The sequence below is a fragment of the Micrococcus sp. iso_26 genome, assembly GCF_056172975.1.
Window position 1 is genome coordinate 2,148,479 of record NZ_CM149652.1, and the last position, 55,538, is coordinate 2,204,016.

A 55,538-nucleotide genomic window follows, 5' to 3' on the forward strand; every position below is an offset into this window, starting at 1 on the left:
CACGTCGAACGCCCCGGTCGACGCCAGGCCGGCGGCGTGCCGCAGGTGCCCCGCCCCGTGCTGGTGGGCGTAGTAGAGGACCCGCCTGCGGGCCGGAGCCATCAGAGGGACTCCAGGTCCGCCGCATCGGCGGACGGGCGCGGGACCCCCTGCGGGTCGAACCCGTACGCGTCCTCGGCGGCGGCGAGGTCACGGGCGTCCTCGGCGGCCTGCTCGAGCAGGTCCACGTAGCCCTCCACCATGGTCTCCGCGCTGAACCGGCAGGCCCACGCGCGCACGCGTCCCCGGTCCTTGCGGCGGGCGTGACGGATCGAGACCGCGAGCTCCTGCGCCGTGTGGTGCACGGCCAGTGCGCCGGCCTGCGGGGCGACGATCTCCCCCATCGCGCCGCTGAGCAGCGCGGCCACCGGCACGCCGAGCGCCATGGCCTCGACCACGGCGAGCCCGAACGGCTCGGCCCACAGGGGGGTGGCCAGGAAGACCTCGCCCGTGGCGAGCATGTGCGGCAGCGCGTGATGGTCGAGGTGGCCGTGGTAGACGGTGTCCGGACCGAGCCGCGGCACGACCTCGCGGGCGTGGTACTCCTCGTCCGAGATCGGCCCGGCGAAGTGCAGCTCCATGCCCGCGATCCGGGCGGCGTCGATCGCCACGTGCAGGCCCTTCTCCGCCGTGATCCGGCCCGACCACACGGCGCGGCCGCGCACGGGGACGGCGTCGGAGACCCAGTGGTGCAGCTCGATCCCGTTGGGCACCACGTCCACGCGCGGCAGCCGGTGCTGCCAGGCCAGCGCGTTCGACGCGGACACCGAGGCCCACCGGTGGTGGTCGGGAGCCGTCCAGCCCGGGGCGTCGACGACGGCCAGCACCTCCGCCAGCGTGGCCGGCGTGTGCAGGACGGTGACCACGGGGCGGGCGCGCAGCAGCTCGAGCGGCGCCGGGGAGAGGGAGTTGTTCAGGACGGCGTCGGAGTCGTCGTCGAGGATCAGCGCGCAGGCCCGGCGGGCGGCCGCCTCGCGCACGCGGGCGCCCGCGCGGCCCGGGCCGGCGCCCTCCGCGGGCAGCACGGCGACGACGTCGCCCGGCAGCCGGGTGCCCTCCCGCGCGTAGACGGTGACGTCGTGGCCCCGGCGCACGAGGTGCTCCACGGTCATGGCCGTGTGCATCTCCAGCCCGCCCTCGTAGGGCGAACGGATGGGGTGGAGCATGTGGGTGAGCACGCTGATGCGCATCGGCGTCCCCTTCCCGGCCCGGGCCGGGCCGAACGGCCCCGTGCGGGGCGGCAGAAGCGCGACTGACCTGCGGTGACACGACCGCATCACGTCCGCGCTGACGTACCCCGGCACTGTAGACACCCGGGGGGTCCCCCCGGAAGCGCCGCCCCCCTCCCGGGGGTGAGGGCAGGGCAGGCGCACACGCCCCCGTCACGAGAAAGTCCCGGCCCGCGATCTCAGGGATCGCGGACCGGGACGGCCCGTGGAGCTAAGGGGAATTGAACCCCTGACCTTTTCATTGCGAACGAAACGCTCTACCAACTGAGCTATAGCCCCAGGTCATGCCCTCCCGCGGGAGCGCACCCGAACATCATACGCCCGCCGCCCCCGATCCTCCAATCCGGCGACTCCACGCGGCGAGCACGCCGAGCACCACACCCGCCAGGTCCGCGACGACGTCCAGCGGGTCCCCCGTCCGCAGCGGCACCCACGCGTGCTGCACGAGCTCGCTCACCGGCGCGTGCACCGCGAACGGCAGCGCCCATCATGCGCTCCGCCCCCGCCACACCGCGAGGAACGCGGGCAGCGCGAACACGGCCACGTGGATCGCCTTGTCCAGCCCCGGCACGGCGAACCCGGCCTCCGGCACCTGCTCGCCCGGCAGGTACAGCACCACCAGCTGCACCACGACGGCGACGGCCAGCGCCGCCGTCAGGGCGCGGCGCCGTCGTCGGGAAGCGGGGGCGGAGGGGGCGGCCGGGGAGCCGGAGGGAACGGTCATCCGCCCATTCTGTCCGGCTCCCGTGCCGGGCACTCATGCTCCCCGCCCTGCTGAAAAGGCTCTATGTTTTTGCCATTTCTGCGCCGACCATGTGATGATCGCGCCATCCGGGTGGGCTCGTTCCGCCAGGATGCCGGTGTTGACAGCGCCGCCCAGGGCCGAGGGACCGCGATGGCTTGAGCAGAGAGCTCGCCGTTCGTGGACTCGGGACCCGGCGGGATGCCCTCCACCTCCCCGGCCCCCCTGGCCGCGACGTGATCGGTACGCCACCCTCCGCCCTGCGGAGCCGTGCCCTGACCGGACCGCGCCGGGGGACCGGGACGTCCACAGTCACTCGTGCGAAAGGAAGTCCGATGCCGCCCTCCCAGGACGCAGCATCCCTGACCCAGCTCGGCGTGATCGGGGTGATCCTGCTCGTCGCGCTGTTCTACGGCGGGACCATGATCATGTCTGTGGCCATCTCCAAGAAGAAGGAGAACGCCGACGCCTACATGACGGCCGGCAACCGGATCGGCTTCGGCGTGTCCGCCGCCTCCATGACGGCCACCTGGATCTGGGCCGCCTCCATGTACGCCTCCGTGACCGCCGGCTACACGTACGGCGTCTCCCGTGCTCGGCTCCGTCATCTCCCTGACCTCCAACTTCATCGCCGGCGGCGCCCTGATCTCCCTGCTGTCCCCGCTGTCCTTCGGCGCGGGCATCCTGATCGTGGCCGCGGGCGTGCTGCTGTACACCCTGTGGTCCGGCTTCCGCGCCTCCGTGCTCACCGACTTCGCCCAGGTGATGGCCATGCTCGGCGCGACCGTCATCATCATCCCCGCCGTGTTCTTCGCCGCGAGCGGCCCGGGCATGTTCCAGGCCGGCGTCGAGGCCGGCCACGTCACGGCCCAGCAGCAGAGCTTCTTCTCCTCCGACGCGTTCATGAACCAGGGCGCGCCGTACATCGCCGCCGTGCTGGCCTACGCGATCGGCAACCAGACCATCGCCCAGCGTCTCTTCGCCGTGCGGGAGGACCTCATCAAGCCCACCTTCGTCACGGCCACCCTCGGCTACGGCGGCACCGTGATCGGCGTCGGCATGCTCGGCGTCATGGCGCTCTACCTGGGCGCCGAGCCGCTCGACGGCGACGTCAACAACCTCCTGCCGCAGATGGTCGCCGACCACCTGCCGCTGGCGCTCGTGGCCCTGGCGTTCCTGATGATCATCGGCTCGCTGTCCTCCACCGCCGACTCGGACCTGTCCGCCCTCTCGTCGATCGTGATGACGGACGTCTACGGCCAGTCGGTCGGCCGCAAGAACGCCGACCCGAAGACCATGCTGCTGATCGGCCGCATCACCATGATCGTGGCGACGGCGGCGGCCCTGTACTTCGCCACCGCCAAGTTCGACATCCTCGACCTGCTGGTCTTCGTGGGCGCCCTGTGGGGCTGCCTCGTGTTCCCCGTGATCGCGTCCTTCTACTGGGGCAGGATCACCAACGCCGCGTTCACGGTGTCCGTGCTCGCCGCGCTGGCCGTGTTCCTGCCCGTGCGCTTCGAGTGGATCCCGATCGAGGGCGCCTGGGCGATCGTGGTCGAGACCCTCGCGATCCTCGGCGTGGGCGTCGTGCTGGGCATCATGTGCTTCGGCTTCTTCGGCCTGCGCCCGGCGGTCGTGGTCGGCGCGATCGCCTCGGTCGTGATGCTGTTCCTCGGCTACGGCTTCCTGCGGGACTACGCCACCCTCACGGGCTCGCTCGTGGCCTACGCCGTGTCCTTCCTCGTGTGCTGGGGGCTGTCCGTCCGCTCCGGCCAGGACTTCGACTTCGACCGGATCGCGCGCGTGACCGGCGACTTCGACCCCGCGACCGAGGACCTGCCGCAGGTCGAGCGCGCCTCGGCCCCCGTGTCCTGATCCCCCCGTCCCCCGACTCACAAGGAGCATCTGCATGACCGTCGGTCTGACCCTGTACGTCCTGATGTGGCCCGTCCTCGTGCTGGCCGTCCTCGTCGCGATCGCCCGCGGCTTCTTCGCCGACTGGGCCGCGGCCCGTCGGGAGGGCCGCTCGATCATCTGAGGCATCCGCCGGGGGCTGACCGTGACCCTGGTGGTCCTCGCCCTCGACGCGGTCTTCGGCCTGACCCCCGCCGAGACCTCGGCCGCCCTCCCGGGCAGCGCCGGGCTCGGCCACATGCTCGTGACCGCCGGTCTCGCGCTGCTGTTCGTGGCCCTGTACGGCGGCGTGCGGGAGCGTCAGGACCGCCTCGAGACGGGCCGCACCGGCGGCGCCGTCATCGAGGGGGCCTGACCCGCTCGATCCCTGCTAGACCGCGCCCGCGTCAGCGAGCGCGGTCGAGCAGGATCACGTCCAGGCGACGCGGCCCGTGCACGCCTTCGACGCGCTCGAGCTCGATGTCGCTCGTGGCCGAGGGCCCGGAGATCATGGTGATCGGCGCCGTCGCCTCCACGCGGGCCAGCGCCTCCGGGAAGAGCTCCACCACGGAGTCCAGCGGCACGATGCACACGTGGTGGTCCGGGACCAGGGTGATCGCCCGGCGGCCCTCGTCCGGGCGGCCGCTGAGGAAGATCGTCCCGGTCTCCGCGCAGGAGACCGTCGAGGACGTCACCACCGCGTCCACCTCGTTCAGCGCGTCCACGCTGAGGGGCTCGCGCTCGCCGTCGTGGGCGCCGCGGACCGCGGCCCGCTCCCCCGTGTGGCCCACCGCGGGCTCCGTGATGCGCTCCCGGCCGGCCCCGCGCGAGTCCGCGGGGAGCCAGTCGGGCTCCAGACCGGCCGGCACCACGTACCGGGCGTCCGGGCCGAGCAGCTCGGCGATGGCCGCGGCCACCGTCTCCTCGGTCTCATCCCGCACGGAGGCCCGGTAGTCGATCAGCCGATCGCGCAGCATCTCCACCACCTCGGCCCGGTCCCGGGAGGACGTCCGCCGGTAGGTGCGCTGCACCGGGTCCGCGACCGGGCCGTCCGCCGTCGCCTCGCGGATGCGCCGCAGGATCTCGGCCTTCGCCTCGCTCATCGTCCGTCCTCCTCGACGTGCTCGTCCTCCGGCCGGTCCAGCCCCGCGACGCCGTCCATGGCGACCCGGTGCTCGGTCTCATCCTTGTGGCGGGCCCACCAGTTGCGGAAGGACTCCCGCGGGGGCGCCGGCACGTCACGCTCGTCGGTCCACCCGCCGGCGATGCCCGGCAGCCAGCCGAGCACCCGGTCCGGCCCGGCCGCGACCCGGCCCAGCCCCAGACCCCGCTCGGCCAGCGACATGCGCCGACCCGAGGACATCACCACGGAGGCGCCCTTCATCGCCACGTCCATCTGCGAGGGCGTGACGGACTCCACCGCCGTCTTGGCGCGGGCCAGGGGGCCGGCAGCGGCGTCCTTCTCCGTGCGCAGCGCCTTCCGGGCGGCGTGGGTGGCCTGCACGTCCTCGTCCCGGAGGTGGATGAGGATCGAGGGGATGTCGATGGCCACGGGGCACACGTCGTAGCACGCGCCGCACAGCGTGGAGGCGTAGGGCAGGGTGCCGTTCTCCCCCGCGTCCACACCGGTGAGCTGCGGGGAGAGGATCGCGCCGATCGGGCCCGGGTAGACCGAGCCGTAGGCGTGGCCGCCGGTCTGCTCGTACACGGGGCACACGTTCATGCACGCCGAGCAGCGGATGCAGTGCAGCGCGGAACGGCCCTTCGGGTCGGACAGCACCGCGGAGCGGCCGTTGTCCAGCAGGACCAGGTGGAACTCCTGGGGACCGTCGCCCTCGGTGACGCCCGTCCACATGGAGGTGTACGGGTTCATCCGCTCGCCCGTGGACGAGCGCGGCAGCAGCTGCAGGAACACCTCGAGGTCCTCGAAGGTGGGCACGAGCTTCTCGATGCCCATCACGGTGATCAGCGTCTCCGGCAGGGTCAGGCACATGCGGCCGTTGCCCTCCGACTCGACGACGGCGAGCGTGCCCGTCTCGGCGACGCCGAAGTTCGCCCCGGAGATCGCCACCTTCGCGCTCAGGAACTTCTCGCGCAGGTGCCGGCGTGAGGCCTCGGCCAGGTCGGCCGGCTCGGAGGTGAGGCTCTCGTCCGTCTCCGGCATCTCCCGGAGGAAGATGTCCCGGATCTCCTGGCGGTTGCGGTGGATCGCCGGGACGAGGATGTGGCTGGGCCGGTCGTGGCCGAGCTGGACGATGAGCTCGGCCAGGTCCGTCTCGACGGCGGCCACGCCGGCATGCTCGAGCGCGGCGTCCAGGCCGATCTCCTGGGTGGCCATGGACTTGACCTTGATCACCTCGTCCACGCCCTTGGCGGTGACGAGCTCCGTGATGATGCGGTTGGCCTCGGACGCGTCCCGGGCCCAGTGCACGACGCCGCCGCGTGCGGTGACCTCGGACTCGAGCCGCTCGAGGAGCGCGGGCAGGTCCGCCATGACGGACTGCTTCAGCGCGGAGCCGGCGGCGCGCAGCTCCTGCCAGTCCGGCAGCTCCTCGACGACGCCGGCACGCTTGGCACGGATGGTGTGGGTGGCCCGGCGGATGTTGGCGCGCATCTGGCCGTTCTTCAGCTGCTCGCGGGCGGACTCGGGGAACGGGGTGTTCAGCAGGATCTCGCCCTCGCCGTGGACGGGGCGGACGGTGGGCATTCCCAGGCGCACGCGGGTGGGTGCGGTGCTCATCGGCGGGCCTCCTGTACACGGGCGGACGGTCCGCGGCGGACGCCGGCGGACGCGGGGATGGACAGTTCGACGGGGCCGTCGACCTCGAGCGGGTTCTCCCGGGTGGCCGCGAGGATCTCGGCGAGGTGCACGGTGCGCAGCGGGCGGCCGTCCTGGCCGCGCGCCTCTCGACGGTGCATGGCCCCGTCCAGGTGGAGCAGGCAGGAGGCGTCCCCGCCCGTGCAGAGGGAGGCGCCGGACGCGGTGACCTTCTCGATCTTCTCCTCCGCGATGGCGGCGGAGACGTCCGGGTTCTTGAGGGCGAAGGTGCCGCCGAAGCCGCAGCACTCTTCGGCGTCCGGCAGGGGGCGCAGGTCGATGTCCGCCACGGTGCGCAGCAGGTCCTCCTGGCGCGAGCCCAGGCGCAGCAGGCGCATGCCGTGGCAGGAGGGGTGGTAGGTCACGGTGTGCGGGAACCAGGAGCCGAGCTGGGCCGCGGCGTCCGTCACCCCGAGGACGTCCGTGAGCAGCTGGGACAGCTCGAGGGTGCGGGAGGCGACGACCTCGGCGTCGCGGGCCAGCCCCTCGTCCCCGCAGGAGCGGGCGACGTCCGGCTGCTGGTGGCCGAGCGAGGCCACGCAGGAGCCGGAGGGGGCGACGGCGAGATCGTAGTCGGCCTCCATGAAGGTGCGGACGTGGTTGCGCACCACGGGCAGGGCGTCCTTCACGTACCCGCTGTTGACGTGCATCTGCGAGCAGCAGACCTGGCCGGGCGGGAAGACCACCTCATGGCCGAGCCGCTCGAGGATGCGGACGGTGGCGAGGGCCACCTTGGGGTACATCGCGTCCACGATGCACGTGGCGAACAGGGCGATTCTCATGCCGGTCTCCGTTCCGGACGGGGCGCCTGGGGCGCCGTGCGGTGCGCCAGCACACGGGTGCCGTAGTGGTCAGACCATATCATGTCAGCCTCTTGCAAGGTGACCACCCTCACAGTACGCTCCTTGGTCTGACCACAGTGGTCCGACCATCACCGGCCCGACCGGATCCCGCCCCGTCCCCTCGCCCACCGGGAGACCCCCGTGCACACCTTCACCCCCACCCCCGATGCCGCCGGCAGCGTCGCGCTCTCCGCCGCGCTCGGCGTCCTGCCCCTGCTGACGTTCTTCGCCACACTCCTCGGTCTGCGCCTCAAGGCCTGGCAGTCGGGGCTCGCCGCGCTCGTGGTGGCCCTGCTCGTGGCCGTGCTGGGCTTCCACATGCCGGCCCACCTGGCGGCCCTGGCCGCCGCCCAGGGAGCGACCTTCGGCCTGTTCCCGATCGTCTGGATCGTCGTGATGGCGCTGTGGTTCTACCAGGTCACCGTGCTCTCCGGGCGATTCGACGACATGCGCGCGATCTTCGACTCGCTCGGCGGCGGAGACATCCGCATCCAGGCCGTGCTCATCGCGTTCTGCTTCGGCGGCCTGCTCGAGGCCCTCGCCGGCTTCGGCGCCCCCGTGGCCATCACGGCCACCATGGTGCTCGGCCTGGGCGTGCCCCCGCTGCGGGCGGCCACCGCCGTGCTGCTGGCGAACACCGCGCCCGTGGCCTTCGGCGCCGTGGGCACCCCCATCACCACCGCGGGCACGCTCACCGGCATCCCCGCCACGCACATCGGCGCGATCGTCGGCCACCAGGCCCCGTTCGTGGCCGTGATCGTGCCGTTCCTGCTCGTGTTCATCATCGACGGGCTGCGCGGCGTGCGGCAGACGTGGCCGGCACTGATCGTGATCGGCGCGAGCTTCGCCGTCGCCATCTGGCTGGCCTCGACCTACTTCTCCTACGAGCTCACCGACGTCGTGGCCTCCCTGGTCTCCCTCGCCGCCGCCGTCCTGCTGCTGCGCTTCTGGCGGCCGCGGGGCGCCGAGGAGGCCCGCCAGCGCCTCGACGCCCCCGCCCGCGCGGCGGCGCAGGACCTCACCCCCGGCCGGATCTTCATGGCCGTGCTGCCCTACATCGTGGTCGTGGCCGTGTTCGCCCTGGCCAAGCTGGTCCCCTCGATCACCGCGGCCCTGAACTCCGCCACCGCCAAGATCCCGTGGCCCGGGCTCGACGGGCACCTCGTCGACGCCTCCGGCGCGCCCCTGGCGAGCACCGTTTACAAGTTCGAGTGGCTGGCCTCCCCCGGCACGCTGCTGCTGATCGCCGGCCTGATCATGGCCGTGGTCTACTCCCGGTTCGACCACGACGGCCGGTTCCCGCTCTCGGTGGGGAACGCGCTCGCCGAGATCGGCCGCTGCTTCGCCCGCATGCGCTGGTCCGCCCTGACGATCGTGATCGTGCTCTCCCTGGCCTACGTCATGAACTTCTCGGGCCAGACGGTCGCCATGGGCACGTGGGTGGCCGGCCTGGGCGCGGCCTTCGTCTTCCTGTCCCCGGTGCTCGGCTGGCTCGGCACCGCCGTGACCGGCTCGGACACCTCCGCGAACGCCCTGTTCTCCACCCTGCAGCAGACCGCCGCCACGAACATCGGCGCCGATCCGGCCCTGCTGGTGGCCGCCAACACCTCCGGCGGCGTCGTGGGCAAGATGATCTCCCCGCAGTCCCTGGCGATCGCCGCGACGGCGGTCGGCATGGAGGGCCGGGAGTCCGAGATCCTGCGCCGCGTGGTGGTGTGGTCGCTCGTGCTCCTGCTGGCGGTGTGCACGCTCGTGTACCTGCAGTCCAACGTGCTGGCGTGGATGCTGCCGGCGGCGGGCTGACCGCCTGCACCACCCGAGCGGGGCGGCGTCCGTCGGTAGGATGGACGGTCGCCGCCCCGCCCCCTCGGAAGGTCCGTCCATGACCGCTGCCCCCGCCTACACCATCGTGCTCGACTGGCTCGAGGCCGAGCTGCGCTCCGGCGCCGTGGTCGTGGGGGACAAGCTGCCCGGCGAACGTACCCTGGCCGAGCGCTTCGGCATCTCCCGGGCGTCCGTGCGGGAGGCCACCCGGATGCTCGAGGCCATGGGCCTGATCCGCGCCAGCGCGGGCTCCGGGCCGAACTCGGGCGCCGTCGTCGTCTCCGAGCCGTCCGCGGCGCTGGGCTGGGCGCTGCGCCTGCACATCGCCACCCGGTCCCTGCCGATGGCCGACGTCGTCGCCGCGCGCGTGCTCCTCGAGACCGATGCGGCGCAGGCGGCCGCCGCCACCTCCGGCGGCCCCGAGAGCGTCGCCGTCCTGGCCGAGGTGGAAACCCTGTTGGACCGGATGGACGACCCCGCACTGCCGGAGGAGGACTTCCACCTGCTCGACACCGAGTTCCACGTGCGGCTGGCCACCCTGGGCGGGAACGTCGTGACGGCGATGATGCTGGACTCCCTGCGCCAGGCGACCATCGGCTACGTGACCGAGACCGTGGCCGGGCTGTCCGACTGGCCCGCCGTGCGCGCCGGCCTGCAGGCCGACCATCGGCGGATCCTCGCCGCCTCCGCCGCCGGGGACGGCCGGGCGGCCGCGCAGGAGCTGCGGGAGCACGTCCTCGGCTTCGCCGCCCTCGCCCAGACCGGCAGGGTGCCCGCCGGCGGCTGAGCCGGCGAAGGGTCCGGCGCGCGCGGGGTCCCGCCGGACGGACGGCTCCGGCGGTTCAGGCGGTGACGCCGTGCACCAGGGCGCCCACGCCCACGGCGGTCAGCGAGCCCAGCGCACAGCAGAACTCCACGAGCATGCCCATGCCCATGGCCGTGAGCGCGCCGATCGAGCTGCTGAGCGCGGCCCGGGCGTCCCGGGTGCGGGCCCACTGGGAGGCGAACAGGCCGACGGCGAAGCCGAGGAACAGACCCACCACCGGGATCACGAAGAACCCGACGGCGGCGCCGGCCACCCCCCACAGGATCGGGCCGCGGGTGACGCGTTCACGCCGCAGCCGCCGGCCGGTCAGCACGGCGGACGCGCTCAGCCCCGCCACGGCGAGACCGGCCGCGATGACGCCGAACGTCCAGGACGCGGGGGAACCCAGCAGCGCGGCCCACCCGAGAGCCGTCACGAGGTTGAGCAGCGAGCCGGGCAGGACGGGGTACACGGTGCCCACCAGCCCCACCAGGAGCAGGAGCACGGCCACGAGGGAGATCAGCGCGGGAGTCACCGCACCAGTATGACGGGACGGGCACCGCGGAGACGGCGGCACGGGCGAGCGCGCAGCGGCCCCCGTGCCCTCGCCGGAACGGGCCGGATCGGCTAGATTCGCCGCATGTTGGTCGCCGTGCCCACCGAAGTGAAGAACAACGAGTTCCGTGTCGCCCTGACGCAGGGCGGGGTCCAGGAGCTGGTGCGCGCGGGCCACCAGGTCCTCGTGCAGTCGGGGGCCGGCGTCGGCTCCGGCGCCTCGGACCAGGACTACCTCGACGCCGGCGCGCAGCTCGTCCAGGACCCGGACGAGCTCTGGCAGCGCGCCGAGCTGGTTCTCAAGGTCAAGGAGCCGCAGCCGGAGGAGTACGGCCGCCTGCGCCGCGGCCAGGTCCTCTTCACCTACCTGCACCTGGCCGCCTCCCCCGCGTGCACGCGGGCGATCCTGGACGCCGGCACGACGGCGATCGCCTACGAGACGGTCACCCGCGGTCGCTCCCTGCCGCTGCTGGCCCCCATGAGCCAGGTGGCCGGCCGCCTGGCCCCCGCCGCGGGCGCCTACCACCTCCTCCAGCCGCAGGGCGGCTCGGGTGTGCTGATGGGCGGCGTGCCCGGCACCCGCCGCGCCCGGGTGGCCGTGATCGGCGGAGGTGTGGCCGGCGAGGCGGCGGCCGTGATCGCCGCGGGCATGGGCGCGGACGTGACCGTCCTAGACATCTCCCTCGAGCGGCTCGCGCAGCTGGACGCCGTCCACCAGGGCCGGATCCGCACGCTGGCCTCGTCCCACCTGAACATCGGTGAGACCGTGGCGGACGCGGACCTCGTGATCGGCTCCGTGCTGATCCCCGGCGCCGCGGCCCCGAAGCTGGTGACCGCCGAGATGGTGGAGTCCATGCGGCCCGGCTCGGTGCTGGTGGACATCGCGATCGACCAGGGCGGCTGCTTCGAGAACTCGCGGGCCACCACCCACCAGGACCCGACGTACCTCGTGGGGGACAAGATCTACTACTGCGTCTCCAACATGCCCGGCGCCGTGCCCCAGACCTCCACCTCGGCCCTGACCAACGCGACGCTGCCCTACATCAAGCGCATCGCCGACCTCGGATGGCGTGCGGCGCTGGCCGCGGACGAGGGCTTCGCCGGGGGTCTCAACGCCCACGACGGCGCGCTCACCCTGCCCTCCGTCGCCACGGCCGTGGCCGACGAGCTCGGCCTGGACCCCCAGAAGGACGTCCGCGTCACCTCCGAGGTGCTCGCGGAGGCCTGAGCCCCGCGCCCGTCGCGCGCGGGGCCGGCCGCTCAGAGCCCCGCGAGGAACGCCCGGTGGAAGGACCAGTCGCCGGTCACCTCGGGGTGGAAGGCCGTGGCGAGCAGGTGGCCCTGCCGCACGGCCACGGGCAGCCGCGCGTCGCCGTCGAGCTCCGGGTCCGCCGCGGGCACGGACAGGCGCGACGCCGGCACACTCGCCAGGACCTCGACGCCCTCCCCCGCCTGGACGACGGCGGGGGCGCGGATGAACACGGCGTGCACCGGCTCCGCCGTGACCGCGGGGACGTCCAGGTCCTCCTCGAACGAGTCGACCTGCGCACCGAAGGCGTTGCGCCGCACGGCCACGTCCAGCACGCCGAGCCCACCCTGATCCGGCGCCGGGTTTCGGATCTCGCGGGCCAGCATGATCAGCCCCGCGCATGTGCCGTAGGCGGGCAGGCCGTCGCGGAGGGCGGCGATGAGCGGGTCCCTCAGCCCCATGATCCGGGCGAGGCGGTCCATCACGGAGGACTCGCCGCCGGGCAGCACGATGCCGTCCAGACCCTCGAGGTCCGCGGGGCGGCGCACCGGGCGCGTGCGCGCGCCCAGTGACCCGAGCACGTGGGCGTGCTCCCGCACGTCGCCCTGGAGGGCGAACACGCCGACGGTCTTCTGTGGACTCACCAGCCGCGCTCGGCCAGGCGGTGCGGGGCGGGCAGGTCGCCCACGTTGATGCCCACCATGGCCTCGCCCAGGCCGCGGGAGGCCTCGGCGACCGCCATCGGGTCGTCGAACTGGGCGGTGGCCTTGACGATGGCGCGGGCGCGCTCGGCCGGGTTGCCGGACTTGAAGATGCCGGAGCCCACGAACACGCCGTCGGCGCCCATCTGCATCATCAGGGCCGCGTCGGCCGGGGTGGCCACACCGCCGGCGGTGAACATCACGACGGGCAGGGCGCCGGTCTCGGCGACCTCGCGCACCAGCTCGTACGGCGCCTGCAACTCCTTCGCGGCCACGTACAGCTCATCCTGGGCCAGGCCCTGGAGCTGGGCGATCTCCTTGCGGATGGTGCGGATGTGCTTCACGGCCTCGGAGACGTCGCCGGTGCCGGCCTCGCCCTTGGACCGGATCATGGCCGCGCCCTCGGTGATGCGGCGCAGGGCCTCGCCGAGGTTGGTGGCGCCGCACACGAAGGGCACGTCGAAGTCCCACTTGTCGATGTGGTTCACGTAATCCGCCGGGGAGAGCACCTCGGACTCGTCGATGAAGTCCACCTTGAGCGCCTGCAGCACCTGGGCCTCCACGAAGTGGCCGATGCGCGCCTTGGCCATCACGGGGATGGACACCGCCTCGACGATGCCGTCGATCAGGTCGGGGTCGGACATGCGGGCCACGCCGCCCTGGGCGCGGATGTCGGCCGGGACCCGCTCGAGCGCCATGACGGCCACGGCGCCGGCGTCCTCGGCGATGCGCGCCTGCTCCGCGTTGACGACGTCCATGATCACGCCGCCCTTCATCATGTCCGCCAGGCCGCGCTTGACGCGGGTCGTGCCGGTGCCGCGGGCGCCGTCGTCGGCGGCGGAGGCGGTGGAGGCGGAGAAGCTGCGGGCGCGCTCGTCGCTCATGGTGGTCCTTCCGAAGGGGTGGCGGCCCCGGCCGCGGGGCGGCTGGCCAGGGCGAAGACGCGGTCAACTCTAGTCCCCCGGCGGCGAAGCCCGGCCCGCGTCACGGACGACGACGTCACCCGGCCCCGTGCCGGCGCAGCGTGCGGCGTCGGCGCCAGACGACGAACGCGACCACGGCCGCGAGGATCAGCACGAGGGCGAGGACGTCCCGGCCCTCTCCGAGCGCCGCGCCGATGACGGCCCACACCACGGCCATCCCGACGGTCCCGTACACCACGCCCCACAGGAACGTGCCGAGCGCGGCCGCCGGCAGGAACCGGCGCCAGGGCATGCGGGCGACGCCGGCGGAGCCGATCACCGCCGTCTGGATGCCCACCGTGAGGTAGCAGAACGGGATGGCCCACACCCCGTGGCGCTGGATGAAGCGCTGGGCTCGGACATAGACGGGACCCTCCATCACGCGGGCAAACCATCGGGTCCGCTCGACGCCGGAGGCCAGCCCCCGCCCGAGCGAGAACACGATCAGGGTGCGCAGGATCGCCAGCATCCAGAAGAACCCGATGGACCACAGCAGCGGCAGCCCGTCGATCCACGCCATCATGGGCGGAGCCACCCGTCGGTGCGGGGACTCAAGCGCGCGCCCCGGCCGTGCTCACGCGTTCCAGAGCCCGTACGAGTCCGCGAGGTCCGCGATCTTCTGGGCGCGCAGCACGCGGGGCAGGTACGAGCCGTCGCCGACGGCGGCGCCCTGAGCATGCTTCTCGAGCAGGTCGCGGGCCCACGCGAGCTCGTCCTCGGACGGGGACATCGCCCGGTTGACCCAGTCCACCTGATCCCGGTTCAGGACGAGGCGGCCGGTCATGCCCATCGAGGCGGTGACGGCGCTGGAGTCGACGACCGCGTCCTCACCGTCCGCGTTGCCGGGCGGTCCGTCGATCGCCCCGGGCAGACCGCCCACGCGGGAGGCGATCACCATGCGGGAGCGGGCGTAGGCCATGGCCAGCGGGTCCTCGCCGACGCCGACGTCCTTGCGGAAGTCGTTCACGCCGAAGGCGAGACGGAACGTGCCCGGCGCCTTGGCCACGGCCGTGGCGTTCTCGATGCCCAGGGCGGACTCCAGCAGGGCGATCACCGGGGTGCCGGCGCGCAGACGCATCGCGGTGAACGTGACCTGCTCCGGCTCCTCGGTCTCGGCCAGCACGACGCCGCGCACGCCGTCGAGACCCGCGAGCGCCTCGAGGTCCCGCTGCCAGTGGTCCGTGGAGGTCGCGGAGATGCGCACCCACGCCGTCATGCCGCCGGAGAGGGCGTCCACGACGTGCTGGCGGGCCGCGTCCTTCTGCTCCTCCGGCACGGCGGCCTCGAGGTCGAAGATGACGGAGTCGGCCTCGGAGGCCAGGGCGGGGGCGAACGCGTCGGGGGTGGCCGCGTTGACCAGCAGCCAGGAGCGGCTGAGCTTGGCGGGCAGGGCGGCGGCGCGACGGTTCCTCACGGGCATGGCCTCCAGCCTAGCCCGCCGCGGCCGTCCGCCCGCGGGCCCCTTCCCACCCGCGGGAGGCCTCACATCCGCTCGCGGCGGGCGAGACGGACGGCCGTAGCATGGAGAGGCCGTCGGTCCGTCCGACGCCGCCGACCCCCGACCGCCAGGAGTACCCGATGCGCCCGCCCTCCCCTTCCCGCGCCCTGCGGATCACGGGTGCCGTGGCCGCCGCGTGCCTGCTGGCCGGCTGCGCGGTCGACCCCGGACTGGCCGAGGACTCGGCGTCCGACGACGGCGTGCCCCTGCCCGCGACGGAGGGGTATCAGCCGCTGACGGTCTACCTCGCCGTCGCGGAACCGGAGGCGGTCCCGGGGACGAGCGGCCGGCCCTTCGGCTGCGGCGACCTGCTGGTGCCCGTGCAGACCGTGCCGACGGACACCGAGGACGAGGCGGACGCCGCCCTGGACTTCCTGTTCGCGGACGAGCGCGGCTGGCACGGCGACCCGTCGCTGTGGAACGCCGTGTTCGACGCGCGCGAGACCCTCACCCCGACCGGGCACCGCCGCGAGGGCGACGTGGAGGTCTTCACCTTCACCGGCACCGTGACGCCGGAGGACGAGTGCACGGCCGAGCGGATCCGCGCCCAGCTGCAGGCGACCGCCGCCGCCTTCACGTCCGCGGGCCAGGTCCGACTCGAGGTGGACGGCCGGGACCTCGACGACGTGTTGGGGCTCGAACCGCTCCGCCTCGGCGAGTCCGTGGACGTCCCGCAGGGGGACCCCACGCCGAGTGGGGAGCCGAGCGACGGATCCGGTGAGCAGACGTGGGCGCCGGAGGGCGAGTCGTCCTGGGGTCCCGCCGAGCCGACCCAGGGCACGTGGTCCCCCGCCCAGGAGCCGAGCACCCCCTGATCGCGCGACCCGCCGTCGTCGCCCGTCATCGGGCCTGCATCGTCGGCCGCGTCGTGCTATAGGGTGCCGAGCGTGCGGAACCTCCGAGAACACCTGTCCCAGCGCGCCGTCGGCGTGAAGCAGTCCGCGGTCCGCGACGTCTTCGACATCGCGATGGACCCGAACCTCATCTCGCTCGCGGGCGGGAACCCGTGGCTCGCCGACCTGCCCCTCGACGAGCTGGGCCGGATCGCCTCCGACCTGATGACCCGGTTCGGCACGGAGTCCCTGCAGTACGGCCCGGGCCAGGGCACCGAGGAGATGCGTGCCGCCGCGACCGCCGTGATGGCCGCCGACGGCATCCCGGACGCGGATCCCGACCTCGTGGTCATCACCCCCGGCTCGCAGGCCGCGATCGACACCGCCTGCCGGGCGTTCGCGAACCCGGGCGACGTCGTCGTGGTGGAGGACCCCACGTTCGTGGGCGCGTTGACCACCTTCACCACCTGGCAGCTCGAGGCCGTGGCCACGGGCACCGACGACCACGGCCTGGTGCCCGCGGCCCTCGACGAGACCCTGACCCGCCTGGCCGCCGAGGGCCGCCGCGTGGCCTTCCTCTACACGATCCCCTCGTTCGCGAACCCCTCGGGCGCCCTGCTGCCCCCGGGCCGCCGCGCCGAGGTGGGCGCGATCTGCGAGAAGCACGGCGTGCTCATCGTGGAGGACAACCCGTACGGGCAGATCGCGTTCGACGGCGAGCCCGTCGCCCCGATCGCCGCAGACCACCGGGACAACGTGGTCCACCTCGGCACGATGTCCAAGATCTTCTCCCCGGGCGTGCGCATCGGCTGGGCGCTCGTGCCGGTTGCGCTCAAGCGCGAGTTCTACCTGTGCGCGGAGTCCGCCTACATCCACGCGTCCACGTACTCGCAGATGCTCTCCACCGCCTTCGTCACGCAGCTGGACTGGCAGGGCCACGTCCGCCACGTGACCGGGCTGTACCGCGAGCGGGCCGCGGCGCTCGTGGACGCGGTGCGTGAGCACTGGGACCCGGCGGTCGAGTTCATCACCCCGCAGGGCGGCTTCTTCCTGTGGGCCACCCTGCCGGCCGGGGTGGACACCCTCGAGGTGATGCACCGCGGCATCGAGGCGGGCGCGGTGTTCGTGCCGGGGGCGGCCTTCACCCCCGTCGAGGGCACGCACTCCACCCTGCGCCTGGCGTACTCGTTCGTGGCGGCCGAGAAGCTCGTGGAGGGCGTGCGGCGCCTGGCCCCGGCGGTGAACGAGTCGATCGCCCGGGCCCGCTGAGCCGCGGCGGGCGCCCACGACGACGTCGGCCCGGCGCGTCTGCCGGGCGTGCGACCTCTTCCCCGGGCCCGCGAGATCGTATACGATCTCGACCATGACGCAGAGCACACCGGATCCCACGCCCACCGTCACCGAGCACGACTTCACCGTCCGGGAGAACCGGCCGGGCAAGGTGCTCGCCGTCCACCTGAACTACCCCTCCCGCATCGCCCAGCGCGGCCGGTCCCCGCAGGCCCCCGGCTACTTCCTCAAGGCCGGCACCTCCCTCGCCCGCACCGGCGACACCATCGAGCGCCCCGCCGGCACCGAGCTGCTCGCCTACGAGGGCGAGATCGCGCTGATCATCGGCCGCACCGCCCGGCGCGTCAGCCCGAAGGAGGGCTGGTCGCACGTCTCCGGCATCACCGCCGCCAACGACTGGGGCCTCTACGACCTCCGCCACGCGGACAAGGGCTCCAACGTCAAGAACAAGTCCGGCGACGGCTACACCCCGCTCGGCCCCGCGGTGATCTCCGCCGCGGGCCTGGACCCGGCCGCCCTGCGCGTGCGCACCTGGGTCAACGGCGAGATCGTCCAGGACGACACCACCGAGGGCCTCGTCTTCCCGTTCGGCCGGCTCGTGGCCGACCTCTCGCAGCTCATGACGCTCGAGGAGGGCGACGTCATCCTCACCGGCACCCCCGCCGGGTCCTCCGTGGCCCAGCCGGGCGACGTCGTCGAGGTGGAGGTGGACGCCCCCAGCGCCCCCGGCGCACCGACCACCGGCCGCTTGGTGACGACGGTCGTCGACTCGGAGCACTCCCTGGCCCCGTTCGGCGCGCAGCCGCAGGTGGACGACGTGCAGCGCGAGGAGGCCTGGGGCTCCCGCGAGGCCGCCGGTCTGGCCCCGCAGGCCGCGGCGCCGTCGTCGTCCGCGGTGGACGAGAACGGCCACTGGGTCGCGAGCGCCCCGCAGCCGGACCGCTCCCTGCTGACCCCCGAGCTGCGCGCCAAGATCGACGCCATCGCGGTGGCCACCCTCACCGCCCAGCTGCAGAAGCGCGGCGTCCAGAACGCGACCATCGACGGCCCGCGCCCGATCCACCGGGGTCGGCGCGTCCTCGGCTACGCCAAGACCCTGCGCTACATCCCCAAGCGCGAGGACCTGGCCAAGGAGTTCGGCGGCGGCTTCAACGCCCAGAAGCGGGCGATCGACTCGGTGCAGCCGGACGACGTGGTGGTCATGGAGGCCCGTGGCGAGCACGGCACCGGCACCCTCGGGGACGTCCTGGCCCTGCGCGCCCAGGTGAACGGCGCGAACGCCGTGATCACGGACGGCGGCATCCGCGACTCCGCCGCCGTCGCCGAGGTCGGCCTCCAGGTGTACGCCGGCGCCACGCACCCGGCGGTGCTGGGCCGCCGTCACATCCCGTGGGAGGTCGGCGGCACCATCGCCTGCGGCGGCACCACCGTGCAGCCCGGCGACATCATCGTCGGCGACGACGACGGTGTGGTGGTCATCCCGCCGTCCCTGCTCCAGGAGGTTGTGGACGACGCCTACGAGCAGGAGCTCCAGGACGCCTGGGCGTACGAGCAGGTCAAGGCCGGCTACCCGGTGGACGGGATGTTCCCCCCGAACGCCGAGTGGAAGGCCAAGTTCGCCGAGTACCGCAAGACCCTGCCGGACGCCCCGGCCCCGGAGGGCGACGCCTGAGCATGCGCCGCACGGACATCGGAACGGTCGGCCTCGCAGGCGCCCCCGTCTCCAAGGCGGACCGCGCCTACCAGGCGATCCTCGAGGGGATCCGGGACCAGCGCCACGAGCCGGGCGACCGGCTGGTGCTGTCCCAGATCGCCGCGGAGCTGGGCATGTCCGTGGTGCCCGTGCGGGAGGCGATCCGCCGCCTGCAGTCCGAGAAGCTGGTGGCCTACGAGCGCAACGTGGGCGCGACCGTGGTCGGCATCGATCCGGTCGAGTACCGCCACACCATGGAGACGCTGGCGCTGGTGGAGGGGTTCTCCACCGCCCAGTGCGCCCCGCACGTGACCGCCGAGGACCTCGCGGCGGCCCGCGAGGTGAACGCGACCATGCGCGCGATGACGGAGTCGGAGACGGCCTGGGACCCGGTGGCGTTCACCGAGCTCAACCGCCGCTTCCACTCGATCCTGTTCGAGCATCACCAGAACGAGCACGTGCACGACCTGGTGCACCGCGGCTGGAACCGCCTGGCCGCGCTGCGCTCCTCCACGTTCGCGTACGTGCCCGGCCGGGCGGTGGCCTCCGTGGACGAGCACGAACACCTGCTGCGCCTGATCGAGGACGGGGCGCGCTTCGAGGAGATCGAGGCCGCCGCCCGCGCCCACCGCCTGAACACCCTGCACGCCTACCTGGAGCACAGCGCCGAGCCGTCCGCGTGACCGCCGGCCGGACCGGCGCCGTCGGCTCCAGACCCCGACCATCCGCCCCCGAAGCACTCAGCGAAAGAGACACCATGACGGAGAAGACCAGCATCGAGGCCCGCAAGCCCGAGGGCCTGCCCGACGTCCTGCGCCACTACATCGACGGCGAGTTCGTCGACTCGATCGACGGCGACACCTTCGAGGTGCTCGACCCGGTGACCAACGAGCCGTACCTGACGGCCGCCTCCGGCAAGGCCGCGGACATCGACCGCGCCGTCGCCGCCGCGAAGCGGGCCTTCGAGTCCGGCGAATGGTCCCAGGCCCTGCCGCGCCAGCGCTCCCGCGTGCTGCACGCGATCGCCGACATCATGGAGACCCGCGGCAACCAGCTGGCCGAGATGGAGTGCTTCGACACCGGCCTGCCGATCAAGCAGGCGAGGGGCCAGGCCGCCCGCGCCGCCGAGAACTTCCGCTTCTTCGCGGACCTGATCGTGGCCCAGCACGACGACACCTTCAAGGTGCCGGGCCGCCAGATCAACTACGTGAACCGCAAGCCGATCGGCGTCGCCGGCCTGATCACCCCGTGGAACACCCCGTTCATGCTGGAGTCCTGGAAGCTGGCCCCGGCCATCGCCACCGGCAACTCGGTGGTGCTCAAGCCCGCCGAGTTCACCCCGCTCTCGGCCTCCCTGTGGGGCGGGATCTTCGAGGAGGCCGGCCTGCCGAAGGGCGTGTTCAACATGGTGCACGGCTTCGGCGAGGAGGGCTACGCGGGCGACCCGCTCGTGAAGCACCCGGACGTGCCGCTGATCTCCTTCACCGGCGAGTCCCGCACCGGCCAGATCATCTTCGCCAACGCCGCCCCGCACCTGAAGGGCCTGTCCATGGAGCTCGGCGGCAAGTCCCCGGCCGTGGTGTTCGAGGACGCGGACCTGGACGCGGCGATCGACGCGACCATCTTCGGCGTGTTCTCCCTGAACGGCGAGCGCTGCACCGCCGGCTCCCGCATCCTGGTCCAGCGTTCCGTCTACGACGAGTTCGTGGAGCGCTACGCCGCCCAGGCCTCCCGTGTGAAGGTCGGCCTGCCGGACGACGAGACCACCGAGGTCGGTGCGATCGTGCACCCGGAGCACTTCGAGAAGGTCATGTCCTACGTGGAGATCGGCAAGACCGAGGCCCGCCTGGTGGCCGGCGGCGGTCGCCCGGAGGGCTTCCCCGAGGGCAACTTCGTGCAGCCCACCGTGTTCGCGGACGTGGCCCCGGACGCCCGGATCTTCCAGGAGGAGATCTTCGGCCCGGTGGTGGCCATCACCCCGTTCGACACGGAGGAGGAGGCCCTGCAGCTGGCCAACAACACCAAGTACGGCCTGGCCGCCTACATCTGGACCAACGACCTCAAGCGCGCCCACAACGTCGCGCAGAACGTGGAGGCCGGCATGGTGTGGCTGAACTCCAACAACGTGCGGGACCTGCGCACCCCGTTCGGCGGGGTGAAGGCCTCCGGCCTGGGCCACGAGGGCGGCTACCGCTCGATCGACTTCTACACCGATCAGCAGGCCGTGCACATCAACCTCGGCGAGGTCCACAACCCGGTGTTCGGCAAGCAGGAGCAGGCCGCGGCGAAGATCGACGGCTGAGCCCGCGCCGACCGGTGACCACGACGGCGCCCGCACCGTCCCCGCGACGGTGCGGGCGCCGTCGTCGTGGTGGGGCCGGGCCGGGCTCCTCCCCCGGCCCACCCGACGCGGGTTGAGTTGTCGCGGGTGCGGGCGCCCCGGACCCGCGACAACTCAACCCGCGTTCCTCGAGAGCCTTTCCGTCGGTCGCCCGGATCGTATACGATCGAGCCACTGACCGTGTCCCAGGCCACAGCGCACCGCCCCCTCACCAAGGAGCACCGATGACCAACCTCGAGAGCCGCCAGAAGACCTCCTCCGGCTTCTTCGTCACGAAGGAAGCCCCCATCGACCCGGAGAACCCCCTCCCCACCCCGACGTCCGAGGCACCGGACATCCTGCGCTGCGCCTCGATGGAGCTCGTGGTCACGGACCTCGCCGTCTCCCGCGAGTTCTACGTGGACGTGCTCGGCCTGGTGGTCACCGAGGAGGACGAGGAGACCGTCTACCTGCGCTCCATGGAGGAGTTCATCCACCACAACCTGGTGCTGCGCCAGGGCGAGACCGCCGCCGTGGCCGCGTTCTCCTACCGCGTGCGCACCCCCGAGGACCTGGACAAGGCGGTCGCCTTCTACGAGGAGCTGGGCTGCCGCGTGGAGCGCCGGAAGGACGGCTTCGTCAAGGGCGTCGGCGACTCCGTGCGCGTCGAGGACCCGCTGGGCTTCCCCTACGAGTTCTTCCACGACGTCGAGCACGTGGAGCGCCTGGCCTGGCGCTACGACCTCTACACCCCGGGCGCCCTGGTCCGCCTGGACCACTTCAACCAGGTGACCCCGGATGTGCCGCGCGCCGCCCGCTACATGCAGGACCTGGGCTTCCGCGTCACCGAGGACATCCAGGACGAGAACGGCAACGTCTACGCCGCGTGGATGCGCCGCAAGCCCACCGTGCACGACACCGCCATGACCGGCGGCGACGGCCCCCGGATGCACCACGTGTGCTTCGCCACGCACGAGAAGCACAACATCCTGGCGATCTGCGACAAGCTCGGCGCCCTGCGCATGTCCGACCACATCGAGCGCGGCCCGGGTCGCCACGGCGTCTCCAACGCGTTCTACCTCTACCTGCGCGACCCGGACGGCCACCGCGTGGAGGTCTACACCCAGGACTACTACACCGGTGACCCGGACAACCCCGTGGTCACCTGGGACGTGCACGACAACCAGCGCCGCGACTGGTGGGGCACCCCGATCGTGCCGTCCTGGTACACCGATGCCTCCCGCGTGCTGGACCTCGACGGCAACCTGCAGCCGCTGGTCTCCCGCACCGACGACTCGGAGATGGCCGTGACCATCGGCGCCGACGGCTTCTCCTACACCCGCGAGGGGCAGGGCGAGGAGTCCATGCCGGAGTGGAAGCAGGGCGAGTACAAGCTCGGCAACCAGCTCTGACCGGCACGGCCGGCACCGCTTCGGGACACCACGACGACGGCGGGCACCCAACGCAGGTGCCCGCCGTCGGCGTCCGCCCTCCCTACCATCCTCCGCGTCTCCCCGCCCCACGCCGTTCGAGGCGGAAAATCCACCTCATTCGAGCCGGGAGGGCCAGTTTGAGCTCGATTTCCCGCCTCGAAGCGTGGGGAGCAGGGGTGTCCCGCCTCGCAGACGGGCGTCGAGGGGCGGGCCTGCCTCACGGTGCACCGCCGCCAGCCCGGGCTGGGCATCGGGACGCGCACCCCGGACTGATCCGGGGCGGTGACAGGATGGCGACGGGGCCGAGCCGCGTAATCGTATACGATCAAGGCCAGGCCCCTGCCCGTCGTCGTGAAGGAGACCGCTGTGCTGGACCACGAGACCCACGTCAAGATCGCCGACGAGCTGCACCGCGCGGGCATCGACCGCGTGCCCGTGCCGCGGCTGACCGCGCGCTACCCGGAGATGGAAATCGAGGACTCGTACGCCGTCCAGCGCATCTGGGCCGAGCGCCAGGTCGAGGCGGGCCGCCGCAAGGTGGGCCACAAGATCGGCCTGACCTCCAAGGCCATGCAGGACGCGACCGGGATCGACGAGCCGGACTACGGCGTGATCTTCGACGACCAGGTGTTCGAGTCCGGCCACGTGTACGAGTGGAAGAAGTACACCCATCCGCGCATCGAGATGGAGCTGGCGTTCGTGCTCAAGGACGAGCTGCGTGGGCCCGGCCTGAACCTGATGGACGTGCTGCGCGCCACCGAGTACGTGGTGCCCGCGCTCGAGGTGCTGGACTCGCGCATCGAGATGGCCGGCCGCACCATCACGGACACCATCTCGGACAACGCCGCACTGGGCTCCCTGGTGATCGGCGGCCGCCCCGTGGGCGTGCACGACGTGGACCTGCGCTGGGTCTCCGGCATCCTCTCCCGCAACGAGGAGATCATCGAGACCGGCGTGGCCGCGGGCGTGCTGAACCACCCGGCCAACGGCGTGCACTGGCTGGCCAACCGCATCGCCGGGCACGGAGACGCGCTCGAAGCCGGTGAGATCGTGCTCGCCGGCTCCTTCACCCGCCCGATGTGGGTGCACGAGGGCGACACCGTCTACGCCGACTACGGCCCGCTCGGCACCATCACCTGCCGCTTCGCCTGACCCGCCCGCCGTCGTCGCCCCGCCCCGCCCGCCCGCAACGCGGGTTGACCTATCACCAGTACGACCCCGCTCCACCCGCGACAACTCAACCCGCGTCGGGTGGAGGGCGCGGAGAACCCCGAAGGAACGTCCCATGCCCGTCCGCCACAACCCGCAGCCGCTGTTCCGCGACCTCTTCACGCCCGAGGCCGTCGCCGCCCGTGGGGGCCGCCCCGCCGCCGGCATGTTCCTCTCCTCGGGGGACCCGACGACGGCGGAGATCTGCGCCGGCGCGGGCCTCGACTACCTGCTCATCGACGCCGAGCACGCCCCGCTGACCCTGCAGGACGTCCTCGCCCAGCTGCGCACGATCGCCGGCTACCGCGTGCCCACCCTGGTGCGCGTGCCGGCGCTGGACACCGTGGCCATCAAGCAGTTCCTGGACCTGGGCGCCCAGACGCTGCTGGTGCCCATGGTCGACGACGCCGCGATGGCCCGCCGCGCCGTGGCCGCCGCCCGCTACCCGGACGGCTCCGCCGAGGGCGGGGTGCGCGGCGTGGGCTCCGCCCTGGCACGCTCCGGCCGCTGGAACCGGATCCCCGGCTACCTGCCCGGCGCGGCGGACCACGTCTCCGTGATCGTGCAGATCGAGACGGCCGCCGGCGTGCGCAACGCGGACGGGATCGCGGCGGTGGACGGGATCGACGGCGTCTTCATCGGCCCCTCGGACCTCTCCGCGTCCCTGGGCCTGCTCGGCCAGCAGTCACATCCGGAGGTGGTGGCCGCGGTCGAGGAGGTCATCACGAAGGTCAAGGCCGCCGGGAAGTTCGTGGGCGTCAATGCGTTCGTGCCCGCGCAGGCCGACGCCTACGCCGCCGCCGGTGCGGACTACGTCAACGTGGGCGCCGACGTCGCCCTGCTGGCCCGCGCCGCCGAGGCCCTCGCCGACCGCTGGTGCCCGGCTCCGAGCGACGCCGCGGCCGACGGGGAGGGCGCGCCCCGCGCGTCGTACTGACCTGGTCATCCCCTCACTTCGGGGCGCGAAATCCACCCCATGGACGTCCGATCCTGGCCCATGACGTGGATTTCCCGCCTCGAATGGCTCGGGGCCGGCGCCCCGGGGGACGTCACCGCCTCCTGCACAACCACGCCGGGCCCCCTCGTGCGTCCCCAGGCCCCCGCTCGTCCGTCTCGGGACGCGGAGCGACGGGGCACGCTCGCCGCATGCCCCGTCGTCCCGCCCCGCTGCCGCCGTCGATCGACCCCGCCGCCTTCACGGTCGACGACGCGCGCCGGGCGGGTGTGACGTGGTCCCGACTGCAGTCCTCAGACCTGCGGCGGCTGCGCCACGGCATCTACGGGCCGGCCGGCCCTGCGGCGGCCTCCGTCCGTGAGTGGACGATGGACGAGGTCCGCGCGTACCAGCGGCGCCACCCCGGCGTCGTCGTCAGCCATGAGACCGCCGCCCGCCTGCACGGCCTGACCGTGCCCGCACGGCTGCTGGCCCCCGGTGCGGTGCACGTCAGCGTCGGCACCTCGGGCGGCCGGCCGGTCCAGGCGGGTCTGGTGCCGCACCGCATCGAGGTGCCGGAGGGACAGCGGATGACGCGGGGCGGCGTGCTCGTGACGACGCCGGCCCGCACGCTGTGGGACCTGTGCGCGGCACGGTCGGCGCTCACCGAGCGGGACGTCGTCGCCGCCGGTGACGCGCTGCTCTGCCCGCCGTGGCTGCCCGGCGGCGGACGCGGGGCTCCCGCCTACACCCCGGAGGAGCTCGTCCGATCGCTGGCCGAACGGGGACGTTTCCAGGGGCGCGGACTGGCCCGGGCGGCGCTGGCGAGGATGCGCGTGGGGGCGGATTCGCCGCGCGAGACGCGTCTGCGGCTGGCGCTCGTCGACGCCGGGCTGCCGGAGCCCGAGGTGCAGTGCCGGCTGGACCCGTCAGACCGCCGCGCTCCGACGGTCGACCTCGGGTATCGGCAGTGGCGCCTCGCGTTGCAATACGACGGCGAGCACCACCGCACCGCCGAGCAGCAGGCCCGAGACGTGCTGCGCGACCGCTGGTGCGCCGACCACGACTGGCTCTCGATCAAGGTCATGTGGGCCGACGCCCGGGACGACTACGCGGACGTCGTCGCGCGGGTGCGGCGCCGGGCGGCCGAGTTCGGTGGGTGACCCGGTGAGATCCACGGCCCCCGCGGCCCGCCACGGCCCCTCGTTTCGAGGCGGGAAATCCAGCTCATAGCACTCTGGTCCACGCCCGTGGGGTCGATTTCCCGCCTCGAAAGGACGGGCCCGGTGGGAGTCGGCCCGTGAACACCCGTGCTCCCCCACGTAGCGTGGCCCCATGACCACGTCCGCCCCCACCCTGAGCTCGCATTTCGCCGACACCTTCCCCGAGCTCGCCCTGCCCTGGCAGGCCCAGGTCACGGACGGCCCGCAACTCGTCCTGCTCAACGCCGGCCTCGCGGCGGAGCTCGGCCTCGACGCCGAGTGGCTCGCCACCGATGACGGCGTCCGCTTCCTCACCGGCGAGCAGCCCGGCCCGCACGCACGGCCGGTCGCGCAGGCGTACGCGGGCCACCAGTTCGGCCACTACTCCCCCCGCCTGGGTGACGGGCGCGCCCTCCTCCTCGGCGAGCTCACGTCCCCGGACGGTCGGCTCCACGACCTGCATCTCAAGGGCTCCGGTCGCACGCCCTTCACGCGCGGCAACGCCGACGGGCAGGCCGTACTCGGCCCCATGCTCCGCGAGTACGTGGTCTCCGAGGCGATGCACGCCCTCGGCGTGCCGACCACGCGGGCGCTCGCCGTCGTCGCCACGGGCCACCCGGTCCGCCGCGAGACCGTGCTGCCGGGCGCGGTGCTGGCCCGGACGGCCGCGTCGCACCTGCGCGTCGGCACGGCCCAGTACGCCGCCGCCCTCCCCGAGCAGGCGCACCCCACGGAGGTGCTGCGCCGGATCGTCGACGAGTCCATCGCCCGCCACCACCCGCACGCCACCGACGCCGAGCACCCCGCGCTCGCGCTCTACGAGGCGGTGATCGCCGCGCAGGCCGAGCTCGTCTCCCGCTGGATGCTCGTCGGCTTCGTGCACGGTGTGATGAACACGGACAACATGACCCTGTCCGGCGAGACCATCGACTACGGCCCCTGCGCGTTCATCGACGCCTTCGACCCGGCCGCGAGCTTCTCCTCGATCGACACCCAGGGCCGGTACGCGTACGGCAACCAGGGGCCCATCGCCGCGTGGAACCTCGCCCGACTCGGCGAGGCCCTCGTGCCCGTGCTCGACGACGACCCCGACCGCGCCGTCCCACTCGCCCAGGAGGCGCTGGGCAGGTTCCACGGCGCCCATCTCGCGGCGTGGCGGGGCGGACTGCGGGACAAGCTCGGCCTCCCGGCGTCCGTGGCGGAGGACGACGTCGCCGCGCTCACCGACCGCCTGTTCCCGTGGCTGGCCGCGGCGCGGGCCGACTGGACCTCGTTCTGGGTGCGGCTGGCCGAGCACACGGCGGCGCCCGTGGACGACGACGCGGCGCGCACCGAGGCGGCACGGCTCGTCCCCGGCGCCCCGGACCCCGCGGGGCTCGCCGCCTGGCTCGCGGAGTGGCGGGCGATGGGTCCCGATCCGGCCCGCATGCGCGCGGTGAACCCCGTCTACATCCCGCGGAACCACCTGCTCGACGAGGCCCTGACGGCCGCGGAGGACGGGGACCTCACCGCCGTCCACCGGCTGCTCGAGGCCGTCACGGATCCCTTCACTCCGCGCCCCGGGTTCGAGCGGTACGCGGAGCCGGGTCCGGCGGACGGGGCCCCGTTCGTCACCTACTGCGGCACCTGACCGCTTTCGTTGACGAAACGGGCGCCCTCACCCCCCGCGCCAGCGACTTGACCGGCACGGCCGGGTCCGCGAGCGCGGCGGCGTCCACCACGATCCCCCGGTCGATGATGCGCCGGGCGGCCTTGACGGTCATGGGGTCGTCAATCGACGCGGCCCCGCGCAGGGTCCCGTCCGCGGCCAGCGCGAAGCTCGCCACCACGACGCCGCGCACCTCGCGGTCCACGATCCGCCCGCCGGCCGGCACCGTCATGTCCCCCACGGCCTCCACGTGGGCGTCGTACCGGTCGGACCAGAACCACGGGGCGCCCGGGGCGTCCGCCTGCTCCCCCAGGATCGCCGCCGCGGCGGCCGCACCGGAACGCAGCGCCGGCTCCCAGTGCCGCGACGGCGCCCACGCGGACCCCCGGGCCCGCGCGGCATCGCCCACGGCCAGGATCCCGGGCACGGTCGTGCGGCCCATCGCGTCCGTGAGCACGCCGTCGGCCACCTCCAGACCGGCGTCCTCGGCGAGGGCGGTGTCCGGCACGGTGCCGCCGGCCAGCACCACGACGTCGGCGTCCACGGTCCGCCCGTCGTGGAGGTGGAGCCGGTGGGCGGCCGGCAGCGCGGCGCCGCCGTCGGCATCCCGGTGCTCGATCCAGGCCGCCCGGCCGACCTCGACAGCGACCCCGTGCTCGACGTGCATCCGGTGCAGGCGGGCGGCCAGCGCCGGCCCGACCGCCGCGCGAGCCGGGGCGTCCGTCCCGGTCACGAGCGTCACCGCGGCGAGCGAGCGGCGCGCCGCGGCCGCGACCTCCGCCCCCGTGAAGCCGCCGCCCACGACCGCCACCTCGGCCCCGAACGTCAGGCGGTCGCGCAGGGCCTCGGCGTCGGCGCGGGTGCGCAGGGTGATCAGGTCCGGGTGGTCGGCGCCGGCGACGTCGAGGGCCCGGGGTCGCCCGCCCGTGGCGAGCACGACCGCGTCCGCGTCCAGGACCCGCCCGGAGGCCGTCTCCACCCGGTGGGGCGCGGGGCCGCCGTCGGGGTGGACACCGCCCGGCACCACCCGGACCGCCAGGTCCTCCACCAGCTCCACCCCGTGCTCGGCGAACCACGCCGGCGGGGCGAGCAGCAGGCGGTGCGCGTCCGTGTCGCCGGTCAGGAACTCCTTGCTCAGGGGCGGCCGGTCATAGGGCACGCCCTGCGGGTCCACGAGGGCGATCCCGCCCGCGAAGCCGCGGCGCCGCAGCTCGCGGACCACGGCGAAGCCCGCGACGCCGCCGCCCACCACCGCGACCGAGCCGGGCATGCCTGCCGGGGCGTCGACGTCGTGGTTCATGCGCCGGGGACGAGGTAGAGCTGGCCCTCGCGCTCCTCGACGCGGTGCACGCCGACGCCCTTGGTGGCGGGCAGGCAGAGCGCCTCGCCGGTGCGCAGGCAGAACTGCGCGGCGTGCAGCGGGCACTCCACGCGGTCGTCCTCGAGCCAGCCCTCGGCCAGCGAGGCGTCCTCGTGGGTGCACGTGTCGTCGATCGCGTGGAACTCGCCCGCGTCCGTGTGGAACACCGCGACGTCGTCCCTCGTCCCCGCCGTCGCCGCCGGGACGACGATCGCCTCGCCCTCCGGGACGTCCGCCGCCGCGCCGATGTGGATCGGCTCCGCCATGGTCTGCCTCCTCTGGTTCCCGGGCCGGGCGGCCCGTGGTGGTCTCCCGCCACCGTATCCCCCGGCGCGGACCCGACACCCCTCCGCTGTGCTCCGCCCCGGCGCCACACCGTGCCCACCTGTGAATGGGTGAACCGGACATCACGGGGGCGTGAAATCACCTGACAGGCCCGAGAAAAAGGTCCCCGGGAATGGTCGATCACGCTACGATCACGACGGCTCTCCGGCCGTCATCCCGCCCTCACCACGTCACCGCCCCGGGGATGCGACACGGCCCGCGCCTGTCATTCCTCGGGCACTCCACCTTCCGACGGCATCCGCATGAAGATTCTCCCGCCGCGCTCCGCCGCATCCCCCCGCCCGCTCGCGCCCGCCGTCGTGGTCGCCGCGCTCTCCGTCCTCGTCGGCGGCCTGCTCCCGCAGCAGCCGTCCGCGACCACGGAGGGCGACCCCGACGCACGCCCTCGCGACGACGCCGCCCGTGCCACGACCGCAGGGACGGCCGCGACCCCCGCGTCGGCCGCTCCCGTCGAGGGCGCCGGCGTCGCGACCGTCCCGCAGGAGGGCGAGAACCTCGTCCCGGCCGAGGAGGCTCCGGCCGGCGTCGTGCTCGGCGAGCCCGTGGTGGACCGCCCGTTCACGGTGGCCGCCGCCGTGTGGGACGCCGCGGCGGACGACGCCGTCGAGCGCGTGGAGATCCGCGTGCGTCAGGACGGGGCCTGGGGCCCGTGGCAGGTCCTGGATCGGCCCGTCCTGCCCGAGGGCGCCGCCCCCGCGCGCACCGGCACGGACCCGTTCGTCGCGTTCGGCGCGGACGGCGCCCAGCTGCGCGTGACCACCGTCGACGGCGCAGCCCCGGCCGGCCTCGAGCTGTCCCTCATCGACCCGGGCACGGCCGCCACGGACGAGACCGTCGCGAGCGCGCACCCGGCGGTGGCCGCCGAGCAGGCAGCCGAGACCGCCGGCCTGCCCCGGGGCGTGAAGTCGAGCGCCGTCGTCGGGGGCGCCGCACCCGCCGAGGCCCACACCGTGGCCACGGCCTCGGATGCGCGCGCGAAGATCCTCCCGGACGTGATCACCCGCGCGCAGTGGGGCGCTGACGAGTCCTGGGCCGAGTCCTCCCCGCAGTTCGACCAGGTGCGCGCGCTGACCATCCACCACACGGCCGGCACCAACGACTACACGCGCGCCCAGGCCGTGGAGCAGATGCGCGGCATCTACGCGTACTACACGAAGACCCTCGGCTGGGGCGACTTCCCATACCACCTGATCACGGACCGCTTCGGCAACATCTACGAGGGCCGCCGCGGCGCCCTGGACTCGAACCCGCTGGGCACGCACGCGGGCGGGTTCAACCGGGGCACGATGGGCATCTCCACGATGGGCAACTACGACGTGGTCGCCCCGTCCGAGGAGGTCGTGGACGCGATGGCCCGCGCCACCGCCTACTACCTGTACCGCGACGGCATCGACGCGCGGGGCCGAGTCACCCTGACCTCGGGCGGCAGCACGAAGTACGCCGCGGGCACGCCCGTCACCGTGGACACGATCTTCCCGCACCGGGCCACGTCCGCGACCGCGTGCCCGGGGCAGCACCTGATGGCCCGCTTCGACGACCTGCGCGACCTCGCCGAGGCCATCGCGACGGCGGCCGGCCAGCCGCCGGCACCGACCACGCCTGCTCCGACGCCGGCCCCGACGACCGAGCCGTCGACCGCCGGCACGTACACGGTGCAGCCGAACGACGGCTGGTGGGTCATCGCCCGACGGACCGGCGTGCCCGCGGCCACCCTCCAGGAGCTCAACGGCATGACCGAGTCGACCGTGCTCCACCCGGGCATGGTGCTGCGCACCGTCGCCGACCCGACCGCCCCGGAGCCCACCCCCATCACCACCGGCACGTACACGGCGCAGCCGAACGACGGCCGGTGGGTCATCGCCCGACGGACCGGCGTGCCCGCGGCCACCCTCCAGGAGCTCAACGGCATGACGGCGTCGACCGTCCTGCACCCGGGGATGGTGCTCATCACGGCCGCCACGGCGCCGGCCTCCACGCCCGCGCCGACCCCGGCCCCCGCCCCGGGCACGTACACGGTCCGCGAGGGCGACGGCTGGTGGATCATCGCCCACCGCACCGGCGTGACGATGGAGACCCTCCAGCGCCTCAACGGCATGACCGCGACCACCGTGCTGCACCCGGGGATGGTGCTGCGGACCGGCCAGACCGCCTCCGCCCCGGCGCCCTCGCCCGCCACGTACGTGGTCCAGGCGAACGACGGCTGGTGGCTCATCGCCCAGCGCACGGGCGTCTCCATGGAGCGCCTGCAACGCCTCAACGGCATGACGGTCTCGACCATGCTCCACCCGGGCATGGTGCTGCGCACCGCCTGAGCGCCCCGCCGGGACGACGTCGGCCCGCACCTGCGCGTGAAGGTGCGGGCCGCCGTCGTCGGTTGAGTTATCACCGGTCGCAGGCCGCTGCACCCGGGATAAGTCAACCGACGTTGCTCCCCAGGACAAGTCGACGACGGCGCAGGCCTCCGAGAGCCCGTGGGGCCGGTGGCTGCGGCGCCGCGGCTCAGTCCTCGAGCTTCTCGAACCGCACGCCGGGGTGCGCCGCCTCCAGCTCCTCCCACGTGATGCCGTGCAGCTCGCGGACCCGCACGACCCCGGAGGCGTCCAGCAGGAAGACGCCCCGATCCGCGTAGATGCGGGAGACGCAGCCGACGCCGGTGAGGGGGAACGTGCACTCGGCCAGCAGCTTCGGATCGCCCTTCTTGGTGAAGAGATCCATCATCACGTAGGTGTCCTTGGCGCCGATCGCCAGGTCCATCGCACCCCCGACGGCGGGGATCGCCCCGGGCTTGCCCGTGGACCAGTTGGCGAGGTCGCCGGTCGCGGAGACCTGGTAGGCGCCGAGGACGCACACGTCCAGGTGGCCGCCGCGCATCATGGCGAACGAGTCGGCGTGGTGGAAGTACGCGGCCCCGGGCAGCTCGGTGACGGGGATCTTGCCGGCGTTGATGAGGTCTTCATCGATCTGCTCGCCCTCGGCCTGCGGGCCGAAGCCCAGCATGCCGTTCTCGGTGTGCAGGGTGACGTTCTTCTCCGCCTCCAGGTAGTTGGACACCGTGGTGGGCTGGCCGATGCCCAGGTTCACGAAGGAGCCGGGGGCGATGTCCGCCGCGATCGTACGGGCCAGTTCGTCCTGGGTCAGCGGGGTGTCGGTCTGGGTGATGCTCATCGCTCTCCTCACTTCCCCTCGGCGGCCGGCTCGGCCGCGGTCGTCGTGGCCGCGCACGGCTTCGGCCGGCCCTCCGCCAGGGCAGCCCGCTCGGCGCGCTCCTTCTCCCCGGACTCGGTGTCGATCCGCACCACGGTGTCCGTGTAGATGCCGGGGGTCACCACGTGCTCCGGGTCGATCGGCTCCTCGCGGACCTCGTCCACCTGGACGATCGTGGTGGCGGCGGCCGCGGCCATGACGGGTCCGAAGTTGCGGGCGGTCTTGCGGTACACGAGGTTGCCGTGGCGGTCCGCCGCGTACGCCTTGATGAGCGCGACATCGCCGCGGATCGGGGCCTCCAGCACGTAGTGCGTGCCGTCGATCTCGCGGACCTCCTTGCCCTCGGCCAGCTGCGTGCCGTAGCCGGTGGGCGTGAAGAAGCCGCCGATGCCGGCGCCGCCGGCGCGCAGGCGCTCGGCCAGGTTGCCCTGCGGGACGAGCTCCAGCTCGATCTCCCCGGCACGGTAGGCCTCGTCGAAATGCCACGAGTCGGACTGGCGCGGGAACGAGCAGATGATCTTGGCGACCCGCCGCTCCTTGATCAGCAGCGCCAGGCCCGCGTCCGCCTGGCCCGCGTTGTTGTTGACCACCGTGAGGCCGGTGGCCCCGGACTCGAGCAGCGCGTCGATCAGCTCCATCGGCTGGCCGGCGTTGCCGAACCCGCCGATCAGCACCGTGGCGCCGTCGGTGATGCGGGAGACGGCCTGCGCGGCCGTGTCCACGAACTCCAGCATGGGGACTCCTTGGATGAGGGGGTCGGGTGGGTGCTCGGCCGGACGCGTCAGCGCGCGGCCACGTTCTCGAGGACGACGGCGATGCCCTGGCCCACGCCGATGCACAGCGCGGCCACGCCCCACCGCTCACCGGAGGCCTCGAGGCGGCGGGCCAGCGTGCCGAGCACGCGGGTGCCGGAGGCCCCGAGGGGGTGGCCGATCGCGATCGCGCCGCCCCAGGCGTTCACGATCTCCGGGTCCACGCCCCAGGCGTCCGTGCAGGCCAGGGACTGGGCGGCGAAGGCCTCGTTGAGCTCGACGGCGGCCACGTCCTTCCAGCCGATCCCGGCGCGGGACAGGGCCCGGTTCACCGCCTCCACCGGCGCGTAGCCGAAGAAGTCGGGCTCGTTGGCGGCGGTGGCGCGGCCGGCGATGCGGGCCAGGGGCTCCAGGCCGAGCACATCGGCGCCCGTCGACGAGCCCAGGAGGGCGGCCGAGGCGCCGTCGTTCATGGGCGAGGCGTTGCCCGCCGTGACGGTGCCGTTCTCCCGGCGGAACACGGTGCGCAGGCCGGCGAGGGTCTCGGGGGTGGAGTCCGGGCGGACGGTCTCGTCCCGCTCCAGGTCCGTGCCGGGCACGGCGGCCACGAGGGAGTCATACCGCCCCTCGTCCCACGCCCGCGCGGTAAGGCGGTGCGAGCGCGCGGCGAACTCGTCCTGGCGCTCGCGGGAGATGCCGAAGCGCTCGCGCAGCAGCTCCGTGGCCTCGCCGAGCGAGACGGTCCACTCCGGCGGCATCGCGTCATTGATCAGGCGCCAGCCGAGCGTGGTGTTCGCCGCCGCCAGGTCGTGCATGGGGAACGGGCGGGTGGTCTTGGGCAGCACCCACGGGGCACGGGACATCGACTCCACGCCGCCCACGAGGACCACGTCCGCCTCGCCGGTGTTGATCTGGCGGGAGGCGATGATCGCCGCGTCCAGGGAGGAGCCGCAGAGGCGGTTCACGGTGGTGCCGGGGATGGACAGCGGCAGGCCGGCCAGGAGGGTGGCCATGCGGGCCACGTTGCGGTTCTCCTCGCCCGCGCCGTTGGCGTTGCCGAAGACGACCTCGTCGATCCGCTGCGGGGCGGCGGCGTCCGTGCCGGCCTCGATCGGGCGGCCGGCGGCGGCGTCGGCCACGGCCTGGGCGGACGCGGCGCGCAGGCCCTCCAGGCCCGGGGCGCGGTCCACGAGGGTGCGGACCACGTGGGCGGCCATGTCGTCGGGGCGCACCCCCGACAGCGCGCCGCCGACCTTGCCGAAGGGGGTGCGGACGGCGTCGAACACGTAGGCATCGGTGAGGCTCATGGCCTCACCGTAGGACCGCCTCGGCGGGCGGGGAAGGGTGTGTGCGTGACGCGCACGGGCGTGCGCTGTGCGCATAGCGGACTACGCTGGCGGACATGACCGACGACGTCGACGCCCCCGGCGCACGTCCCGCGTCGGGCGGGGACGTGGTGCGCGCCCTGGCGTCCGGTCTGGCGGTGCTGCGCGCGTTCACCCCGGACACCCCCACGCTCTCGGTGAGCGAGGCCGCGACCGCCGCGGGGGTCACCCGGGCCACGGCGCGGCGCATGCTGCTGACGCTCACGGAGCTCGGCTACGCCGTGCAGGACGGGCGGCGGTTCGCGCTGACCCCGCGCGTGCTGGAGCTCGGCCACGGCTACTGGTCCGGCCGGTCCGTCTCCGAGATCCTCCGGCCGATCCTCACCCAGGCCTCGCAGCGCCTGCACCAGTCCTGCTCCGCGGGCGTGCTCCACGGGGCGCACCTGATGTACATCGCGCGTGTGCACACCGAGCGGATCCTGCGGGTGAACCTCGACGTCGGCACGCGCCTGCCCGCGTTCACCACGTCCATGGGCCGCGTGCTGCTGGCCGACCTGCCCGAGGACGAGGCCTGTGCCCTGCTCGCAGGCGCCCCGCGCACCCCCGCCACGGAGCACACCCTCACGGACGTGGACGCGCTGATGGCCGAGCTGGCGCGCGTGCGGGAGCAGGGCCACGCCGTGGTGACCGCGGAGCTGGACGCCCATCTGAGCAGCGTCGCCGTGCCCGTGCGCGACGCCGAGGGGCGAGTGGCCGTGGCGATCAACACGGCGCTGTCCCTCGGGCCGGACCATCGCGACCCGGGCGCGCGCCGGGCGGCCCTGCGGACCGGGGCCCGCGTGCCGGCGCCGCGCACGCCGGAGGTGGCGGCCGCCGTCGTGCAGGCCCTGCCGGTGCTGCGCGCCGCCGCGGACGACGCCGAGGCCGCCCTGGCCGCGCTCCAGCGCTGAGCGCCCACCCCCTTCAGCACTCCCCGCACCCGCATCCGCACCAGCACCAGCACCCGCCCCCGCGAATCGACTGCGGTTCTGACCCGTCTGAGGCCCGGAACGGCCGCCAGAAGGGTCGGAAGTGCAGTGGATTCGGAACGGGAAGGGCAGGGTGGGGGGTCAGGCCGGGAAGCGGCGGAGGTACTCCTCGAGGGAGTCGTCCGGGCGGTCCATCCACGGCACCGGGTGCGCCGCGGCCAGCGTGCCGGTCACGGTCGAGCGGTGCCGCCGGTCGCGGAACGTCCGGACGTCCTCGATCCGGGCGTCGCGCATCTCGAGGAAGGTGCGGGCCACCGCCTCGACGTCCACCTCCGGGCAGTCCGTGTGGGAGGACAGGTCCTGGATGTACGCGCCCTGGTAGGCCAGCGCGGCCGGCGGCCCGTCGATCCGCGTCATCCGCTCGAACCAGGCGTCCATGTCGGCCCGACGCTCCTCATCGCCGGGCACCGGGACGCGGCCGAGCAGCACGTCGCGGGCGAAGAAGGCCTGCGCGTCCAGGAGCGTCAGGGTGAACAGCTGCTGGGTGGCACCCAGGTAGAGCACGCGCGGGTCGGCGTGCCAGACCACGCCCTTCCACAGCCCGAACGGGGCCAGCAGGTTCGGGCCGGCCAGCGCCAGCTCGCCCGGCAGGAAGGGGTAGTGGTGGCGGTAGCCGGTGCACAGCAGCACGGCGTCGTACTCGCCGGTGGAGCCGTCCGCGAAGGTGACCTCCGCACCGTCGAACCCCTGCACCTCGGGGGCCTCGTCCATGCCGGCCGGCCACGCGATGTCCTGCGGGCGGGCACGGTAGGCGGTGGTCACGTGGGCGGCGCCGGCGCGGTGCAGCTGCAGGGCCAGGTCCTGCCCGGAGTAGGAGGAGCCCACCACGAGCACGCGACGGCCCGTGTACGGCTCCGGGCTTCGGTAGTCGTGGGCGTGCTGGACCTGCCCGGGGAAGGTCTCCACGCCGGGCCAGGACGGCAGGTGCGGGGCGTGGAAGTGCCCGGTGGCCACCACGACGCGGTCGAACCGCTCGGTGACGGCCTCGCGCGTGACCAGGTCCTCCGAGGTCACCCCGAACCCGCCGTCGTCGAGCGGCTGCACCCAGCGGACGGCCGTGGCGAACCGGATCTGCGGGCGGATGCGCCCGGCCACCTCGGCCACCCGGCCCACGATGTAGTCCCGCATGGCCTCCCGCGGGAGGTACGAGGACACGGCGCGGCCGAAATGCGCATCGAACGGGTAGTCCGGGTACTCCATGCACTCCTTGGGCCCGTTGATCCACAGGTCCCGGTACATGGCGGAGTGCACGGGCTCGCCGTGGCGGTCCGCGCCGGTGCGCCAGTCCAGGTTCCACTGGCCGCCCCAGTCGTCCTGGCGCTCGAACGCCACGACCTCCGGGACCGCCGCCCCCGCGTCCTCGGCCAGGGCGAGGCTCCTCAGCAGGGCCATGCCGGACGGGCCGGCTCCGATCAGGGCGACGCGCTCACGCATGGGTGTCCTTCCGAGAGTGGGGGTGGGGCGGCTCGGCCCGACCGTAGCACCGGCCCCCGCGAATCGACTGCGGTTCTGACCCTTCTCCGGGGTGGAACGGCCGCCAGAAGGGTCACAAGTGCAGCGGGCCACCCGCACCATGATCGACCCGCCGAACGGGGCGCGGCGGACAAGGGTCACGGCCGCCACGGCCATGAGTCCGAGGCCGTAGAGGAGGCCGGCCGGGTCCCACATGCCCAGCACGACGCCGGACCCGGCGTCGGCAAGGTCGGCATCGTGCCGGGCGAAGACCTCCTGGGCCAGCTGGAACGCGATGCTCCGGGGAGTACTCCCAGCTTCCTCTACGGCATGCGATACTCCCATCATTCATTACTCAATTCACGCGCCGTGCATGGCAGCCGTTGGCCACAACGGCATGTGACATCACTGCGCCCTCCCGAAGGAGCATCGTGGCCCGCAAGAGCAATCCTGTGTATTACGACGCCAACGGCAATGTCGTGCAGCCCCCCGCGAAGAAGAAAGGGGGGTGTCTCAAGTACGCCCTGATCGGCCTGCTCGCCCTGATCGTGATCGCCGTCCTCGCCTCCATGATGGGCGGCGGTTCGAACAGCACCTCGGAGGGGGGCGGAGAGGCCGCCTCCCAGGGCGAGACCAGCTCCAGCGACGAGGCAGCCAAGGTCGGCCTCGGCCAGGAGTTCACCGTGGGCGACTGGGCCACGACCGTTGAGTCGGTCGATACGCCCGTCGCGAGCGTCGGCCCGTCCGGCTTCTCCACGGAGGCCCAGGGCGAGTTCGTGCCCGTGCAGATCAGCGCGAAGAACAACGCCAAGGAGGAGCGGACGTTCTTCGCCGACAGCGTGAAGCTCGTCAGCGCAGACGGGGCCGAGTACAGCTACAGCACGGACGCATCGATCTACGGCACCGAGAACGGCATGAACATCGAGCCGACCAACCCGGGCAACGTGGCCAGCGGCTACCTGTGGTTCGACGTTCCGGCAGGGACCGAGATCACCCAGGTCAAGGTCTCCGGGGGCGGCCTCTCCCTCGATCAGCCGGTGGTCGTCGAGCTCGACTGATCAGCGCGCAGACGAGGCCCCATGTCCTTCCCGGGCATGGGGCCTCGTGCGCGCTGTGAACGTTGCGCTCAGAGCGGCCTGCCCTCGGCGAGGTCGGCGTCCTCCTGGGCGAGCTTGAACGCGATGTTCGCCGCCGGCACGGAGGCGTAGACCGCGGTCTGCAGGCTGATCTCCTGGATCTCCTCCCGGGTCAGGCCGTTGCGCAGGGCGGCGCGCGGGTGCATGGCGCACTCGTCCCAGTAGCCGCCGGCCACCATGGCGGAGATGGTCACGGCTGAGCGCATCCGCCGGTCCAGACCGGGCCGCGTCCAGATCGTCCCCCATGCGTAGCGGGTGATCAGGTTCTGGAAGTCCTCGGTGGTGGCGTCCTTCCTCGCCTCGGCGCGGGCCACGTGGGCGTCGCCCAGGACCTCGCGGCGCACGGCCATGCCCGCGTCGAGCACCTCCTGGGAGGTGCGGTCCATGTCGTGCCCGATGGGCTGCTCGGCGCTCATGCGCAGTCTCTCCTCGTGGTGGGGGCGTCGTCGTGCGGGGCAGGGCGGGAGGGGGCGGGCGGCTCAGCGCGCCGGGAAGGCGGCCAGGGCCGCGGCGGTGCGCTCGGGCTGCTCGAGGGGGGCCTGATGGGCGGTCTCGTCGAACACGTGGGTCACGGTGCCCGGCACCGCGGCGGCGATCTCCTCGCCCGCCGAGGGCGGGGTGACCTGGTCCGCCACGCCGTGGATCGTGAGGACGGGGACGGCGATCTCCCCGAGGCGCCCGCGCACGTCGAAGTCGGCCAGCGCCTCGCACAGGCGCGCGTAGGAATGGCGGTCCGCCTCCTGCAGGGTGTGCAGCAGGCCCGTCGTCCGCTCCGGGTGGGCCGCGATGAACCCGTCGGCGAACCAGCGCTGCGCCGAGCCCTCGACGAGGGTCGGGGTGCCGGCACGCTCCACGAGCTCGGCGCGCTCGCGCCAGGACCCCGCCTCGCCGATCTTCGCGGCGGAGCAGATCACGGCCACACCGGAGACGGTGTCCGCGTGGTCCAGGGCCAGCTGCAGCGCCACGCACCCGTTGAGGGAGACGCCCGCGAAGTGCACGGGCAGGTCCGCGGGAACGGTGCCGTCCTCCTGCAGCGCCTGCACGGCGGCGACGACGGCGTCCGCCAGCTCCGCCATCGAGAACGGCTCGGCGTGGGGCTCGGAGGCGCCGTGGCCGGGCAGGTCGTAGCCGACCACCACGGTGTCCTCAGGGAGCTGCTGCGCGGCGAGGCTCCACAGGGCCTGGACGCCGGTGCCGAGGCCGGCGCCGACCACGAGCACGCGGGCGGGGTCCTGGGCGGGCTTCAGGAGGGTGGTGGTGACACGGGGGGTGCTCATGGGCGGTCCTTCCTCTGCGGCGGCGCCGCACCCCGAGGGGCGCGGCCGGTTCTGACGGAGATGGTCTCAGGTGCGGGGCGGCGTCGTCGTGCCCCGGCGGGCGGCGAGGAGGCGGTCCACGAGGGCCTCGGCCTCCCCCGTGTAGGCGGCGGGGTCGAGGAGGTCGTCGAGGCGGGCGTCCGGAACGGACTCCGGGACCGCCGCGCGCAGCAGGGCGCGGAAGTTCCCCTCGCACGCCAGGGAGCGGTCCACGACGTCCTGGATCAGCCGCTTCCCGGAGCCCGGCTCGCCGGAGGCCTCGTCCAGCTCCGGAGCCAGCTCGGCCATGATCGGCTCGGAGACGAGCAGCGGGCCGGTGAGCTCCAGGTTGCGCCGCATGCGGTCCTCGTGGACGCGCAGGCCGGAGACGAGCTCGCGGGTCAGGGCCGCGGTCCCGCCGGCCACCCGCAGCAGGCGGCGCAGCGCGGGCCACTCGGCGTGCCAGGCCCCGTCCGGGCGCTCGTCGTCCGCGGCGCCGGCCGCCGTGTACACCCGCGCCGCGAGCCCGGGGGCGGACAGCGCGGCGGAGCGGATCAGCACGGAGAGCACGGGGTTCTGCTTGTGCGGCATCGGGGAGGAGCCGCCGCGGCCGGCCGCAAGCGGCTCACCGAGCTCGCCGTTCTCGATCCGCGCCGATGTCAGCACGTCGTTGGCGATCTTCCCGCACGCGGCCACGACGTCGGCCAGGGCCGCGGCCACGCCCGTGACGGCCATGCGGTTCGTGTCCCAGGGCCCGGCGGGGGCGGCGAGGCCCAGCTCGGCGGCAAGGTCCTCGACCAGGGTGAACGCGGTGACCTCGGGGCCGAGGGTCCCCGCGCGGTGCGCGCGGTCGACGTGCCCGGACAGGGAGGCCAGGGTGCCGGCGGCGCCGCCCCACTGGACGGGCAGGTCCGCGACGGCGGCGGCGAGCCGATCCGCGGCCTGGCCGAGGCCGTCGAGCCAGTTCGCGGCGCGCAGCCCGAAGGTGGAGGGCAGGGAGTGCTGGGCGAGGGATCGGGCGACCATCGGCGTCGAGCGGTGGGCGCGGGCCAGCTCCGCAAGCGCGTCCTGCGCGGCGGCGAGGTCCTCGGCCAGGATCGCGCCCACCCGGCCCACCATGACCATCAGCGCGGAGTCCACGACGTCCTGGCTCGTGGCGCCCAGGTGCACGGCGCGGGAGCCGGCCGGCAGCTGCGCGCGCAGCGCCTTCAGCGCCGGGATCAGGGGGGTGCCGCCGCCCTGGGCCGCGCGGGCGAGCGCGGCGAGGTCGTAGGCGTCCGGGTCGCCCGCCGCCGCGGCGGCCGCCGCCTCCGCCTCCGTGGCGAGCCCGTGCCGGGCGAGCACGCGCACCCAGGCCGCCTCGACGTCGAGCAGGTGCCCCAGGAAGGTGCGGTCCGCGGTGGCGGCCTCCGCCCGACTGCCGGCCCAGGCCGGATCCAGGAGGCCGACGTCGGCGACGGCGGCGAGGTCGGCGGCGGCTGAGGTCATGGCGGGCTCCTGGGGTCGGAGGGGTGGGATCGGGCTCCGGAGGCGGCGTCAGGCCCGACCCGTCCCGCGTGTGGGAGGGGCCGGGCCTGCGGCCGAGGCCGGCGTCAGTCGAGCTCGGGGTACTCGATGCCGGGGAACTGCAGGAACACGGTCTCCTTCGGTGCGTGCTCCCCGGGGCCCTGGATCCAGATGTCGAACTCGAGCGAGCCGTCGTCGTTCCGGGTGCCGATCAGGGTGCGACGGCGGTCCTCGTCGAGGGAGGTCAGGAACGCGTCCTGCACGATCGCCTCGGCGTCCTCGGGCAGGTACACGCGGGTGTGCAGCTTGTTCAGCAGGCCGCGGGCGAACACGACGACGTGGATGAACCGGGCGCGGTCCTCGTTCACCACGCCGGGCTCCACGGTGGAGAAGGTGTAGCGGCCCGCGTTGTCCACGGCGCAGCGGCCCCAGCCGGTGAAGGTGAAGCCGTCCTGGACGAGGGAGCCGTCCTCCTGCGAGATGACGCCCTCGGCGTCGGCCTGCCAGATCTCGATCATGGCGTCCGGGATCGGATCGCCGTTGCCGTCGTAGACGGTGCCGAACAGGCGCATCGCGTCCGCGCGGCCCGCGGGGACCAGCTGGTGGCCGTCGCGCCACGGCAGGTGGACCTGCTCGTAGCCGTTCGCGTAGCCGAAGAACGGGCCGATGGTCTGGCCCGGGGTGGGGACCAGCCTCCCGTCGGCGGTGCGCTCGGTGGTCTCGTCGATCCGCATCAGTGATCGCCCTCCTCGTCTTCCATCCAGGTGCGGTGGCTGCCCGTGAGCACGATGTCCCACCAGTAGCCGGTGTTCCACTCGTGGCTGGTCACCGAGTGGTCGTAGGTGGCCACGAGCCGGTCGCGGGCGGCCTGGTCCGTGATGCCCTGGTAGATCGGGTCCAGCGGGAACAGCGGATCGCCCGGGAAGTACATCTGGGTGATCATGCGCTGCGTGAAGTCCGTGCCGAACAGGGAGAAGTGGATGTGCGCCGGGCGCCACGCGTTGCGGTGGTTCTTCCACGGGTACGGGGCCGGCTTGATGGTGGTGAACTCGTAGGTCCCGTCCGCGCCGGTCAGTGTGCGGCCGATGCCCGTGAAGTTCGGGTCCAGCGGCGCGGGGTGCTGGTCCCGCTTGTGCACGTAGCGGCCGGCCGCGTTGGCCTGCCAGATCTCCACCAGCTGGTGGCGCACGGGGCGGCCGTCGTCGTCGAGCACGCGGCCGCGCACCTTGATGCGCTCGCCGATCGGCTCGCCGTTCTGGCCGACGGTCAGGTCCGCCTCGAGCGGGTGCACGTCGCGGTGGCCGAAGGCCGGGGACCACAGCTCCACGGTCTCGGGGTCGGCGTGCACGAGCGACTTGGTGGGGTGGCGGAACACCGACGAGCGATAGGGCGGGAAGTCGAGCCGCGGCTGGGTCTCGCCCTGGGCCTGGGCATGGACGGCCGCGATCTCTTCACTGATCTGCCCCTGCGAGTCGCGGGTGGCGGCTGGATCGAGCACGTGGGCGCTGTCGAACGTGTCGTCGTCCTTGGCCTGGGCGGCGATGCTCACGTCGGCTCCTTTCTCTGCGGGGTCGGGGATCGGTCGGGCTCAGGCGGAGGGCCAGCCGGTGTACTGCTCGGCGAGGAACTGCCGTCCGTAACGGGACTGGACCACGTTGCGGAGCTCACCGCGCACGCGCATGTCCTCGAACTCCGAGGCGTCCGGGCGGGCGTGGAGCATGGTGGTCATCCAGTAGGAGAAGTTCTGGTCCTTCCACACGCGGGTCAGCGCCGTCTCCGAGTAGGCGTCGAGCAGGTCGCGCGAGCCCGTGGCGGCCCACGACTCGAGCGCCTCGGCCAGGACGCGCACGTCCGCGAAGGCGAGGTTCAGGCCCTTCGCCCCGGTGGGCGGGACGGTGTGTCCGGCGTCGCCGGCGAGGAAGACGTTGCGGTGACTCAGCGGTGTGCGCACATAGGAGCGGAAGCCGAGCACCGTCTTGTCGATGATGGGGCCGGTCTTGAGGGTGAAGCCGTCCGGGCCGGCCACGATGCGCTGCAGCCGGTCCCAGATCCGGTCGTCGGACCAGTCCGCCACGCGGGTCGAGGGGTCGCACTGGAAGTACATGCGCTGCACGGTCTCCGAGCGCTGCGAGATCAGGCCGAAGCCATGCTCGGAGCGGGCGTAGATCAGCTCAGGCGAGGACTTGGGCGCCTCGGCGAGGATGCCGAACCAGGCGAAGGGGTACGCGTGGAAGTGGTCCTCGCCCTCGGTGTCGCGCTGGAGGGCCTTGCGGACGGTGGAACGCGAGCCGTCCGCGCCCACGAGGATGTCGCAGCGCAGTTCCTCGACCGGCCCCTCCTCGCCAGCGGCCACGGAGCGGAACCGGACGCCGGGGGTGTCCGAGTCGACGTCGAGCACCTCGAGCACCTCGGTCTCGAAGCGGACGTCGCCGCCGTCGCGCCGCCGCGCCGCGGCGAGGTCGACGAAGACCTCGTTCTGCGCGTACAGGGTGACCGTGGCACCCACGAGCTCCGGGAAGTCCAGGGCATGCGACTCGCCGTCGAAGCGCAGGATGATGCCGCGGTGCTCGTCGCCCACCGTCCTCACCCGGCCGTCGACGCCCATGTCCGTCAGCATCTCCACGCTGGGCTGCTCGAGGATGCCCGCGCGGTGGGTGTGCGCGATGGTCTCGGGGTCACGGGACTCGAGGACGACGTTGTCGATCCCCTGCCGCGCGAGCAGGTGGGAGAGCATCAGGCCGGCGGGCCCGCCGCCGACGATGCCGACGCGGGTGCGGGTCACGGGGGGCTGGGTCATGGCGTCCTTTCCGGGGGACGTCACCGGTCGGGCCGGGCGGGTCGGGCCGCGCGGCCGGGGCCGGCGGCGGAGGTCCCGACCATCCTGTGGCGCAGGACACGGCCCGCGCCCGGCCGTTCTCACTCAGTGAGAATGGCCGCCGAGTCCGCGGGCGATCCCCCGGGCGGCCGTCATCAGCAGGGGCGGCACCCCCGGGGTGTACGGCGCCTCGCGGGGGACGACGACCCCGAGCGCGGCCGCCGCCACGCCGTCGGCCCCGCGGACCGGCACGGCGACCCCCCGGGACTCCTCGTCCAACGCGCCGTCCACGGCCGCGTACCCCTCCCGCCGCACATCCGCCAGAAGCGCTCGCAGCCGCGGCTCGCTGGGCGTGGCCACCCGCGCCCGCACGCCCGCGGGCACCGCACGCCCCGACTCGAGGGGATGGTGATCCACGACGGCGCCGAGCCGGTCCCGGTGCCGGGCGATGAACCGCTCCGCCGTCTCGACCGGGGCGTGGGCGAGCAGCACGAGTCCCAGGGCGGTGGTGAACGGCGGCAGCCGACCCGCGACGTCCGCCTGGTTCACCACGGCCCCCTGGGAGGAGAGCCGGGCGAGCACGAGGACGCCGTCGTCGTCGAGGACCGCGAGCTGCGTGTGCTGCCGCAGGACCGACTGCACGTCCACGAGGAACGGCATGGCCGTCCGGGCCAGGGACATGCTCGGCGCGCTCCGGGAGGCCATCTCCCACAGCCGCAGGCCGGGCCGGACCACGCCGTCCTCGTCCTTCTGCAGCAGCTCGGCGCGCACCAGCCGGTCCACCTACCGATAGGCGGTGGCCAGGGGCAGCTCGGTGCGCCGGGCCAGGGCCGCCACGGTCAACACCGGACGCTCCGCGTCGAACGCGAAGCGGACCCGGATCAGCCGGTCCAACGTGCCGCTCGCGCCGACCCGCTCACGTCAGGAAGTCGCGCGCGACCTCGAGGAAGCGGTCGTTGGCCTCCTGCTCGCCGATGCTCACGCGCACGCCCTCGCCCGCGAACGCCCGGACGGACAGGGCCCGGGCCTGGGCGGCCTCGGCGAAGGCCTGCGTGCGCTCGCCGAGCGGCAGCCACACGAAGTTGGCCTGCGAGGAGGGCAGGTCCCAGCCGGCCCCGGCCAGGGCGGCGGCGACGCGCTCGCGCTCGTCGACGACGACCTGCACGCGCTCGAGGACCTCGTCCAGGTGCTCGAGCGAGGCGATCGCGGCCTCCTCGGCCACCGTGGACACCGCGAACGGGGTGGCCACGGTGCGCAGGGCCTTGGTGATCTCCGGCTGCGAGACCGAGTAGCCCACGCGCAGGTTGGCCAGGCCGTGCGCCTTCGAGAAGGTGCGCAGCACGACGACGTTCGCGTGCTTGCGGTACATCTCCGGACCCTTGACCGCGTCCTCGTCGCGGACGAACTCCACGTACGCCTCGTCGATGACCACGAGGATGTGCGCGGGCACGCGCGCCAGGAAGTCCTCGACCTCGGCGGTGGTGAGCACGGGGCCGGTCGGGTTGTTGGGGGTGCAGAGCAGGATCACGCGGGTCCGCTCCGTGATCGCCTCCAGCATGGCCGGCAGGTCGTGGCGGTGGTCCGCGGTGAGCGGCACCTGCACGTCCACGGCACCGGCGGTGCGGACCACGATCGGGTAGGCCTCGAAGGAGCGCCACGCGAAGATCACCTCGTCGCCCTCCCCGGCCTCGCCGTGGCCGGCGAAGGCGGTGATGACCTGGGCCAGGGCGCCGAGGGAGCCGGCACCGGTCACGACGTCGTCCGCCGGGACGTCCAGGTGCGCGGCCAGGGCCTGGCGCAGGCCGGTGGAGAGGGTGTCCGGGTAGCGGCAGAGGGTGCTGGGCGCGCCCTCCGGGCCGGTCACGACCTGACGCACCCGGTCGATCACGCCGGGCACGGGCGCGTAGGGGTTCTCGTTCGAGGAGAGCTTGTAGGGGTGCAGGCCCGGGACGGCGACCGGCGGCTTGCCGGCGGCGTACGGCGGCAGCATGCCGACCTTCTTGTGGGGCGCGACCACGGCGGGCGTCTGCTGTGCGTCATCAGTCATGGCCACCAGGGTAATGCGGGCTGCGGACGCCGTGAGCGGCACCACGGGACCCGGGCTCAGGCTGCGCCGAAGGCGACGGCGACGGCCCGGGCCGCCTCACCGAGCCGGTCCCCGAGGCGCGCCGGGTCCTCCGGCCGCGTCGCGTAGACCACGGCGAGGGCGGCGGGCAGCTGGCCCGGGACCCGCAGCGGCACGGCCACCGAGGAGACGCCGGTGATGACCTCGTCGGAGCTGACGGCCCAGCCGCGCTCCCGCACGTCGTCGAGCTCGGGTCGCTCGGGCGGGGCCTCGCCGGGCAGCCGCGCCCACTCCTGTCCGGTCAGGGCGACGGCGATCGCCATCCCCGGCGCACCGACCCCGAGGGGGTGCCGGGTCCCCGGCCGCTGCGTGACGAGGTTGCCGCTGGGCGGCTCGGCCGTGGCCAGGGTGAGGCAGTGGGCCCCGTCCCACACCACCAGGAACGCGGTCATGCCCAGGTCGGTGGAGACGGCGGTCAGGTGCGGCATGGCCGCCGCGCGCAGATCCTGCTCCACCCGGCGGGCGAGGACGGCCAGGCCGGGGGCGGCGTGGACGCGGCCGAGGCCGTCGCGGCGCAGCAGGCCGTGGGCCTCGAAGGTGCGCAGCATGCGGTAGGCGACCGAGCGATGGACGCCCAGGCCGTCGGCGAGGTCGGCGATGGTGGGCGGCTCGGGCGCCTCCACGACGGTCTCGAGCAGGGTGAGCGCGCGGGAGAGCGTCTGGGAGGGTGCGCCCTCCCGGACCGGGCCGCCGTCGTGCTCTGCCATCCGTGCTCCTCGCCTCGCGTGCCGGACGTGACGCGCCCGGGGCGTGGTCGGCCCGCGCACCGGTTGTGAACCCTGTCACGTCCGCGTACAGTCTGGCACACATGTGTTCCCAGGGGGAACACCGTGTTCTCTGAGAGAACACGCCGTCGGGTGGCACGCGCGCCGCGCAGCGACATCCCCCGCAGCGAAAGGACCCCCATGCTCTTCCACCACCACGGCTATGTCTCCACGAACCCGCGCGTCCAGGTGGCGGCCGGCATCGGCCTGGACCGCCCCGCCGAGCTGCCGGACGAGATGGACGTGCTGATCGTCGGCTCGGGCCCGGCCGGCATGATCGCCGCCGCCCAGCTCGCGATGTTCCCGGACGTCCACACCCGCATCATCGAGCGCCGCCCCCACCGCCTCGAGATCGGCCAGGCGGACGGCATCCAGGCCCGCTCCGTAGAGACCTTCCAGGCCTTCGGCTTCGCAAGCGAGATCATCGACGAGGCCTTCGACCTGACCTCCATGGCGTTCTGGAACCCGGCCGAGGACGACGCAGACACGATCGTGCGCACCTCGCTGGCCGAGGACGACCCGGAGGGCGTCTCCGAGTTCCCGCACCTGATCGTGAACCAGGCCCGCATCCTGGACTGGTTCGCCGAGTACATGAAGAACTCCCCCACCCGTGCGCGGCCGGACTACGGCTGGGCGTTCGAGACCCTCGAGGACACGAACGACGGCGAGCACCCCGTGCTCGTGACCCTGCGCCGCACCGTGGACGCCGAGGGCAACGCCCTCGAGGACCCCGCCTCAGGCGCGACCCGCCAGGTGCGCGCCAAGTACGTGGTGGGCGCGGACGGCGCGGGCTCTCGTGTCCGCAAGGCGATCGGCCACACCCTGACCGGCGACGCCGCGAACCACGCGTGGGGCGTCATGGACGCGCTGGCCGACACGGACTTCCCGGACATCCGCACCAAGTGCGCGATCCACTCGTCCAGCGGCTCGATCCTCCTGATCCCCCGCGAGGGCGGCCACCTGTTCCGCATGTACGTGGACCTCGGCGAGGTCCCGGCGGACGACAACCACCAGGTGCGCCAGACCCCGCTCGAGGAGATCATCCGCCGGGCCCAGCAGATCCTGCGCCCCTACACGCTGGACGTGAAGGAGGTCGCCTGGCATTCGGTGTACGAGGTGGGCCACCGCCTCACCTCGGGCTTCGACAACCGCGAGCGCGTGGCCCACCCCAACGTGTTCCTGCTCGGCGACGCCTGTCACACCCACTCCGCGAAGGCCGGCCAGGGCATGAACGTGTCCATGCAGGACGGCTGGAACCTCGGCTGGAAGCTGGGCCAGGTGCTCTCCGGGATGGCCCCGGTCGAGCTCGTGCCGACCTACTCGGAGGAGCGCAAGGAGATCGCCAAGAACCTGATCGACTTCGACAAGGAGTGGTCGACGCTCATGGCCAAGCCCACCTCCGAGCTGGGCGACCCGAACGAGGTGGCCGAGTTCTACACGAAGACCGCCGAGTTCCCGGCCGGCTTCATGACGCAGTACCGGCCCTCCCTCCTCACCACGGACGCCACCGGCCAGGCGCTGGCGCAGGGCTACCCCATCGGCAAGCGCTTCAAGTCGGCGCTGGTGGAGCGCTCGTGCGACACCAACGTGAAGCACCTGGGCCACCTGCACCGCGCGGACGGCCGCTGGCGCGTCTACGTGTTCGCCGACGCCGCCTCCCCGCGCGCCGAGGATTCGAAGGTCGCGGCGTGGGCGAAGGCGATCGAGGAGGACCCGCGGTCCTTCCGCAACCGCCACACCCCGTCGGACGGGCCGGAGGACGCCCGCTTCGACATCAAGGTCGTGTACCAGCAGAAGCAGACCGAGTTCGCCCACCCGGACGTGCCGTCGATCTTCCGGCCGACCACCGGCTCCCTCGGCCTGCACGACCTGAACAACATCTTCGCCACGTGTCAGCCCAAGCACGGCGAGGACATCTTCGAGGCCCGCGGCATCAGCCGTGACGGCGCCGTCGTCGTGGTCCGCCCGGACCAGTACGTCTCCGGCGTCTTCGGCCTGGACGAGGTCGACCGCCTGAACGCGTTCTTCGCCGGCGTGCTGCTCGACGCGAACTGAGCGGGCGGCGGCGGGCGCCCCGCCGCCGGCGCGCTCACCGGGATCCCGGGGGCAGGTGGCCCCGCTCGGGCGGCGTGCGGCGCAGGCGCACCGCCCGGCTCGAGGCCACGGTGCCGGCGGTCAGCCCGGCCAACGCGGCGGAGAGCCCGGCGACCTCCGCCCGGGATGCGGGCTCGGCGGCCTCGAACTGCCGGATCAGGTCCACCTGGACGTCGAAGTCGTGGGCGACGTCCAGGTCGTCCTCGGCCGCCAGCGGAGAGGTGGTCCGGAAGCCGCCCCCGGGCGCATCCCACCCGTGGCCGGCCGGGTGGAAGACCACCTCGGCCCGGCGCGCCGAGACGGGGGTGGGCGCCCCGTCCGCGGCGACGGCCAGGTCCCCGTCCGCGGAGAACTCCAGCACCGCGGTCCGCCCGGTCTCCACCGCGTTGCCGGACGGCGCCGCGACCGTCATGACGCCGGTCACGGGGTACACGGACGTGAAGTCCTCGCGCCCGGCCAGGTTCACGGCGTGCACCCCGCCCTGGGAGTAGCCGGCCAGGACGAGCGGGGCACCGTGCGGGACGTCGGCCGCCTCGAGCGCCGCCCGCACCGCCGGGGCCGTGACCTCGGACCCGGAGCCGAGGGCGTCCAGGAGTCCGCCGGCGTCCCACGGGTCGGTCGACTCGGAATCCGGGATCAGGCCGCCGCGGGTGCCCGGCAGACCCACCACCCAGGCGCGGCTCCCGTTCTCTCGCACCACCTCCGTGACCGTGAGGTCCCCGTCCCCCTCCCCACGCGGGATGAGAGAGGCCAGCCCCGTGGCCGAGCCGTCCAGCAGGGCGGGCGCCGTCGGCCGGTCCTGCGGCGCCCCGTGCGGGGTCACCGCGCCCCGGGGCGCCGCGCCGGCGAGGGTCAGGGCGTCCGCCGCCACGGTCCACGCCTCGTCCGGGGAGACCCGCAGCGCCTCGGTGAGGTCCGACGCGGCATCCGTCCCCTTCTTCGCCGCGGAGGAGACGGGCCGCTTCAGCACGAGCTTCTGCGCCCTCGTCAGCATCTTCACGTCGATCCGCGCCAGGGCCGCGAGCAGGGGGAAGCCGGCGGCCGTGAGCATGGCGGCCACGATGGCCTCGGGCACCGCCTGGACGAGGTCCTGCACGAGCCGCTCCGCCTCGCGGGTGGTGAGGCCGTCATGGCCGTCCCGCCAGAGCAGCGCCGGCAGCTCCTCCAGGGAGGCGTCCTCGGCGGCCATGATGCCGGCCGCCGCGCGCTCGGCCTCCTCGTAGCGGGCCGCCGCGGAGAGCAGGTCGCGGTGCAGCTCGGCGCACTGCTCCGACAGGCTCCGCACGCGACCGACCGCCTCCGCCAGCCGGTCCTGCAGCAGGGCGGCGGAGGCGAGCCACGTGGCCGATCGGCCCAGCCCGAAGGCGGCCGCGTCGACCTGCCACGAGGCTCCGGCCGCCTCTTCGGCGGCGTGCTCGTGCCGCCCGGCCACGACGCGCATCTCCTCGGCCTCCGCGTAGATCGAGCCCGGTCCGCCGTGCGTGCTGAAGGCCACCGCCCCCGGGCCCGCACCCCGCCCGCCGGTCATGCCGCCACCGCCAGCGAGCGCAGGACGGCCAGCGCCGCCTCCTCGGCCGCCCGCTGCCGGGCCTCCGCGTTCCGGCGCGCGTCCTCGGCGTCCCGCTCGGCGGTGGCCCGCAGGGCGAGCCACTCCCCGGCCTCCCGTTCGAGCTCCGCCGCCAGGGCCGCCGCCCGCCGGACGGCCTCCCCATAGGCGCCGGCGGCCTCCCCGCGCCATGCCGTGTGCATCGCCGAGCGCACGTCCGTGGCGGCGCTGACCAGCCCGCCCAGCGCCGTGCGCAGCTGCGTCTGGGCCACGGCGAGGTCGGCGAGGGCCTGCTCGGCGGCCTCCCGCTCGCGCCGGGCGGGGTCGGCCCACGCGACCAGGCGGGCGGCGTCGTCGTCGAGTCCGACGGCCCGCAGGGCCGTGGCGATCTGCTGAGGTCCGATGAGGGGTGACATGCGGCCACCGTAGGGAGGGCCCGGGTCCCGCGACCGCGGCGAGGGGCGATCCGGGGATGGGGGACACCGTCGGGACGCCTGTGCAGGAGAGAACCGTCCCGCACCGTCCCGACGGCCGCATCGCACCCGGGCCCCGCATGCCCCGGCGTGTTGACCGAGGTCACACCCTGGCCTATCCTGAACGAGCGGTCAGTAATTCGGTGCGCCCCGGTGCGCCCTGACCACGGAACCAGCCCGCACTCAGCGTGAGGTGATCCCCATGACGCAGACCAGCTCCCCCCAGCACCTGGCCTCCGTCCCGTCCCCCGAGGATGCGGCCGGCCAGGAGAACTTCGATCGCCTGATCGCGGAGGACTCGCGCATCGAGCCCCGCGACTGGATGCCCGAGGCGTACCGCAAGTCCCTGACCCGCCAGGTCTCCCAGCATGCGCACTCCGAGATCATCGGCATGCAGCCGGAGGCCAACTGGATCACCCGCGCCCCCTCCCTGAAGCGCAAGGCGATCCTCATGGCCAAGGTCCAGGACGAGGCCGGCCACGGCCTGTACCTGTACTCCGCCGCCGAGACCCTCGGCACCCCGCGGGACGAGCTGAACGAGCAGCTGCTCTCCGGCCGCGCGAAGTACTCCTCGATCTTCAACTACCCGGCCCGCACCTGGGCGGACATGGGCGCGATCGGCTGGCTCGTCGACGGCGCCGCGATCTGCAACCAGGTGCCGCTGTGCCGCGCCTCCTACGGCCCGTACGGCCGCGCGATGGTGCGCGTCTGCAAGGAGGAGTCGTTCCACCAGCGCCAGGGCTGGGAGATCCTCTACGAGCTCTCGCACGGCACCCCCGAGCAGAAGCAGATGGCCCAGGACGCCGTGGACCGCTTCTACGGTCCGGCCCTGCAGATGTTCGGCCCGCCGGATGATGACTCCCCCAACTCCCGCCAGTCCATGGCGTGGAAGGTCAAGCGCTTCTCCAACGACGACCTGCGCCAGCGCTTCGTGGACATGATCGTCCCGCAGGCCGAGGCTCTCGGCCTCACCCTGCCGGACCCGGACCTGAAGTGGAACGAGGAGCGCGGCCACTACGACTTCGGCGAGCTGGACTGGGACGAGTTCATGTCCGTGATCAAGGGCGACGGCCCCATGAACACCCAGCGCATGGCCCGCCGCATCCAGGCCCACGAGGAGGGCGCCTGGGTCCGCGAGGCCGCCGCCGCCTACGCCCGCCGCCAGGCCGAGCAGCACGCGCCGGCCGAGACCCACCTGATCGGAGCCTGACCCATGAGCGAGACCACCGCCGCCTCCCACGCCTGGCCCCTGTGGGAGGTCTTCGTCCGCGCCAACCGCGGCCTCTCCCACGTGCATGCCGGTTCGCTGCACGCCCCGGACGCCACCCTGGCGCTGCGCAACGCGCGGGACCTGTACACCCGCCGCAACGAGGGCACCTCCGTGTGGGTCGTCCCGGCCGAGGCCATCGCGGCCTCGGACCCGGACTCCAAGGGCGGCTTCTTCGAGTCCGCGCAGGGCAAGTCCTACCGTCACGCCACCTACTACCAGCAGTCCGAGGGGGTGCCGCACCTGTGAGCTTCGCGACCAACGACTCCGCCACGAGGCACTCCGCGGGCGTGGCCATCACCGCGGAGGAGATCGCGGCCGGCGAGCAGAAGGCGAGCGACGACGTCGCCCGCTACGCCCTCGCCCTCGGCGACGACGCCCTGATGCTCGGGCAGCGCCTGTCCTGGTGGATCTCGCGCGCCCCGGAGCTCGAGGAGGACATCGCCCTGGGCAACATCGCCCTGGACCTCGTGGGCCACGCCCGCTTCCTCCTCTCCTACGCCGGCACCGCGTGGGGCAAGACCGAGGACGAGCTCGCGTACTTCCGCGACGAGGAGGAGTTCCGCTCCGTCCGCCTCGTGGAGGCCGAGAACGGCGACTTCGCCAAGACCATCGCCCGCCAGCTGTACTACTCCTTCTACTCGTACGAGCTGTACACCCGCCTGCGCGAGTCCACGGACTCCACGCTCGCCGCCATCGCGGACAAGGCCCTCAAGGAGGTCCTGTACCACCAGGACCACGCCGCCCTGTGGCTGCAGCGCCTGGGCCTGGGCACCGAGGAGTCGAAGCGCCGCATGCAGCGCGGCCTGGACGAGCTGTGGCCCTACGTGGCCGAGCTCTTCCACGACGACGACGTCGTCCGCGCCCTCGCCGAGCAGGGCGTCGCCGTGCTGCCGTCCTCGCTCGAGGAGCCCACGATGACCCGCATCCGCGCGGCCATCGAGGAGGCCGGCCTGACCGTGCCGACGACGGGCACCGCCCGCGGCGGCGACCGCTCCGGCGCCATGAGCGAGTACCGCGGGTACATCCTCGCGGAGATGCAGTCCCTGGCGCGCCGTCACCCGGGAGCGACCTGGTGACCACCGCCAGCGAGCTGCGCCCCGCCGATCCCGCCGATGCGCGGGTCTGGGATGCGGCCTCCACCGTGCACGACCCGGAGATTCCCGTGCTGTCCATCGCGGACCTGGGGATCCTCCGGGAGGCACGGGCCGAGGGCGAGAGGGCCGTCGTCGTCATCACGCCCACCTATTCCGGCTGCCCCGCCATGGACACCATCACCACGGACGTCACCCGCGCGCTCGAGCGCGCCGGGTTCCCCGACGCCGAGGTGCGCCTGGCGCTGCAGCCGGCGTGGACCACGGACTGGATGACGGACGAGGGCAAGGCCAAGCTCAACGAGTACGGCATCGCCCCGCCCGTCGCGCGCACCACGGACGGCCCGGTCATGATCGGCATGGCCGTGAAGTGCCCGCGCTGCCACTCCCTGAACACCCGCGAGATCACCCGCTTCGGCTCCACCTCCTGCAAGGCCCTCTACACCTGCCGGGAGTGCCTCGAGCCCTTCGACTACTTCAAGGTGCACTGATGACCGAGACCACCGACGTCCCCACCACCGGCAAGCGCCGCGCCACGTTCAACACCCTCGAGGTGTCCGAGCTGCGCCGCCTGACCGACGACTCCGTGGAGATCACCTTCGCGGTGCCCGAGGAGCTCGCCGACGACTACGACTACGTGCCGGGCCAGTACGTGGCCCTGCGCAAGGAGCTCGACGGCGCCGAGGTGCGCCGCTCCTACTCGATCTGCGCCGTCCCGAAGCGCGGCGAGATCCGCGTGGCCGTGAAGAAGGACATCGGCGGCAAGTTCTCCACGTGGGCCAACGAGAGCCTCGAGGTCGGCGAGAAGATCGACGTGATGAACCCGCAGGGCGCGTTCACGTCCCGCACGCACGTCACCTCCCTCAACGACGCCCAGAAGGTGGCGGCGGAGAAGGTCGCGGAGAAGAAGGACACGCACCTGGTGGCGTTCGCGGCCGGCTCGGGCATCACCCCGATCATGGCGATCGCCAAGGCCGTGCTCGCGGCCTCCGAGACCTCGCGCTTCGACCTGGTCTACGCGAACCGCTCCGCCATGGACGTGATGTTCGCCGAGGAGATCGGCGACCTCAAGGACAAGTACCCGGCCCGGTTCACGGTGCACCACGTGCTCTCCCGCGAGCAGCGCGTGTCCCCGCTGCTCTCCGGCCGCATCGACGAGGACAAGCTCACCACCCTCCTGGACCGCGTGATCGACGTGGAGGGCACCGACGAGTGGTTCCTCTGCGGCCCGTTCGAGCTCGTGCAGCTCACGCGTGAGACGCTCGCCGCCCGCGGCGTGTCCGAGGACGACGTGCGCTTCGAGCTGTTCACCACCGGCCGCCCGGAGAACCCGCAGGGCCACTCCGGCCGCGTGGTGGAGGTGGACCCGAAGGGCGACAACGTGACCATCGAGTTCAACCTCGACGGCCTCACCGCCAAGGTCGAGTCCCCCAAGTCCGCCCACGAGACGGTCCTCAACGCCGCGCTGCGCGTCCGCTCGGACGTGCCCTTCGCCTGCGCCGGCGGCGTGTGCGGCACCTGCCGCGCCAAGGTCGTCGACGGCGCGTACGAGATGGACGAGAACTACGCGCTCGAGAAGGACGAGGTGGAGAAGGGCTACGTGCTCACGTGCCAGACCCGCCCGACCTCCGACTCGATCACGCTGGACTTCGACGCCTGAGCGCCCGCCCACGAGACCGAAGGAGCCCCCGATGATCGAGATCACCGTCGAGAACGGCGTCGCCGAGATCGTGCTGGACGCCCCCCAGAGGATGAACGCCCTGGACGAGGCCGCGCTGGCCGAACTCCAGGCCGCCTACGAGCGGGCCGCCGCCGGCGTCGAGTCCGGTGAGGTCCGGGCCGTGCTGCTGCGCGGCGAGGGCCGCGGCTTCTGCGCGGGCCGCGACATCTCCGCCGTGGTCCCGGCCGAGGACGACGCCACCGCCTACCTGCGGGACAGGGTCACCCCGGTGCTGCGGGCCATGTCCGAGATCCCGGTCCCCACCTTCGCCGCGGTGCAGGGCGCCTGCCTGGGCGTGGGCCTGGGCCTCGCGATCGCCACGGACGTGGTGTACGTGGCCGAGGACGCGAAGATCGGCTCGCCGTTCGCGAACCTCGGGGCCACCCTGGACTCGGGCGGCCACTGGCTGTTCACCGAGCGCCTGGGCGCGCACCGCACCCTGGACCTGATCTACACGGCCGAGCTCCTCTCGGGCGCCGAGGCCGTCCAGGCCGGGCTGTTCTCCCGGGCCCTGCCCG

At 73.3% G+C, this 55,538-nt stretch carries 55 protein-coding genes, 1 tRNA gene and 1 pseudogene (2 of these 57 running past the window's edge); 26 read left to right on the forward strand and 31 right to left on the reverse strand.

What is annotated here, in order from left to right; genetic code table 11:
• The 5 genes from AC0VX0_RS09970 to AC0VX0_RS09990 all read right to left on the reverse strand — a co-directional run.
• Positions 1-102: the start of a glycosyl transferase gene (locus tag AC0VX0_RS09970; protein ID WP_376174463.1), read on the reverse strand. 990 nt of this gene lie to the left of the window's left edge; the window shows 102 of its 1,092 coding nt (coding positions 1-102); its start codon is at positions 100-102; its stop codon lies beyond the left edge, outside the window.
• Entirely contained in the window at positions 102-1,229 is a 1,128-nt protein-coding gene (locus AC0VX0_RS09975) for a glycosyltransferase (protein WP_122054678.1), read from the reverse strand. Before AC0VX0_RS09975 ends, AC0VX0_RS09970 begins: the two co-directional genes overlap by 1 nt.
• A 245-nt stretch (positions 1,230-1,474) precedes the next feature.
• Positions 1,475-1,547, reverse strand: a tRNA-Ala gene (locus tag AC0VX0_RS09980).
• Between the two features lie 34 nt (positions 1,548-1,581).
• Positions 1,582-1,725, reverse strand: coding sequence for a VanZ family protein (locus AC0VX0_RS09985; RefSeq protein WP_377636352.1), 144 nt, complete (start codon positions 1,723-1,725; stop codon positions 1,582-1,584).
• A gap of 30 nt (positions 1,726-1,755) precedes the next feature.
• The gene (locus tag AC0VX0_RS09990; protein WP_376174458.1) at positions 1,756-1,992 is read right to left on the reverse strand and encodes a hypothetical protein; all 237 of its coding nucleotides are present in this window, start codon (positions 1,990-1,992) and stop codon (positions 1,756-1,758) included.
• Positions 1,993-2,345: 353 nt separating this feature from the next.
• Between AC0VX0_RS09990 and AC0VX0_RS09995 the strand changes: the two are divergent.
• From AC0VX0_RS09995 to AC0VX0_RS10005, 3 genes and pseudogenes are all read left to right on the forward strand, one after another.
• Positions 2,346-3,885: pseudogene (locus AC0VX0_RS09995) on the forward strand (sodium:solute symporter family transporter).
• A gap of 34 nt (positions 3,886-3,919) precedes the next feature.
• Positions 3,920-4,048 carry a putative transporter small subunit gene (locus tag AC0VX0_RS10000; protein ID WP_020624128.1) on the forward strand — a complete coding sequence of 43 codons (129 nt, stop codon included), beginning with the start codon at positions 3,920-3,922 and terminating at the stop codon, positions 4,046-4,048.
• 21 nt (positions 4,049-4,069) lie between these two features.
• On the forward strand, positions 4,070-4,279 hold the full coding sequence (locus AC0VX0_RS10005) for a hypothetical protein (protein ID WP_376174456.1): 210 nt from the start codon (positions 4,070-4,072) through the stop codon (positions 4,277-4,279).
• Between the two features lie 31 nt (positions 4,280-4,310).
• Here AC0VX0_RS10005 and AC0VX0_RS10010 read toward each other — a convergent pair whose 3' ends face one another.
• Genes AC0VX0_RS10010 through AC0VX0_RS10020 form a run of 3 tightly spaced genes read right to left on the reverse strand, consistent with a single transcriptional unit; the run spans position 4,311 to position 7,503 of the window.
• Positions 4,311-5,006 carry a LutC/YkgG family protein gene (locus tag AC0VX0_RS10010; protein WP_044658796.1) on the reverse strand — a complete coding sequence of 232 codons (696 nt, stop codon included), beginning with the start codon at positions 5,004-5,006 and terminating at the stop codon, positions 4,311-4,313.
• Positions 5,003-6,643, reverse strand: coding sequence for a LutB/LldF family L-lactate oxidation iron-sulfur protein (locus AC0VX0_RS10015; protein WP_376174453.1), 1,641 nt, complete (start codon positions 6,641-6,643; stop codon positions 5,003-5,005). Before AC0VX0_RS10015 ends, AC0VX0_RS10010 begins: the two co-directional genes overlap by 4 nt.
• Positions 6,640-7,503, reverse strand: a complete 864-nt coding sequence (locus AC0VX0_RS10020) for a (Fe-S)-binding protein (RefSeq protein ID WP_376174450.1) — start codon at positions 7,501-7,503, stop codon at positions 6,640-6,642. The genes AC0VX0_RS10015 and AC0VX0_RS10020 overlap by 4 nt, the downstream gene beginning before the upstream one ends.
• 201 nt (positions 7,504-7,704) lie before the next feature.
• Between AC0VX0_RS10020 and AC0VX0_RS10025 the strand changes: the two genes are divergently transcribed.
• Together AC0VX0_RS10025 and AC0VX0_RS10030 are read left to right on the forward strand one after the other, a co-directional pair.
• Positions 7,705-9,366, forward strand: a complete 1,662-nt coding sequence (locus tag AC0VX0_RS10025; RefSeq protein ID WP_102708689.1) for an L-lactate permease — start codon at positions 7,705-7,707, stop codon at positions 9,364-9,366.
• 79 nt (positions 9,367-9,445) lie between these two features.
• The gene (locus AC0VX0_RS10030; protein WP_102708688.1) at positions 9,446-10,174 is read left to right on the forward strand and encodes a FadR/GntR family transcriptional regulator; all 729 of its coding nucleotides are present in this window, start codon (positions 9,446-9,448) and stop codon (positions 10,172-10,174) included.
• A 55-nt stretch (positions 10,175-10,229) separates the two neighbouring features.
• Here AC0VX0_RS10030 and AC0VX0_RS10035 read toward each other — a convergent pair whose 3' ends face one another.
• Positions 10,230-10,727, reverse strand: coding sequence for a DUF456 domain-containing protein (locus AC0VX0_RS10035; RefSeq protein ID WP_036339666.1), 498 nt, complete (start codon positions 10,725-10,727; stop codon positions 10,230-10,232).
• 105 nt (positions 10,728-10,832) lie between these two features.
• On the opposite strand from AC0VX0_RS10035, the gene ald reads away from it, so the two are divergent.
• Positions 10,833-11,975, forward strand: coding sequence for an alanine dehydrogenase (gene ald / locus AC0VX0_RS10040; protein WP_144820022.1), 1,143 nt, complete (start codon positions 10,833-10,835; stop codon positions 11,973-11,975).
• A 32-nt stretch (positions 11,976-12,007) separates the two neighbouring features.
• Here ald and pdxT read toward each other — a convergent pair whose 3' ends face one another.
• The 4 genes from pdxT to AC0VX0_RS10060 all read right to left on the reverse strand — a co-directional run bounded on the left by pdxT (position 12,008) and on the right by AC0VX0_RS10060 (position 15,079).
• The gene (gene pdxT, locus AC0VX0_RS10045; RefSeq protein ID WP_376174438.1) at positions 12,008-12,640 is read right to left on the reverse strand and encodes a pyridoxal 5'-phosphate synthase glutaminase subunit PdxT; all 633 of its coding nucleotides are present in this window, start codon (positions 12,638-12,640) and stop codon (positions 12,008-12,010) included.
• The gene (gene pdxS / locus AC0VX0_RS10050) at positions 12,637-13,581 is read right to left on the reverse strand and encodes a pyridoxal 5'-phosphate synthase lyase subunit PdxS (protein WP_036313496.1); all 945 of its coding nucleotides are present in this window, start codon (positions 13,579-13,581) and stop codon (positions 12,637-12,639) included. Before pdxS ends, pdxT begins: the two co-directional genes overlap by 4 nt.
• A gap of 115 nt (positions 13,582-13,696) precedes the next feature.
• A complete protein-coding gene (locus tag AC0VX0_RS10055; protein ID WP_377651810.1) occupies positions 13,697-14,182 on the reverse strand; it encodes a DedA family protein in 486 nt (161 codons plus the stop codon).
• A 51-nt stretch (positions 14,183-14,233) separates the two neighbouring features.
• A complete protein-coding gene (locus AC0VX0_RS10060; RefSeq protein ID WP_113914326.1) occupies positions 14,234-15,079 on the reverse strand; it encodes an HpcH/HpaI aldolase/citrate lyase family protein in 846 nt (281 codons plus the stop codon).
• 158 nt (positions 15,080-15,237) lie between these two features.
• On the opposite strand from AC0VX0_RS10060, the gene AC0VX0_RS10065 reads away from it, so the two are divergent.
• The 10 genes from AC0VX0_RS10065 (at position 15,238) to AC0VX0_RS10110 (ending at position 27,701) form a co-directional block, all read left to right on the forward strand.
• Positions 15,238-15,972 (forward strand): hypothetical protein, encoded by a 735-nt coding sequence (locus AC0VX0_RS10065; protein WP_377651811.1) that lies wholly within the window; start codon positions 15,238-15,240, stop codon positions 15,970-15,972.
• Positions 15,973-16,044: 72 nt separating this feature from the next.
• Complete coding sequence (locus AC0VX0_RS10070) at positions 16,045-17,259, forward strand: aminotransferase-like domain-containing protein (protein ID WP_377651813.1); 1,215 nt, start codon at positions 16,045-16,047, stop codon at positions 17,257-17,259.
• Positions 17,260-17,353: 94 nt separating this feature from the next.
• On the forward strand, positions 17,354-18,952 hold the full coding sequence (locus AC0VX0_RS10075) for a fumarylacetoacetate hydrolase family protein (RefSeq protein ID WP_060974213.1): 1,599 nt from the start codon (positions 17,354-17,356) through the stop codon (positions 18,950-18,952).
• Positions 18,953-18,954: 2 nt separating this feature from the next.
• Positions 18,955-19,656, forward strand: a complete 702-nt coding sequence (locus tag AC0VX0_RS10080) for a GntR family transcriptional regulator (protein ID WP_041102616.1) — start codon at positions 18,955-18,957, stop codon at positions 19,654-19,656.
• Positions 19,657-19,730: 74 nt separating this feature from the next.
• Entirely contained in the window at positions 19,731-21,275 is a 1,545-nt protein-coding gene (hpaE, locus tag AC0VX0_RS10085) for a 5-carboxymethyl-2-hydroxymuconate semialdehyde dehydrogenase (protein WP_044658784.1), read from the forward strand.
• A 263-nt stretch (positions 21,276-21,538) separates the two neighbouring features.
• Complete coding sequence (gene hpaD, locus AC0VX0_RS10090; RefSeq protein ID WP_101965927.1) at positions 21,539-22,705, forward strand: 3,4-dihydroxyphenylacetate 2,3-dioxygenase; 1,167 nt, start codon at positions 21,539-21,541, stop codon at positions 22,703-22,705.
• 387 nt (positions 22,706-23,092) lie between these two features.
• A complete protein-coding gene (locus AC0VX0_RS10095; protein WP_102708672.1) occupies positions 23,093-23,878 on the forward strand; it encodes a 2-keto-4-pentenoate hydratase in 786 nt (261 codons plus the stop codon).
• A 133-nt stretch (positions 23,879-24,011) separates the two neighbouring features.
• Positions 24,012-24,872: an HpcH/HpaI aldolase family protein gene (locus AC0VX0_RS10100; protein ID WP_070709502.1), complete on the forward strand. Its 861-nt coding sequence runs from the start codon at positions 24,012-24,014 to the stop codon at positions 24,870-24,872.
• Positions 24,873-25,081: 209 nt separating this feature from the next.
• Positions 25,082-26,032, forward strand: coding sequence for a hypothetical protein (locus tag AC0VX0_RS10105; RefSeq protein WP_377636731.1), 951 nt, complete (start codon positions 25,082-25,084; stop codon positions 26,030-26,032).
• Between the two features lie 172 nt (positions 26,033-26,204).
• The gene (locus AC0VX0_RS10110) at positions 26,205-27,701 is read left to right on the forward strand and encodes a protein adenylyltransferase SelO (protein ID WP_377636729.1); all 1,497 of its coding nucleotides are present in this window, start codon (positions 26,205-26,207) and stop codon (positions 27,699-27,701) included.
• Here AC0VX0_RS10110 and AC0VX0_RS10115 read toward each other — a convergent pair.
• Both AC0VX0_RS10115 and AC0VX0_RS10120 read right to left on the reverse strand, forming a co-directional pair.
• The gene (locus tag AC0VX0_RS10115; protein WP_051995197.1) at positions 27,682-29,019 is read right to left on the reverse strand and encodes an NAD(P)/FAD-dependent oxidoreductase; all 1,338 of its coding nucleotides are present in this window, start codon (positions 29,017-29,019) and stop codon (positions 27,682-27,684) included. The genes AC0VX0_RS10110 and AC0VX0_RS10115 overlap by 20 nt on opposite strands.
• Positions 29,016-29,345 (reverse strand): bifunctional 3-phenylpropionate/cinnamic acid dioxygenase ferredoxin subunit, encoded by a 330-nt coding sequence (locus tag AC0VX0_RS10120; protein ID WP_002857882.1) that lies wholly within the window; start codon positions 29,343-29,345, stop codon positions 29,016-29,018. The genes AC0VX0_RS10115 and AC0VX0_RS10120 overlap by 4 nt, the downstream gene beginning before the upstream one ends.
• Before the next feature lie 321 nt (positions 29,346-29,666).
• Between AC0VX0_RS10120 and AC0VX0_RS10125 the strand changes: the two genes are divergently transcribed.
• On the forward strand, positions 29,667-31,736 hold the full coding sequence (locus tag AC0VX0_RS10125; RefSeq protein WP_377636382.1) for a LysM peptidoglycan-binding domain-containing protein: 2,070 nt from the start codon (positions 29,667-29,669) through the stop codon (positions 31,734-31,736).
• A gap of 187 nt (positions 31,737-31,923) precedes the next feature.
• Here AC0VX0_RS10125 and AC0VX0_RS10130 read toward each other — a convergent pair whose 3' ends face one another.
• The 3 genes from AC0VX0_RS10130 to AC0VX0_RS10140 are packed head-to-tail and all read right to left on the reverse strand — an operon-like array spanning position 31,924 to position 34,687.
• Entirely contained in the window at positions 31,924-32,589 is a 666-nt protein-coding gene (locus AC0VX0_RS10130; protein WP_020624468.1) for a 3-oxoacid CoA-transferase subunit B, read from the reverse strand.
• Between the two features lie 8 nt (positions 32,590-32,597).
• Positions 32,598-33,362, reverse strand: a complete 765-nt coding sequence (locus tag AC0VX0_RS10135; RefSeq protein ID WP_020624469.1) for a 3-oxoacid CoA-transferase subunit A — start codon at positions 33,360-33,362, stop codon at positions 32,598-32,600.
• A gap of 47 nt (positions 33,363-33,409) precedes the next feature.
• On the reverse strand, positions 33,410-34,687 hold the full coding sequence (locus tag AC0VX0_RS10140) for a thiolase family protein (protein WP_020624470.1): 1,278 nt from the start codon (positions 34,685-34,687) through the stop codon (positions 33,410-33,412).
• Positions 34,688-34,782: 95 nt separating this feature from the next.
• Between AC0VX0_RS10140 and AC0VX0_RS10145 the strand changes: the two genes are divergently transcribed.
• Complete coding sequence (locus AC0VX0_RS10145; RefSeq protein WP_020624471.1) at positions 34,783-35,655, forward strand: IclR family transcriptional regulator domain-containing protein; 873 nt, start codon at positions 34,783-34,785, stop codon at positions 35,653-35,655.
• A gap of 159 nt (positions 35,656-35,814) precedes the next feature.
• On the opposite strand, the gene AC0VX0_RS10150 is transcribed toward AC0VX0_RS10145, so the two are convergent.
• Positions 35,815-37,167 (reverse strand): NAD(P)-binding domain-containing protein, encoded by a 1,353-nt coding sequence (locus AC0VX0_RS10150; protein WP_036383606.1) that lies wholly within the window; start codon positions 37,165-37,167, stop codon positions 35,815-35,817.
• A gap of 449 nt (positions 37,168-37,616) precedes the next feature.
• Between AC0VX0_RS10150 and AC0VX0_RS10155 the strand changes: the two genes are divergently transcribed.
• Entirely contained in the window at positions 37,617-38,243 is a 627-nt protein-coding gene (locus AC0VX0_RS10155) for a DUF4352 domain-containing protein (protein WP_129867092.1), read from the forward strand.
• Positions 38,244-38,311: 68 nt separating this feature from the next.
• Here the strand turns inward: AC0VX0_RS10155 and AC0VX0_RS10160 are convergent, their stop codons facing one another.
• The 10 genes from AC0VX0_RS10160 to AC0VX0_RS10205 form a co-directional block, all read right to left on the reverse strand.
• Positions 38,312-38,737, reverse strand: coding sequence for a carboxymuconolactone decarboxylase family protein (locus AC0VX0_RS10160; RefSeq protein ID WP_036383603.1), 426 nt, complete (start codon positions 38,735-38,737; stop codon positions 38,312-38,314).
• A gap of 63 nt (positions 38,738-38,800) precedes the next feature.
• The gene (locus tag AC0VX0_RS10165; RefSeq protein ID WP_020625038.1) at positions 38,801-39,598 is read right to left on the reverse strand and encodes an alpha/beta fold hydrolase; all 798 of its coding nucleotides are present in this window, start codon (positions 39,596-39,598) and stop codon (positions 38,801-38,803) included.
• A gap of 66 nt (positions 39,599-39,664) precedes the next feature.
• Positions 39,665-41,104: a lyase family protein gene (locus AC0VX0_RS10170; protein WP_051995299.1), complete on the reverse strand. Its 1,440-nt coding sequence runs from the start codon at positions 41,102-41,104 to the stop codon at positions 39,665-39,667.
• Between the two features lie 104 nt (positions 41,105-41,208).
• A complete protein-coding gene (pcaG, locus tag AC0VX0_RS10175; RefSeq protein ID WP_020625037.1) occupies positions 41,209-41,856 on the reverse strand; it encodes a protocatechuate 3,4-dioxygenase subunit alpha in 648 nt (215 codons plus the stop codon).
• Positions 41,856-42,665 carry a protocatechuate 3,4-dioxygenase subunit beta gene (gene pcaH / locus AC0VX0_RS10180; RefSeq protein WP_196489408.1) on the reverse strand — a complete coding sequence of 270 codons (810 nt, stop codon included), beginning with the start codon at positions 42,663-42,665 and terminating at the stop codon, positions 41,856-41,858. The genes pcaG and pcaH overlap by 1 nt, the downstream gene beginning before the upstream one ends.
• Before the next feature lie 45 nt (positions 42,666-42,710).
• Complete coding sequence (locus tag AC0VX0_RS10185) at positions 42,711-43,919, reverse strand: 4-hydroxybenzoate 3-monooxygenase (protein ID WP_355504870.1); 1,209 nt, start codon at positions 43,917-43,919, stop codon at positions 42,711-42,713.
• A 123-nt stretch (positions 43,920-44,042) separates the two neighbouring features.
• Positions 44,043-44,708: an IclR family transcriptional regulator domain-containing protein gene (locus tag AC0VX0_RS10190; protein WP_233263214.1), complete on the reverse strand. Its 666-nt coding sequence runs from the start codon at positions 44,706-44,708 to the stop codon at positions 44,043-44,045.
• Between the two features lie 12 nt (positions 44,709-44,720).
• Positions 44,721-44,831, reverse strand: coding sequence for a helix-turn-helix domain-containing protein (locus tag AC0VX0_RS10195; RefSeq protein ID WP_355504868.1), 111 nt, complete (start codon positions 44,829-44,831; stop codon positions 44,721-44,723).
• Between the two features lie 22 nt (positions 44,832-44,853).
• The gene (locus AC0VX0_RS10200) at positions 44,854-45,984 is read right to left on the reverse strand and encodes a histidinol-phosphate transaminase (RefSeq protein WP_355504866.1); all 1,131 of its coding nucleotides are present in this window, start codon (positions 45,982-45,984) and stop codon (positions 44,854-44,856) included.
• Positions 45,985-46,040: 56 nt separating this feature from the next.
• Positions 46,041-46,769: an IclR family transcriptional regulator gene (locus tag AC0VX0_RS10205; RefSeq protein ID WP_020624880.1), complete on the reverse strand. Its 729-nt coding sequence runs from the start codon at positions 46,767-46,769 to the stop codon at positions 46,041-46,043.
• A gap of 198 nt (positions 46,770-46,967) precedes the next feature.
• On the opposite strand from AC0VX0_RS10205, the gene AC0VX0_RS10210 reads away from it, so the two are divergent.
• Positions 46,968-48,881: an FAD-binding monooxygenase gene (locus AC0VX0_RS10210; RefSeq protein ID WP_267715184.1), complete on the forward strand. Its 1,914-nt coding sequence runs from the start codon at positions 46,968-46,970 to the stop codon at positions 48,879-48,881.
• Positions 48,882-48,915: 34 nt separating this feature from the next.
• On the opposite strand, the gene AC0VX0_RS10215 is transcribed toward AC0VX0_RS10210, so the two are convergent.
• Both AC0VX0_RS10215 and AC0VX0_RS10220 read right to left on the reverse strand, forming a co-directional pair.
• Complete coding sequence (locus tag AC0VX0_RS10215; protein ID WP_355504864.1) at positions 48,916-50,448, reverse strand: hypothetical protein; 1,533 nt, start codon at positions 50,446-50,448, stop codon at positions 48,916-48,918.
• Positions 50,445-50,882, reverse strand: a complete 438-nt coding sequence (locus AC0VX0_RS10220; protein WP_044658769.1) for a hypothetical protein — start codon at positions 50,880-50,882, stop codon at positions 50,445-50,447. The genes AC0VX0_RS10215 and AC0VX0_RS10220 overlap by 4 nt, the downstream gene beginning before the upstream one ends.
• 259 nt (positions 50,883-51,141) lie before the next feature.
• Between AC0VX0_RS10220 and paaA the strand changes: the two genes are divergently transcribed.
• The 6 genes in view from paaA to AC0VX0_RS10250 are tightly spaced (at most 31 nt apart) and all read left to right on the forward strand, a layout consistent with a single transcriptional unit that may run on beyond the window.
• Positions 51,142-52,149 carry a 1,2-phenylacetyl-CoA epoxidase subunit PaaA gene (gene paaA / locus AC0VX0_RS10225; protein ID WP_101967626.1) on the forward strand — a complete coding sequence of 336 codons (1,008 nt, stop codon included), beginning with the start codon at positions 51,142-51,144 and terminating at the stop codon, positions 52,147-52,149.
• A 3-nt stretch (positions 52,150-52,152) separates the two neighbouring features.
• Positions 52,153-52,455, forward strand: coding sequence for a 1,2-phenylacetyl-CoA epoxidase subunit PaaB (gene paaB / locus AC0VX0_RS10230; protein WP_020624884.1), 303 nt, complete (start codon positions 52,153-52,155; stop codon positions 52,453-52,455).
• Positions 52,452-53,285 (forward strand): 1,2-phenylacetyl-CoA epoxidase subunit PaaC, encoded by an 834-nt coding sequence (paaC, locus tag AC0VX0_RS10235; protein ID WP_095347245.1) that lies wholly within the window; start codon positions 52,452-52,454, stop codon positions 53,283-53,285. Before paaB ends, paaC begins: the two co-directional genes overlap by 4 nt.
• A complete protein-coding gene (gene paaD / locus AC0VX0_RS10240) occupies positions 53,282-53,791 on the forward strand; it encodes a 1,2-phenylacetyl-CoA epoxidase subunit PaaD (RefSeq protein WP_049146511.1) in 510 nt (169 codons plus the stop codon). Before paaC ends, paaD begins: the two co-directional genes overlap by 4 nt.
• Positions 53,791-54,960: a 1,2-phenylacetyl-CoA epoxidase subunit PaaE gene (gene paaE / locus AC0VX0_RS10245; RefSeq protein ID WP_061866839.1), complete on the forward strand. Its 1,170-nt coding sequence runs from the start codon at positions 53,791-53,793 to the stop codon at positions 54,958-54,960. The genes paaD and paaE overlap by 1 nt, the downstream gene beginning before the upstream one ends.
• 31 nt (positions 54,961-54,991) lie before the next feature.
• A protein-coding gene (locus AC0VX0_RS10250; protein ID WP_049146507.1) for an enoyl-CoA hydratase/isomerase family protein crosses the window boundary here: on the forward strand, positions 54,992-55,538 show its 5' portion. It continues 239 nt past the right edge of the window; only the first 547 of its 786 coding nucleotides appear in the window; it begins with the start codon at positions 54,992-54,994; its stop codon lies off the right edge, out of view.

Coding starts and splice junctions, on each gene's coding strand:
- AC0VX0_RS09975 (WP_122054678.1), bottom strand. CDS start 1,229: ATGCGCATCAGCGTGCTCACCCACATGCTCCACCCCATCCGTTCGCCC.
- AC0VX0_RS09990 (WP_376174458.1), bottom strand. CDS start 1,992: ATGACCGTTCCCTCCGGCTCCCCGGCCGCCCCCTCCGCCCCCGCTTCC.
- AC0VX0_RS10000 (WP_020624128.1), top strand. CDS start 3,920: ATGACCGTCGGTCTGACCCTGTACGTCCTGATGTGGCCCGTCCTCGTG.
- AC0VX0_RS10010 (WP_044658796.1), bottom strand. CDS start 5,006: ATGAGCGAGGCGAAGGCCGAGATCCTGCGGCGCATCCGCGAGGCGACG.
- AC0VX0_RS10015 (WP_376174453.1), bottom strand. CDS start 6,643: ATGAGCACCGCACCCACCCGCGTGCGCCTGGGAATGCCCACCGTCCGC.
- AC0VX0_RS10020 (WP_376174450.1), bottom strand. CDS start 7,503: ATGAGAATCGCCCTGTTCGCCACGTGCATCGTGGACGCGATGTACCCC.
- AC0VX0_RS10030 (WP_102708688.1), top strand. CDS start 9,446: ATGACCGCTGCCCCCGCCTACACCATCGTGCTCGACTGGCTCGAGGCC.
- ald (WP_144820022.1), top strand. CDS start 10,833: ATGTTGGTCGCCGTGCCCACCGAAGTGAAGAACAACGAGTTCCGTGTC.
- pdxS (WP_036313496.1), bottom strand. CDS start 13,581: ATGAGCGACGAGCGCGCCCGCAGCTTCTCCGCCTCCACCGCCTCCGCC.
- AC0VX0_RS10055 (WP_377651810.1), bottom strand. CDS start 14,182: ATGATGGCGTGGATCGACGGGCTGCCGCTGCTGTGGTCCATCGGGTTC.
- AC0VX0_RS10060 (WP_113914326.1), bottom strand. CDS start 15,079: ATGCCCGTGAGGAACCGTCGCGCCGCCGCCCTGCCCGCCAAGCTCAGC.
- AC0VX0_RS10065 (WP_377651811.1), top strand. CDS start 15,238: ATGCGCCCGCCCTCCCCTTCCCGCGCCCTGCGGATCACGGGTGCCGTG.
- AC0VX0_RS10075 (WP_060974213.1), top strand. CDS start 17,354: ATGACGCAGAGCACACCGGATCCCACGCCCACCGTCACCGAGCACGAC.
- AC0VX0_RS10080 (WP_041102616.1), top strand. CDS start 18,955: ATGCGCCGCACGGACATCGGAACGGTCGGCCTCGCAGGCGCCCCCGTC.
- hpaE (WP_044658784.1), top strand. CDS start 19,731: ATGACGGAGAAGACCAGCATCGAGGCCCGCAAGCCCGAGGGCCTGCCC.
- hpaD (WP_101965927.1), top strand. CDS start 21,539: ATGACCAACCTCGAGAGCCGCCAGAAGACCTCCTCCGGCTTCTTCGTC.
- AC0VX0_RS10100 (WP_070709502.1), top strand. CDS start 24,012: ATGCCCGTCCGCCACAACCCGCAGCCGCTGTTCCGCGACCTCTTCACG.
- AC0VX0_RS10105 (WP_377636731.1), top strand. CDS start 25,082: ATGCCCCGTCGTCCCGCCCCGCTGCCGCCGTCGATCGACCCCGCCGCC.
- AC0VX0_RS10110 (WP_377636729.1), top strand. CDS start 26,205: ATGACCACGTCCGCCCCCACCCTGAGCTCGCATTTCGCCGACACCTTC.
- AC0VX0_RS10115 (WP_051995197.1), bottom strand. CDS start 29,019: ATGAACCACGACGTCGACGCCCCGGCAGGCATGCCCGGCTCGGTCGCG.
- AC0VX0_RS10120 (WP_002857882.1), bottom strand. CDS start 29,345: ATGGCGGAGCCGATCCACATCGGCGCGGCGGCGGACGTCCCGGAGGGC.
- AC0VX0_RS10125 (WP_377636382.1), top strand. CDS start 29,667: ATGAAGATTCTCCCGCCGCGCTCCGCCGCATCCCCCCGCCCGCTCGCG.
- AC0VX0_RS10130 (WP_020624468.1), bottom strand. CDS start 32,589: ATGAGCATCACCCAGACCGACACCCCGCTGACCCAGGACGAACTGGCC.
- AC0VX0_RS10135 (WP_020624469.1), bottom strand. CDS start 33,362: ATGCTGGAGTTCGTGGACACGGCCGCGCAGGCCGTCTCCCGCATCACC.
- AC0VX0_RS10140 (WP_020624470.1), bottom strand. CDS start 34,687: ATGAGCCTCACCGATGCCTACGTGTTCGACGCCGTCCGCACCCCCTTC.
- AC0VX0_RS10145 (WP_020624471.1), top strand. CDS start 34,783: ATGACCGACGACGTCGACGCCCCCGGCGCACGTCCCGCGTCGGGCGGG.
- AC0VX0_RS10150 (WP_036383606.1), bottom strand. CDS start 37,167: ATGCGTGAGCGCGTCGCCCTGATCGGAGCCGGCCCGTCCGGCATGGCC.
- AC0VX0_RS10160 (WP_036383603.1), bottom strand. CDS start 38,737: ATGAGCGCCGAGCAGCCCATCGGGCACGACATGGACCGCACCTCCCAG.
- AC0VX0_RS10165 (WP_020625038.1), bottom strand. CDS start 39,598: ATGAGCACCCCCCGTGTCACCACCACCCTCCTGAAGCCCGCCCAGGAC.
- AC0VX0_RS10170 (WP_051995299.1), bottom strand. CDS start 41,104: ATGACCTCAGCCGCCGCCGACCTCGCCGCCGTCGCCGACGTCGGCCTC.
- pcaG (WP_020625037.1), bottom strand. CDS start 41,856: ATGCGGATCGACGAGACCACCGAGCGCACCGCCGACGGGAGGCTGGTC.
- AC0VX0_RS10185 (WP_355504870.1), bottom strand. CDS start 43,919: ATGACCCAGCCCCCCGTGACCCGCACCCGCGTCGGCATCGTCGGCGGC.
- AC0VX0_RS10200 (WP_355504866.1), bottom strand. CDS start 45,984: ATGACTGATGACGCACAGCAGACGCCCGCCGTGGTCGCGCCCCACAAG.
- AC0VX0_RS10205 (WP_020624880.1), bottom strand. CDS start 46,769: ATGGCAGAGCACGACGGCGGCCCGGTCCGGGAGGGCGCACCCTCCCAG.
- AC0VX0_RS10210 (WP_267715184.1), top strand. CDS start 46,968: ATGCTCTTCCACCACCACGGCTATGTCTCCACGAACCCGCGCGTCCAG.
- AC0VX0_RS10215 (WP_355504864.1), bottom strand. CDS start 50,448: ATGACCGGCGGGCGGGGTGCGGGCCCGGGGGCGGTGGCCTTCAGCACG.
- AC0VX0_RS10220 (WP_044658769.1), bottom strand. CDS start 50,882: ATGTCACCCCTCATCGGACCTCAGCAGATCGCCACGGCCCTGCGGGCC.
- paaA (WP_101967626.1), top strand. CDS start 51,142: ATGACGCAGACCAGCTCCCCCCAGCACCTGGCCTCCGTCCCGTCCCCC.
- paaB (WP_020624884.1), top strand. CDS start 52,153: ATGAGCGAGACCACCGCCGCCTCCCACGCCTGGCCCCTGTGGGAGGTC.
- paaE (WP_061866839.1), top strand. CDS start 53,791: ATGACCGAGACCACCGACGTCCCCACCACCGGCAAGCGCCGCGCCACG.